The organism is Paractinoplanes hotanensis (assembly GCF_023717965.1).
GTDB classification, from domain to species: domain Bacteria; phylum Actinomycetota; class Actinomycetes; order Mycobacteriales; family Micromonosporaceae; genus Actinoplanes; species Actinoplanes polyasparticus.
The window spans coordinates 1-57,671 of record NZ_JAMQOL010000074.1 but is presented as its reverse complement, the minus strand read 5'-3'; the positions used below and the strand labels follow the sequence as shown (position 1 = coordinate 57,671).

At 70.7% G+C, this 57,671-nt stretch carries 29 protein-coding genes and 4 pseudogenes (1 of these 33 running past the window's edge); 26 read left to right on the top strand and 7 right to left on the bottom strand.

Annotation, left to right across the window (positions count from 1 at the left end):
• On the bottom strand, positions 1–2,119 hold the 5' portion of the coding sequence (locus LXN57_RS42725; protein WP_251804020.1) for an AfsR/SARP family transcriptional regulator. Its footprint begins 725 nt before the window's first position; only the first 2,119 of its 2,844 coding nucleotides appear in the window; it begins with the start codon at positions 2,117–2,119; the stop codon falls past the left edge of the window.
• A gap of 686 nt (positions 2,120–2,805) precedes the next feature.
• Between LXN57_RS42725 and LXN57_RS42720 the strand changes: the two genes are divergently transcribed.
• The 5 genes from LXN57_RS42720 (at position 2,806) to LXN57_RS42700 (ending at position 6,970) form a co-directional block, all read left to right on the top strand.
• A complete protein-coding gene (locus LXN57_RS42720) occupies positions 2,806–3,006 on the top strand; it encodes a winged helix-turn-helix transcriptional regulator (protein ID WP_251804019.1) in 201 nt (66 codons plus the stop codon).
• 62 nt (positions 3,007–3,068) lie between these two features.
• On the top strand, positions 3,069–4,766 hold the full coding sequence (locus LXN57_RS42715) for a peptidase dimerization domain-containing protein (protein WP_251804018.1): 1,698 nt from the start codon (positions 3,069–3,071) through the stop codon (positions 4,764–4,766).
• Positions 4,767–4,989: 223 nt separating this feature from the next.
• Entirely contained in the window at positions 4,990–5,295 is a 306-nt protein-coding gene (locus tag LXN57_RS42710) for a putative quinol monooxygenase (protein WP_251804017.1), read from the top strand.
• Between the two features lie 50 nt (positions 5,296–5,345).
• On the top strand, positions 5,346–6,350 hold the full coding sequence (locus LXN57_RS42705) for an alpha/beta hydrolase (protein WP_251804016.1): 1,005 nt from the start codon (positions 5,346–5,348) through the stop codon (positions 6,348–6,350).
• Positions 6,347–6,970 (top strand): class I SAM-dependent methyltransferase, encoded by a 624-nt coding sequence (locus LXN57_RS42700; RefSeq protein ID WP_251804015.1) that lies wholly within the window; start codon positions 6,347–6,349, stop codon positions 6,968–6,970. The genes LXN57_RS42705 and LXN57_RS42700 overlap by 4 nt, the downstream gene beginning before the upstream one ends.
• A gap of 94 nt (positions 6,971–7,064) precedes the next feature.
• Here the strand turns inward: LXN57_RS42700 and LXN57_RS42695 are convergent, their stop codons facing one another.
• Positions 7,065–7,652 (bottom strand): GNAT family N-acetyltransferase, encoded by a 588-nt coding sequence (locus LXN57_RS42695; RefSeq protein WP_251804014.1) that lies wholly within the window; start codon positions 7,650–7,652, stop codon positions 7,065–7,067.
• A 314-nt stretch (positions 7,653–7,966) separates the two neighbouring features.
• Here LXN57_RS42695 and LXN57_RS42690 point away from each other — a divergent pair.
• From LXN57_RS42690 to LXN57_RS42680, 3 genes and pseudogenes are all read left to right on the top strand, one after another.
• Positions 7,967–8,443: pseudogene (locus LXN57_RS42690) on the top strand (sulfurtransferase); the annotation flags it as partial.
• A gap of 184 nt (positions 8,444–8,627) precedes the next feature.
• A complete protein-coding gene (locus LXN57_RS42685; protein WP_251804013.1) occupies positions 8,628–9,359 on the top strand; it encodes an SAM-dependent methyltransferase in 732 nt (243 codons plus the stop codon).
• A gap of 82 nt (positions 9,360–9,441) precedes the next feature.
• Positions 9,442–11,940 carry a S8 family serine peptidase gene (locus LXN57_RS42680; RefSeq protein WP_251804012.1) on the top strand — a complete coding sequence of 833 codons (2,499 nt, stop codon included), beginning with the start codon at positions 9,442–9,444 and terminating at the stop codon, positions 11,938–11,940.
• An 85-nt stretch (positions 11,941–12,025) separates the two neighbouring features.
• Here the strand turns inward: LXN57_RS42680 and LXN57_RS42675 are convergent, their stop codons facing one another.
• Entirely contained in the window at positions 12,026–12,814 is a 789-nt protein-coding gene (locus tag LXN57_RS42675; protein WP_251804011.1) for a hypothetical protein, read from the bottom strand.
• The gene (locus LXN57_RS42670) at positions 12,811–13,341 is read right to left on the bottom strand and encodes a SigE family RNA polymerase sigma factor (protein WP_251804010.1); all 531 of its coding nucleotides are present in this window, start codon (positions 13,339–13,341) and stop codon (positions 12,811–12,813) included. Before LXN57_RS42670 ends, LXN57_RS42675 begins: the two co-directional genes overlap by 4 nt.
• A 144-nt stretch (positions 13,342–13,485) precedes the next feature.
• On the opposite strand from LXN57_RS42670, the gene LXN57_RS42665 reads away from it, so the two are divergent.
• The 8 genes from LXN57_RS42665 to LXN57_RS42630 all read left to right on the top strand — a co-directional run bounded on the left by LXN57_RS42665 (position 13,486) and on the right by LXN57_RS42630 (position 22,113).
• Positions 13,486–14,076, top strand: a complete 591-nt coding sequence (locus tag LXN57_RS42665; RefSeq protein WP_251804009.1) for a hypothetical protein — start codon at positions 13,486–13,488, stop codon at positions 14,074–14,076.
• Positions 14,073–15,158 (top strand): peptidoglycan-binding protein, encoded by a 1,086-nt coding sequence (locus LXN57_RS42660; protein ID WP_251804008.1) that lies wholly within the window; start codon positions 14,073–14,075, stop codon positions 15,156–15,158. The genes LXN57_RS42665 and LXN57_RS42660 overlap by 4 nt, the downstream gene beginning before the upstream one ends.
• The gene (locus tag LXN57_RS42655) at positions 15,155–15,829 is read left to right on the top strand and encodes an ABC transporter ATP-binding protein (RefSeq protein WP_251804007.1); all 675 of its coding nucleotides are present in this window, start codon (positions 15,155–15,157) and stop codon (positions 15,827–15,829) included. Before LXN57_RS42660 ends, LXN57_RS42655 begins: the two co-directional genes overlap by 4 nt.
• A complete protein-coding gene (locus LXN57_RS42650; RefSeq protein ID WP_251804006.1) occupies positions 15,823–17,025 on the top strand; it encodes an ABC transporter permease in 1,203 nt (400 codons plus the stop codon). The genes LXN57_RS42655 and LXN57_RS42650 overlap by 7 nt, the downstream gene beginning before the upstream one ends.
• A 153-nt stretch (positions 17,026–17,178) precedes the next feature.
• Complete coding sequence (locus LXN57_RS42645) at positions 17,179–17,337, top strand: hypothetical protein (RefSeq protein WP_251804005.1); 159 nt, start codon at positions 17,179–17,181, stop codon at positions 17,335–17,337.
• 326 nt (positions 17,338–17,663) lie between these two features.
• Positions 17,664–18,743, top strand: a complete 1,080-nt coding sequence (locus LXN57_RS42640; RefSeq protein ID WP_251804004.1) for a LysM peptidoglycan-binding domain-containing protein — start codon at positions 17,664–17,666, stop codon at positions 18,741–18,743.
• Between the two features lie 152 nt (positions 18,744–18,895).
• Complete coding sequence (locus LXN57_RS42635) at positions 18,896–20,845, top strand: S8 family serine peptidase (RefSeq protein ID WP_251804003.1); 1,950 nt, start codon at positions 18,896–18,898, stop codon at positions 20,843–20,845.
• A 224-nt stretch (positions 20,846–21,069) separates the two neighbouring features.
• A complete protein-coding gene (locus LXN57_RS42630) occupies positions 21,070–22,113 on the top strand; it encodes a S8 family serine peptidase (protein WP_251804002.1) in 1,044 nt (347 codons plus the stop codon).
• Positions 22,114–22,134: 21 nt separating this feature from the next.
• Here the strand turns inward: LXN57_RS42630 and eccCa are convergent, their stop codons facing one another.
• Positions 22,135–26,142 carry a type VII secretion protein EccCa gene (eccCa, locus tag LXN57_RS42625; protein ID WP_251804001.1) on the bottom strand — a complete coding sequence of 1,336 codons (4,008 nt, stop codon included), beginning with the start codon at positions 26,140–26,142 and terminating at the stop codon, positions 22,135–22,137.
• Positions 26,143–26,278: 136 nt separating this feature from the next.
• On the opposite strand from eccCa, the gene eccD reads away from it, so the two are divergent.
• The 10 genes and pseudogenes from eccD to LXN57_RS42575 all read left to right on the top strand — a co-directional run.
• Positions 26,279–27,673 carry a type VII secretion integral membrane protein EccD gene (eccD, locus tag LXN57_RS42620; protein WP_251804000.1) on the top strand — a complete coding sequence of 465 codons (1,395 nt, stop codon included), beginning with the start codon at positions 26,279–26,281 and terminating at the stop codon, positions 27,671–27,673.
• Positions 27,674–27,676: 3 nt separating this feature from the next.
• Positions 27,677–29,065, top strand: coding sequence for a type VII secretion protein EccB (gene eccB / locus LXN57_RS42615; protein WP_251803999.1), 1,389 nt, complete (start codon positions 27,677–27,679; stop codon positions 29,063–29,065).
• An 88-nt stretch (positions 29,066–29,153) separates the two neighbouring features.
• Complete coding sequence (locus tag LXN57_RS42610) at positions 29,154–29,468, top strand: hypothetical protein (RefSeq protein WP_251803998.1); 315 nt, start codon at positions 29,154–29,156, stop codon at positions 29,466–29,468.
• A gap of 46 nt (positions 29,469–29,514) precedes the next feature.
• Positions 29,515–29,805, top strand: a complete 291-nt coding sequence (locus tag LXN57_RS42605) for a WXG100 family type VII secretion target (protein WP_251803997.1) — start codon at positions 29,515–29,517, stop codon at positions 29,803–29,805.
• An 88-nt stretch (positions 29,806–29,893) separates the two neighbouring features.
• Positions 29,894–30,250 (top strand): hypothetical protein, encoded by a 357-nt coding sequence (locus LXN57_RS42600; protein ID WP_251803996.1) that lies wholly within the window; start codon positions 29,894–29,896, stop codon positions 30,248–30,250.
• A gap of 53 nt (positions 30,251–30,303) precedes the next feature.
• On the top strand, positions 30,304–32,688 hold the full coding sequence (locus tag LXN57_RS42595) for a WXG100 family type VII secretion target (RefSeq protein WP_251803995.1): 2,385 nt from the start codon (positions 30,304–30,306) through the stop codon (positions 32,686–32,688).
• A gap of 31 nt (positions 32,689–32,719) precedes the next feature.
• Positions 32,720–33,142 carry a YbaB/EbfC family nucleoid-associated protein gene (locus LXN57_RS42590; RefSeq protein WP_251803994.1) on the top strand — a complete coding sequence of 141 codons (423 nt, stop codon included), beginning with the start codon at positions 32,720–32,722 and terminating at the stop codon, positions 33,140–33,142.
• Positions 33,139–33,477: a hypothetical protein gene (locus tag LXN57_RS42585; RefSeq protein ID WP_251803993.1), complete on the top strand. Its 339-nt coding sequence runs from the start codon at positions 33,139–33,141 to the stop codon at positions 33,475–33,477. Before LXN57_RS42590 ends, LXN57_RS42585 begins: the two co-directional genes overlap by 4 nt.
• A 47-nt stretch (positions 33,478–33,524) precedes the next feature.
• Positions 33,525–53,330 (top strand): toxin glutamine deamidase domain-containing protein, encoded by a 19,806-nt coding sequence (locus tag LXN57_RS42580; RefSeq protein ID WP_251803992.1) that lies wholly within the window; start codon positions 33,525–33,527, stop codon positions 53,328–53,330.
• A gap of 389 nt (positions 53,331–53,719) precedes the next feature.
• Positions 53,720–54,793: pseudogene (locus LXN57_RS42575) on the top strand (IS630 family transposase); the annotation flags it as partial.
• A 207-nt stretch (positions 54,794–55,000) separates the two neighbouring features.
• On the opposite strand, the pseudogene LXN57_RS42570 reads toward LXN57_RS42575, so the two are convergent.
• Positions 55,001–56,304 (bottom strand): annotated as a pseudogene (locus LXN57_RS42570) (IS256 family transposase).
• Positions 56,305–56,540: 236 nt separating this feature from the next.
• Positions 56,541–57,224: pseudogene (locus tag LXN57_RS42560) on the bottom strand (IS630 family transposase); the annotation flags it as partial.
• Positions 57,225–57,671: the final 447 nt, after the last annotated feature.

Below are 57,671 nucleotides of genomic sequence, written 5' to 3'. Positions count from 1 at the left end.
GCTGCATGAAGACCTGCATGCTCACCGCAAGATGCCAGGCGACCTCGATCCTGCCGTCCTCGATCGCGCTCTGGATGAGGGACTTGAGCACCAGCCGCTCAGCGGTGAACCATGCCGTGGCATCGGCAAGAGTGGACGTCTCCGTCGTCGTCACTCCGTTCAGCACCGGCGGCGGCGTCACGGACAGCGCGGGGGCGAAATGCCGGACGATGTCGTGGGCGCTCTGCCGGTAGTGGTCGGCGAGCCGGTCCACTGCCTGCCGGCGGACAGTGTCCGGCTCGGCCTCGAGGCTGAGCTCGCCGGCGTAGGCACAGATCAGGTCGTGGGCCGCGAACCGTCCCGGCACGTGCTCGGTCAGCAGCCTGGTGCGGATGAGCTCGCCGATCAGGACCCGGGTCTCGGCCGGGGAGGCGCCGATCAGGCTCGCGATCGCCGGCATGGTGATGTCCGGTCCCCGATGCACCGGCAACAGCCGGAACATGTGCATGGCACGAGGGCTGAGCATCTGGTACGACCAGGAGAACACGGCGCGCACCTGGTTCTCCAGATCGTCGCCCGAGAAGCCGTCGAGGTTGCTTCTCGCATGTTCCAGTTCCTTGGCGATGTCCGGCAGGAGGCTGCCGGCATCGGTCAGGGCGCGCGCGGCGACCACAGCCAGCGCCAAGGGCAGGCCGCCGCACCGCTCCGCGATCTGGTCCATGGCGTCCCGCTCGGCCGGCGTCGGTGCGGCGCCCGTGCGTGACGTGACGAGTTCCCGGGACTGTTCGGCCGAGAGCACGTCCAGGGTCAGCAGGTGGGCTCCGAAGCTGGTCGCCAGCGCGGTGAGCCGCCTGCGGCTGGTCACCAGGACCACGCAACCGGCCGCGCCCGGCAACAAGGGCCACACCTGCTCCACATCGCGCACGTTGTCCACGACGACGAGCACGCGCCGACCGGACAGGACACTGCGATAGAGCCCGATCCGGGCCTGCGCATCGGTGGGAATCTCGGAGTCCGGCACACCGAACGCGTTGAGGAACCCTTGCAGTGCGTCGGCCGGGAGAACGGCGCCGCCGGGATCGAAGCCGCGCATGTCGATGTACAGCTGGCCATCGGGATACGAGGCGGCGAGCTGATGGGCGAGGTGCACGGCGAACGTCGTCTTGCCGATGCCCGGCATGCCGTCGACGGCGAGGATCGGGACGGTCGGCGAGGCGGCGGCATGCCCGTCCAGGATGCCGGCGGCGCGGCGCAGGTCCTCGTCGCGTCCGGTGAACTGCGACAGGTCGTGCGGCAGCTGAGCGGGAAGGATCGACCGGTGCGGCGAGGTGAGGGGAACGGGTACGTCCGGCTGTCGTCGAGGCACGACGGGCCGGCTGTCGGCGCGCGCCGGAGCCGGAGGTGTGCCGGCGGCTCGCAGCACCCGGGCGTACGCGTCACGAAGCTCTTCGCTGGGCCCGACGCCGAGGTCGTCGGCGAGGCGCCGGCAGATGGCCTGGTAGCTCGCGATCGCCTCGGCCTGCTTGCTGTCGGTGGAGAGCGCGAGGAGGAGCTGTGCGTGCAGGTCCTCGTCGAGCGGGTGCAGTTCCGTGGCTCGTCGCAGCGCCGGCAGGACCGGGCGGACGTCGCCGCTGAGCTGCGCCAACCGCGCGGTCCGGCGCACCAGATCGACACACTCGCGATCCATCGCGGCGAAGACCGAGGGCCGATACGACTCAAGCTCGGGCGTGCTCGCGCAGGGTCCTCGCCACAGAGGCAGCGCCGTGACGTAGTGCGACAGGGCCTCGTCCGTGCGTCCGGCCCGCTCGGCAGCCGCCCCCTGATCCGTCAGAGCGCGGAACTTGAGTAGGTCGAGACAGCCGGCGTCCGCCAGCAGGCGGTATCCGGCCGGCTCGCTCACGATCCATCGGCCCGCCGACCGAGCGGTGAGATCAGGCTCGAAGAGGCGGCGTAACCGGCCGATGTGACGCTGCACCACGTTGACGGCGCTCGGGGGTGGCTCTTTCCACAGCGCGTCCACGATCTCACCGAGAGGTACGGTCCGTCCCGCGTAGGCGAGCAGCAGCGCCAGAAGAAGCTGCTGCTGACGGGGCCCCAGGTCCAGTTCGGCGTCGGCCCGGCGTACCCGCAGCGGTCCCATCACCGCGAGCCACAAGCCCCTGGTGCCGACACTCGGAAGCGCCGACCACCCCCACATACGCTCACCCCCCCCGGAGAAACTCGCCACGGCGCCCGCAGTTCCGATCCCGGCTGCGGCCATCAAGTTGCAGCAGCGGTGAAGGGACGGAGCATTCTCACGTCTTCAAGAACATGATTCCACGCGCTGCTCGGCGACGTTGAAATGACAGGATTGTCCGACAATGACGACATAGCAGGGTCTAGAAGCGTACGCGAGGATGAGCCCTCCGAGCGGCCGGACGTCGACCGTTCCGGGATCGGCCGACGGCAACCGGCGGCCGCCGACGTCGGGTGCCCGGCCGGATGCACGCCGCAGAAGGATTGCCTCTGCGCCGCCCCGCCCTCCGTCGGGCTGCTCCGTCGCCTGCCGTGGTGATCCCGGTAAGCGTAGGCAGCCCACCGGCGGTTCCGGGGAAGCCCGCACGGAAGCACAACACGAACTGCCCCGGCGGACATCGGACGAAGGCCGGCGTCCGTCACCGGTCGTGACCAAGTGATCCGGTCCGGATCGATCACAGTGGTGGCGGGATTGAATGCCGGCGGTCGACATCCGTCTGCAGCGTTGTGCGGACAATACGAACTGCCCGGGAGCGACAGGGCTCGCCGGCATCTGCCCCGGGAGCCGGCGTCCCGCCGTTGCAGGCGGCTGTGCCGGGGGCACTCTCCCGGCACGAGGGGCGGCGCTACGCCGACATTCAGCGCGACCTTCCGCAGATACCGCCGGTCACGCTCACCCGGTTGCTGCGGGAGCTCGAGGAGCAGGACGTCGTGGTCCGCGTTCATGTCGCCGGGTCTCCGTCCCGTGTCGAGTTCATCGTGTCCGGGCCGGGCCGGTCCGCTCCGGGCTGACCCCACCGTCAGGACCGCGGCGCGCGGCTGAATTCGGCCGATCCGCTTCCGTCTACAAAGGTATGACCATTGAGGGAACGGATCGGCGCCGGGTACTGAAGATGTTCGGGCTGAGCGCCACCGCCACGACGGCGGCGATCGCCGCGGCCGACCCCGTCCTGGCGGCGACACTGGGGTACGACGAACGGGTCGGCTTCGATCCGGTCGGCTACCGGGCGGCGGCGGGGCTGGCCACGTCGACGCCCGCGAAGGAGACCGCGCTGGCCTGGGTCGCGGCGAACTCCGCCGCCCTGACGGGCCTGAGCGACCGGATCTGGGATTTCGCCGAACTGTCGCTGCGCGAGTGGAAGTCGTCGCTGGCCACCGCGGAACTGCTCGGCCGGCACGGGTTCCGGATCAGCTGGGGTGCGGCCGGGCTGCCCGCGGCGTTCGTCGCCACCTACGGCTCCGGCGGCCCGGTGCTGGGCTTCAACGCCGAGTACGACGCTCTGCCCGGACTCTCCCAGCGACGCGGCGTCGGCCAGCACGACCCGCTCGACTATCACTACGACGCGTACGGCCCGACGATCGGATCCGGCCACGGCGACGCCCACAACACGCTGGGCGCGGCATCGGTGGGAGCGGCGATCGCGGTCAGCAAAGCCATCGCCGCCCACGGGCACCGGGCGACCGTCAAGGTCTTCGGCTCGACCGGCGAGGAGCAACTCGTCGGCAAGCCGTACGCGGTGAAGGCCGGTGTCTATGACGGCCTCGACGCCTATCTGGACTGGCATCCGCTCAACGCCACCACGGCGACCTGGAACACCACCAGCGCGCTGATCTCGGCCACGTTCACCTTCCTCGGCGCCGCGGGCCACGGCGGCGCGCCGCTGGGCAACAAGAGCGGCCTGGACGGTGCGCTGATGCTCGCCACCATGGCCGAGTATCTGCGCGAGAAGAACGTCGGCCCGGCCGGGCGCTTCCACTACGCGATCGTCAACGGCGGCGGCGCCCCGAACGTCACCCCCGACACGTGCGCGATCTGGTTCTTCGTCCGCGAGGGCAGCCCGGCCCGCGCCCGGGTGCTCTACGACAAGATCGCCACCGCCGCGCGGGCCGCCGCGGCCGCCAGCCAGACGAGACTGCTGCACAAGTTCCACACCGCGACGTGGAACTCGCTGGGCAACCGGGCCGGCGCCGAACTGGCCCACGACAACATGCGTCAGATCGGTCCGCCGCAGTTCACCGACGCCGATCAGGCCCTGGCCCGGCAACTCCAGGGCGCCCTCGGCAAACCCCAGGTCGGTCTCCCGACAACCGTCGCGCCGCTGAGCCCTCCGGCGTCGGCGTTCCTGGGCGGGCCGTCGACCGACTCGGCCGACGTCAGCTGGCGTACGCCCACGGTCTTCGTCCTGACCGCGGCCTTCCCACCCGGCGTGCCGCACCACAACTGGGCCGTGACGGCGAGCGCCGGCTCGGGGATCGGCCACGCGGCGACCGTCGCCTCCGCCAAGTACCTCGCCGCCACCGCGATCGACCTGATCACCCAGCCCGACCGCCTGGCCGCCCTGAAGGACGAGTTCACCGCGCGGACCGAAGGGGCCGGCTGGGCGAGCCTGATCCCCGACGGCGCCCAGCCGCCGGTCTACGAGCCGCCGGCGAGCTTCCTGACCGCCACCGGGCAGTCCTGGCCTCCGCCCGGCCTCACCTGGCCGGTCGAACGTGTCGTGGCCCACGAACAGCTGGGCACCCTCGGCCCCGACCTCCCCCCGGTGACGTAGGCGGTCGCGACACCGTCTCGCGGCACGGTGCGGCTTCGCGGTCCGGCCCGCTCGTCCGGCTGGACCGCAGTCATCGTTGTTGCGTCGCCGGTGCGAGCCGGCCCGATTTTGCAGCGTCAGATGACTGAGGACGAAGTACCGATCCAGGCTCACAGTTGATCTCGACAAGCGAGGCCGGCCGCCGCGGGGCGAGCGGGCACGTCGACAAGCAAGGAGATCCACCATGACGATCGGCCACGGTTTCCACGCCACGATGACCGCGCAGCCCGGTAGGGGCGGCGAGGTGGTCGACTTCCTCCTCAAGGCGCCGTCGCTGGAGAACGACGACTGCGTCGTCTTCCTGGTCGGCCGCTCGGCCGGTGACCCGGACGTCATCCACGTCACCGAGGGCTGGACCACGACGGAGGCGCACAGCCGGTTCTTCGCCACCGACGCGGCACAGGGTCTGGTCGCGAAGCTCCAGACGCTGCTCGCCGGCGAGTCGGCGTACTCCGACGAGGTGCCGATCGGTGGCAAGGCCGCCTTCTGAAGCCGGCCACCGGATCCGAACCCGTTCCACCATCGCGACAGGAGTACGCCATGGCACTTCCCCATCCACCCTTCGATCCTGAGCTGGGCACGCTCCTCGCGGGCATGCCGCCTGCCGTCGATCTCGACGTGCAGATGCTCGCCCAGATCCGCCCCTTCGCCGTGACGCCGGCCGAAACCGCGCTCGACGGTCGTGCCGTGAACCGCCGGGAGGTCAGCATCATCGGCCCGGACGGCGCGCCGCTGGCACTGTCGATCATCAGCTCCACGGCCTCCGACCGCGGCGCCGCGGTGCCCTGCGTCTACTGGATGCACGGCGGGGGCATGGTGATGGGCGATCGCTACTCGCAGATCGACATCCCGCTGGACTGGCTCGAGACCTTCGGCGCCACCGTGATCTCGGTCGAGTACCGGCTGGCGCCCGAATCCACCGGAACCGGCCTGGTCGAGGACTGCTACCACGGCCTGCGGTGGGTGGCCGAGCACGCCGATGAGCTGGGCATCGATCCGGCCCGCATCGTCGTCGCCGGTGCCAGCGCCGGGGGTGGCCTTGCCGCCGGCGTCGCCCTGATGGCCCGTGACCGCGGCGGCCCGGCGCTGGCCGCCCAGGTGCTGATCTGCCCGATGCTCGACCACCGTAACGACACCGTCTCCAGCCGGCAGTACGCCGGCGGACCGGGCGTCTGGACCCGCGAGATGAACGAGTTCGGCTGGCGGTCGGTGCTGGGGGACACCGACGCCGCCGACGTGCCTGGTTACGTCTCACCCGCGATCGCCGACGACCTGTCCGGTCTGCCGGCCGCTTACATCGACGCGGGCACGTCCGAGGCGTTCCGGGACGAGGACGTCGCCTACGCCGGCCGCATCTGGTCTGTGGGCGGGCAGGCCGAGCTGCATGTCTGGGCCGGCGGCTTCCACGGGTTCGACGCGCTGTTCCCGCAGGCGCGAGTCTCGGCCGAGGCGCGCCGTACCCGCACCGGCTGGCTCGCGCGGGTCCTGAACGCGGCCGGCGCGCAGACGTCGGCGCGCGCCGACGGGCAAGGAGTCAGGGCATGAGAGCCGAGGGACTGACCACGTTCCTGCGCGAGTTTCTCCGCGACCCGTTGACCGTCGCCGCTGTCGCACCCAGCAGCGCGCGGCTGGCCGACCTGATCGGAGCGCCCGTGCCGCACACCGGCGACCCGCTGGTCGTCGAGCTAGGGCCCGGCACCGGGGCGTTCACCGCGGCTGTTCAGAGCCGGCTCGCGGGCCGCGGGCATCACCTGGCCGTCGAGATCAATACCCGGTTCGCGCGGACGCTGGCCGCGAGGTTCCCGGGGGTCGAGGTCGCCGTGGACGACGCTCGCCGGTTGCCTGAGCTGCTCGCCGAGCGCGGCCACCGGCACGCGGACGTCATCGTGAGCGGGCTGCCGTGGGCGGCGTTCTCCGCCGACCAGCAGGATGAGCTGCTGACCGCGGTCACCGGCTCCCTTGCCCCGGACGGCGCGTTCACCACCTTCGCCTACTCGTTCGCCCGGTGGGCTCCGTCCGCCCGCCGGCTGCGCGAGTCCCTCAGCGCCCGCTTCGACGAGGTGGTGATCAGCCGGACGGTCATCGCGAACGCCCCACCGGCCTTCGTCTACTTCTGCCGTCGGCCCCGCGTTCCGGCGCGGCCGCACACCTTGGTCCACACCTGATCCCGCTTCCAGAAGATGCCGAGCGGCGGCGGGGCGAAGCCGCCCGCCGACCGCGCGGCTCACTCGGGGCCAGGAGGTGGACCGTGGCGACGCGTCAGGCCTGCCGCCAAAGTGCCCATTGCGGCGGCCCGGTGGGGAAGCTGAGCTCTTCCGTCACCGTGAATCCGGCCCTTCGGTAGAACGGCAGGGTGCGCGGGTTGGGCGTGTCCAGGTAGATCGGTGAGTCGCACCGGTCGATGCCGTCGGCCAGGAGCCGGGAACCATGTCCCCGTCCTTGTGCCGACCGCCGTGTACCGATGAACTCCAGATACCAGTGATCCTGAGGCGCGCGGGCATGGTGTCCTTCGAGCTCGCTGAGGCGGCGCAGCACCCGAGGCAGGCGGACACCGGCCGAGGCGACGATGCGAGGAGCGGCCCGCAGAAGCGTCGGAACAGGCACTTTCCAGCTGTGCGGCGCGGACCACAGCGCAACCGTGGCGCCGTCCGCGGTCAGGTAGGTGTGTCCACTCGTGATCGCGTGCGCGGCGAGCGCCCCGAAGAGCAGGCGCAGCCGAGCCACCCGCCGGCGATCGGGGTAGAGCCACGAGAAGACCGGATCATCGGCGAACGCCGACGCCAGCACCTCGGCGACCACGTCTCGGTCCGCGAGGGTGGCACGAACGATGGGGGCACCGGCGGGCACGCTGAACTCCTCCACTGTCGGGGTTGAAGGAACTGCTCTCGGGGAGGTGGAAAGGCGAGCGGGGCAGGGCCACGCCGGCCGAGCCGACCTCCCGAGGATGTGACGTGCCGGTTCGCGTCGGCTTCACCGGTGAGCAGCGAATCCACGTGATCGATGTCTCACGGCACACCGTCGTTGCCGCGACGACCCGGCCGTTCAGCCGGTTCTTTGATTTACGTGGGGCGGCGGTTGAAGCCCAGGTCGGCACTTCCGTTGTTCCTGACATGGCCGCAGATGAGCAGACTTTGCTGAATGTTGATGAAGGAGAACGATTGATGGGTCGTGACTCTGCGCTCGTCTCGGCCGTGTGGGCCGAGAAGAACCTGGCCACCCCCGGTGTGGTCTTCGTTGAGATCGACGAGGACACCACCGCTTACGACGGCGGGCACATCCCGGGCGCTGTCAAGATCGGCTGGGAGTGCGACCTGCAGGACCCGGTCCGCGGCGACTTCATCGACCATGAGCAGTTCTCACGGCTATTGTCCCAGCGCGGCATCAGCAATCACGACACCGTGATTCTCTACGGCGACAACGACAACTGGTTCGCGGCGTACACATACGGGTACTTCAAGATGTACGGGCACAGTGACGTCAAACTGCTCGACGGCGGCCGTGAGAAGTGGGAGTCGGACGGGCGGGTGTATACCACGGACGTGCCCCGGCGGGCGAGGACCGATTACACGGCGTCCGCGTTGCACCTGTCCATCCAGGCCTTCCGCGACGAGGTCGTGCTGGCGATCGACGCGCGCAACGGCGCACAGCTGTGACGTCCGGTCCCCTTCGCCAGGCCCATGACGCTCATCCGCCAGGAATTCTTCGGAGGCCCGGAAGGCCCGTGATTCTCCCCACCGCGGGTACCGCGAACCGCGGGCGCCGGACGCCGTCGTTGATTCCAGCGTCCCGTTCAGATCGGGCCCGTCAGCACAGAGGTGCACGATGACCGCGCGACCGAGCGCCACCGGACTACCGATGATCGACGCCGCCCATGACGAGGTCCCGAGCGGCCCCGCGAACACCTCGTGGTTCGCGGGTGTCAGCGCGCGTACCGCGTTCCACGATCGCAGGATCGTGCGCGAGCACCTGATGAGTCCGCAGATCGTCGTCCTGGGCGCCGGGCCGGACGATCGTGCGTTCCGGTTGAACCTGCATGCCGGCACCACGATCTTCGAGGTCGACCGGCCCTCGGTGCTTTTTCACAAGCAGTGGGCGCTCGACCGTTGCTGGGCGGTCCCGCATTGCCGGCGGGTACCGGTTCCGCTGAGTCCGGCCGAACCCGTCGGCCCTGCTCTGTGCGCTGCGGGCTTCGATCGGCTGACGCGCGCCGTCTGGGTGGCCGAAGACCTTCTCGTGCACCTGACCGCCGAGCAGGCGAACCGGCTGCTCGCGGACATCAGCGCACTGAGCGCACCGGGCAGTCACCTCACGGGCGCCTACCGGCGCGGTCACGACGCGACCACCGCCGGGCGACCGGCGGCCCGGAACGATCGGTACGAGGTTGGCCCCTGGCTGACAGCACACGGGTGGTACGCGACGGCGGTGACCGGCGTCGCCTCGCTGCCCGGGACCACCGGCCGGCCGGCGACGAGCGGAGCCGGCACCCCGGTCCAGTTGTTCGACGCGGAGTTCACCGCGCACCTGTCCCCGCACCTGACGCAATGGCAAGGATGAATTCGAGGTCGTCCCGTACGTCTTGACGGAAGAGCAGGCACCGGCGCTTTGCCGGATCTGTTACTTGCGAAGGGGATGAGACGTGGGATTGTCTCTCGGGACCCGCAGATGGCGACGAATTGCTGTTGCCCTGGCTGCGACCGGGCTGCTGGCCGGCACGCCGATGTTCGTTCCGCCGCCGGCGGCCGCAGAGCAACGCGGCGACGACCGGTCGTCGCGGAGCGACGCTTTCTGGGTGGTGCTGCGTGATCGCGCCGATCTGTCCGGGGCCGCGGCGTTGCCGAGCAAGGCAGCCAGGGGCGAGTTCGTGTACAACACCCTCACCCGGCACGCCGACCGTGCTCAGGCCGGGATTCGTGGCCTGCTGGACCGGCGCGGAGCACGGTACGAGTCGTACTGGATCACCAATGCGCTGCTGGTGAGCGGCGACGCTGATCTTCGCGCGGAGCTGCGGTCGCGCCCCGAGGTGGAGCGCATCGAGCCCGAGAGCCGGCCGGTGCAACCGCCGGCGCCCGTTCTCGGCACGCGGGCGCGCTCCGCCGGCAGCACCCCGGCCGAGGCCGCGGTCGAGTGGAACATCGCCCGGGTCGGCGCGGATCGGGTCTGGCGCGAGACCGGTGTGCGTGGCGAGGGCATCGTCGTCGCCGCCATCGACTCCGGCGCCCAGGTGGATCATCCCGCGCTGTCAGCCTCCTACCGCGGCCGATATTCCCACGGAGCGGTCAACCACGACTACCACTTCCTCGATCTCGAGAGCGCCTGCGAGGAAGGATGCGATCGCGGCTTTCACGGCACCCACGTCATGGGTGTGATGGCCGGCCGCCGCGCGGACGGCCCGCAGATCGGCGTGGCTCCGCAGGCCCGGTGGATCGCGGCGGCCGCACTCAGCGAGGACAAGCGGCTCGCGGCCGCACAGTGGATGATCGCACCGACCGACGGCGCCGGCGAGAATCCCCGATTCGATCTGGCGCCGGACGTGGTCAACAACTCCTGGACCTCCGGCGACGAGAACTACTTCTCCGGAGTGGCGCGGGCCTGGATCGCGGCCGGAATCTTCCCGGTGTTCGCCGCCGGTAACTCCGGCGCGGGCGGATCATGCTCGACGACCGCCTGGCCCGCATCCCTGGCCGATGCCTACGCGGTCGGCAACACCACCCGGCAGGACGAGATCTTCGGCGACTCCAGCAGGGGACCGGGACTCAACGGGCTCACCAAACCGGACATCGCCGCGCCGGGCACCGGGATCATGTCGAGTTACGGTCCCACGCAGGACTACTTCGAGCTGACCGGAACGTCGCAAGCCGCTCCGCATGTGGCTGCCGCGGTCGCGCTGCTGTGGTCCGGGGTGCCGGAGTTGCAGGGCGACGTCGCCGCCACCCGGCGGTTGCTGGACGCGTCCGCACGCGACATCGATGACACCTCGTGCGGGGGAACGACGGACGACAACAACGCCGGCGGGGAGGGACTGCTGGACATCCCGGCGCTGATCCGGGCGGCGCCGCGCGGCGGCACGGGCGGCCTCACGGGCACCGTCGCCGGCCCCGCGGGCAACGCGCTGCCGGACGCTCAGCTCGTGCTGTCCGGGCCACGGTCGCGAACGCTGTTCACCGACTCCCAGGGTGCCGCTCGGCTCGACCGGATGGTGCCCGGCACCTACACCTATCGGGCGACGGCATTCGGGCACGAGGACGCCACCGGCACCGTCACCGTTCAGCAGGGCCGGCGGGTCACCCTGGCCGTACGGCTGACGGAGATGCCGTCCGCCACCCTCACCGGCCGGGTCGGCACGGCCGGCGGACCCGACGCCGGAGCGGCCGTAGCCGTCACCGGCACAGCGGCCTCGGCACGCACCGACGCGAGCGGGAACTACCGGCTGCGCGTTCCGCTGGGCACTCACGACCTCACCGTGACACCGTCGCACCACTGCTGGCTGCCGACCCAGGACCGGGTGACCGTCACCGGTGACCAGCGCGTGGACCTCGACCTGACGCCGCTGAAAGACCTGTACGGCTACACCTGCACCCGTCCGGTGTCGGGTTACCGGACGGGAACGACGAAGCTGGACATCTCCGGATCCACCGGCGCCTCGACCGAGGTGACCCTGCCGTTCCCGCTGCCGTTGTACGGACGGGCCACCAACACCGTCTGGATCAGCACCAACGGTGCGGTCGGTTTCGCGGGGCCGCCGGAACTGCTCGCGAACCCACAGTGGCCGCTTCCGGACTACCTCCCGCCGTTCGCGGCCGTGTATGCGTTCTTCTCGCTGCTCGACGTCGACTCGGCCGCGGGTGTCCATCTGACACGTGCCGCGGACGAGGTCGTGGTGGAGTGGCGCAACGTGGCCGTGCTGTCACCCAGGACCAGGGAAGCGGCAGGCCGGTTGTCGGTCAGCCTCACCATGCGCCCGGACGGCTCCTTCACCCTCAACTATCGCGACGTCGGCGCGGGCCCGCTGGCTGCCGGGAAGAACGCCCTGATCGGTGCGGAGAACCACGACGGGACGGACGCCTTCGCGTTCGGCAACCTCGCACCGCTGGTCGAGGGAGGACTCGGCTTGACGATCCGTCCGCCCGCTGAGTGACCGAGCCTCGCTCGGATGGTGCGGTGCCGCCCAGCAACCTGGGCGGCAACGCACGGGCGGCGCGACGTGGCGGCCGGGTCCCGGATCATCGGTGACGTTCACCGGGGACGAGCGCGGTGACCTGTGCGCCCGGGCTGCCTGCGGTCGCGCGCCGGCTGAGGGTCCACTCCTCGAGGACGGTGGCGGACCTGCTGACGTACAGCCGGAGCTTGCCGACCGTGTCCCGGGGCACCGTGAACTGTTCGGCGGACGCCGGCGCCAGGAACGCCACCGGCTGACCGCCGGTGTTGTTGATCCGGACCTGCGGAGCGCCGGGAGCGCTGATGGCGGTGATGGTCGACGATTCTCCCGCGGTGTCGAATGCGACGAACAGTTGCTCCGGCGGCGAACTGAAGCCGGCCGCATCGAGCCGGACCTGCCAGCCGCCCGCGCTCCGGGTCAGCACCGCCAGACGCACCTCACCCGTGTCGGCACGGCCCTCGATCACCGCCATTGCGGAACCGCCGGCGGGTGCTCCGGAGTAGAGCACATGGACCGCGGTGTGCTGGCCCGGCCAGGCGCGCTCGACGAGGCCGGTGTCCAGCCGCTCGGCGCCTGACGTACGGGTCGGCCAGCCGAGCAGCTCACCCCCCGCCGTCCCGGACACGCCGGACGGCGCGGGCCGGGAGCCGAGCACGGCCTGCCCCACGATCGCTCCCGAGCCCACCACCGCGAGCAGCGCCCCCGCCGCAGCCGCCAGCCGGACGCGGCGCCGGCGTCGCGTCGCGCGGCGGCGGATGGCGCCGACCAGGTCGCCGGCCGGGGCGGGCGCGGGACCGGCCAGGTCGGCCAGCCGGTCATGGAGTTCGCGTTCGAAGCCGGCTGAGTCGTTCATGTCCGTCCCCCTTCATCGGACGCGGTTCTGACGTCGGCCATCTGGATGCGTAGATAGCCGCGGAGCGTGCGTAATCCGTCCGCGGTCAGTCGCTTGACGTTGCCGACGCTGCACGACATGGCGGTGGCGGTGGCGTCCTCGGACAGCCCTTCGTAGTGGCGCAGCACCACGGCGGTCCGGGTGCGGGCCGGCAATCGGCGCAGGGCGCGGTACAACTGGTCCCGGTCGTCGACGCGCCGGTGGTCGTCGGCGCCGGCCCGGTCGGGCACCTGGAAGGTGAGCAGCTCACGGACCCGTTGCCGGCGGATCGCGTTGATGTGCAGATTCACCATCGTCCGGCGGACGTAGGCGTCCTCGGCGCCGTCCGCGACCACCCGGGACCAATGCCGGAGGCAGCGCTCCAGGGCCGCCTGTACGAGGTCCTCGGCGGTGTTCCAGTCGCCCGTCATCAGGTAGGCGACCCGCACCAGCGGCCGCCAGCGGGAGGCGACGTACGCCTCGAAATCCGCCCCTGACCCGCGCTTCATCCAGTCCGCCTATCGCTTCGGCACGTGCTCATCCTCCTGATGAACACGGATCGGGCCCATCAGGTTGTGTGATCTGGTCCACACAACGCGGGGAGCGCCGGGCTGGTTTCGTACGGCGAGTCTGTCAACCCCTTGGAGGATGTCATGTCCCGCTCGCCGTCTCCGGTACGGATGGCGTACGCCGTCGGCGCCTCGCTGCTGGCATTGGCCCTGTCCGGCTGCCAGTCGCAGCCGGAGGCGCCCGCCGTCGCCACCGCCGCAAGCGCCGCTCCGGCAGTCAGCGCACCTGCGGACGGGGTCGACTGGACGGCGTACGACACGTACATGCGCGCCTTTGTCAAGTGCCTCAACGACCGCGGCCTCGAGCAGGTGCGCTATCTGGGGCACGACCGTCCCATGGACCAGGAGCTGGCGGGGATGCCCTCCGACGAGGGCACCACCGTCAACCCGGTGGTCACGCAGTGCAGCGAACTGGTCAAGACGGTCGAGCGGCCGGTGCTGGACGCTCCGGAGAAGCCCTCCGAGGAGGACCTGCGCCAGGGCCGGGCATTCGCGGCCTGCATGAGGAAGAACGGGCTGCCGGACTATCCGGACCCGATGGCCGACCCGGCGGCCGCCGACGTGGAGAAGGAGGCAGAGCTCTCGGCGGGGTTGAAGACCAACCCGAAGTTCGCTGCGGCGCAGCGCCAGTGCGCGAAGGAGTTCGACGCCCAGCCCGACGGCCCCAAGGGATGACGCGACGCTGGCGGACCGCCCTCGCGATCGGCGCGGGGGCGGTGGTGATCGCCGCGGCGGCGACGGCTTCCGTCGGCGTCGTCGCGCAGCGCGACGACGCGCCGCCACCGGAGAAGCCACACGTCGGGACGGCCCAGGTGGTGCGGACCACCCTTCAGACGGTGACCACGGCGCAGGGACAGATCGGGTACGGCCGGGGCGAACCCATAACCTCCCGGGCAGCGGGCACGCTGACCTGGCTACCGGCCGCCGGAGCCAAGATCCGGCGCGGGAAGCCGGTGCTGCGCGCCGACAACAAGCCGGTCGTGCTGCTCTACGGTGACCTGCCGATGTACCGGCCGCTGGCGGAGGACACCGAGGGGCCCGACGTGCGGCAGCTCGAAGCCAACCTGCGTAGTCTCGGCTATCTGGGCTTCACCGTCGACGACCGCTACACCGGCGCGACGGCCGCGGCCGTGAAACGGTGGCAGAAGAGCCTTGAGCGGGAGCAGACGGGTCAGGTCGCGCCGGCCGATGTGATCGTGGCGAGCGGCGCCCTGCATGTCGTGAGCCGCACGGCCCGGCCCGGCGCACCGGCCACCGGTGACCTGCTGACCGCCTCGTCGACCGCGCTGCGCGTGACGGCCGAGGTTCCGCAGAGCCGCCCGGAGCTGACCGTTGCGGGCACCCGGGCCTCGCTGCAGATCCCGGGCGGCGACGCCGTGGCGGCGAAGGTCACCGGCCTCACCGCCGCGGCGCCTCCACCGGCCGACCCGGCCGCCGGGGAGGCGGATCCGGCCGTCGCCGAAGGGGCGCAGCCGTCCGCCCGCACCGTCACGGTGCGGTTGGCGCCGGACTCGTCCGCCGGGCTGCGTCCGGGTCCCCTGACGGTACGGTTCGTCACCGACCGGCGGGCCGACGTGCTGGCCGTTCCGGTGCAGGCCCTGCTGGCGCTGGGCGAGGGCGGATTCGGCGTGGAGATCCGCGCCGCAGGCGTTCCCGGCCGCGTGGTCGCCGTGAAGACGGGATTGTTCTCCGGTGGCCTGGTGGAGATCTCCGGACCGGACATCGATGAGGGTCTGACGGTCGGTGTGGCGGAGTGAGCGTCGTCGAACTGGTCGAGGTGACCAAGACCTACGCGGGCGGCGTCCAGGCACTGCGGGGAGTGTCGCTGTCCATCGACCGTGGCGAGGCGACCTCCATCGTCGGCCGGTCCGGCTCGGGCAAGTCCTCCCTGCTCAATCTCATCGGGACGCTCGACCGGCCGTCGAGCGGCCAGGTCCGCATCCAGGGGCATGATCTGACCACGCTCACCGATCGGCGTCTGGCCGCTCTCCGTGCGCTCACCATCGGGTTCGTCTTCCAGCAGTTCCACCTGACCGCCGGGTTGCCCATCCGCGAGGCGGTGGCCGACGGGCTGTTGTACGCCGGGGTCCGGGTGCGGGAACGGCGCCGGCGGGCCGACGCCGCGCTGGAAAGGGTCGGGCTGGCCGAACGCCGGCACCACCGGCCGCACGAGCTGTCCGGCGGCGAACGGCAACGGGCCGCGATCGCCCGCGCGATCGTCGGCGAGCCGCCGCTGGTGCTGGCGGACGAGCCGACCGGCAACCTCGACTCGGCCTCCGGCGCCACCGTGATGAGTCTGCTCGGCGAGCTGCACGCCGCGGGTACCACCGTGGTTGTCATCACCCACGACCGGGAGGTCGCCGACGCGCTGCCCCGGCGGATCGAGATCGCCGATGGCCGGGTCGTGTCCGACGGGAGGCAATGGTGAGTGTTTCGCTCCGGCCCCGGCGCCTGGCGCCGGCCGATGTACTGCGGGTGGGCGGGTCCGGCCTGCGCTCGCGTCGGCTGCGGGTGTTCCTGTCCGCGCTCGGAATCTCCCTGGGCATCGCGGCGATGATCGCCGTCGTCGGGATCTCCAGCTCCAGCCGCGCCGAGCTCGATCGGCAGCTCTCCCTGCTGGGCACGAACCTGCTGACCGCGACACCCGCCCAGGGACGGACCGACGAACCGGTACGCCTGGCCGAAGAGGCGATCCCTCGGGTGGCTCGGGTAGGACCGGTCGAATCGGTCTCCGCCGTCGGCCGGGTGCCCGCCGCCGTCTACCGCAACGAGCGCATCAGCCAGGCGGAGACGGGCAGCATCGCCGTCTACGCGACCCGGACGGACCTGCCGGCGACCGTGGACGCCCGTCCGGCCGTCGGACGGTGGCTCACCGGACCCGCCGAGGATTTCCCCACGGTCGTGCTGGGCTGGGCGGCCGCCCAGCGGCTCGGCATCGACAGCCTCGACGCCCGGCCGCAGGTGGTGATCGGCGACCACCGGTTCGCGGTGCTGGGCATCCTGCGGCCGGTTCCGCTGGCCACCGAGCTCGACAGCGCGGTGTTCGTGGGATGGCCGGCCGCGCGTACCTATCTCGGCTTCGACGGCCACCCCACGATCATCTACACCCGGGCGCAGGAGGATGCCGTGCTCGCCGTCCGCGCGGTGCTGGCCCGCACCGTGGCGCCGGAGGCACCGAACAACGTGCAGGTGTCGCGCCCGTCCGACGCGCTGACCGCCAAGGCGCTGGCGGAGAACGCCTTCACCGGCCTGCTGCTGGGCGTCGGCGCGGTGGCGTTGCTGGTCGGTGGCATCGGCGTGGCCAACACCATGGTGATCTCCGTCCTGGAACGCCGTTCGGAGATCGGATTGCGCCGGTCGCTCGGCGCTACCCGGGGCCAGATCCGGTTGCAGTTCCTCGTGGAATCGCTGCTGCTGTCGGCGCTCGGCGGCGTCGGGGGAGTGCTGATCGGCGTCGCCGTGACCACCGGGTACGCGGCCAACCGCTCGTGGCCGGTGGTGGTGCCGCCGTGGGCCAGCGCGGGGGGCTTCGCCGCCACCCTGATCATCGGGATGATCGCCGGTCTCTATCCCGCCGTACGTGCCGCGCGTCTCCCGCCGACCGAGGCGCTGGCCGGTAGTTGACGCCGACGCGGTGGAAACGGGCGGCCCGCCGGCGCGGTCACATCTGCGCGAGTGAGCCCGCGTACATCGTGTCGATCTGGTCGGCGAAGTTGGTCTCCACGCTGCGCCGCTTGATCTTCATGGACGGGGTGATCTCGCCGGGTGGAGGGCCTGGTGCGGACGCTCCGGCCGGCCACCGAGCGGCGCCGCAAGCATGTCACGCACCTGGGCAGCCTCGGTGCGCACCTCTATGCCGAACCCGGGGACTTCGGCCGCCCCGACTCCTGGTGGTACTCGGGGTACGCCCAGATGACGATGTGCCCTCGGTCGTGAGTCTCGGCGAGCGTCAGTCACTGCGTCTCGGTGGTGGCCGCCGGAGGCGACGACGGAGCCGATCCTCACGCACAAAGAAGCTGCCCCCGTTGAAGGCCAGCGTCTGGCGTACGTCGAACCATACGGGTGAACATGGAGGAGGTGCGGCGGTGGATGGCTGCAGGACGGCCGCATCCGTACGGAGCCGGGCTTGCCGGATCAGCAGGACTACCCTGCCCGGTCGGCTTGCCGGGGTGATAGCGGCGCTGATCGCCTTTTTGCCGGCGACCGCGGCGGCGCTGCCGCCCGGACCCGCGCCGAGGGCGGCATCGAGTTCCGGTCCGGGTGTGCCGGGCGATCCGCGCTATTACGTGGTGGGACCTCCTCGCAACGGCCAGCCCGAATACCTCTACCAGATCGCGGCGCAGACGCTCGGGGACGGCAACCGGTTCCGGGAGATCTTCGAGTTGAACCGGGGGCGTGGCCAGCCCGATGGCGGACGGCTGACCGACCCGCTGGCTTTGCGGCCGGGCTGGATCCTCGAGCTGCCGGCCGGCGCGCGCGGCCCGGGGGTGCGCAGTGGGATTCCCCCGTTTCCCGCCGGGCCGTCCTCGCCGCCGGCGCGCTCGGCGGCCGGGGCGGGCCAGGCTGGTGGTCATGCGCCGTATCTGCTTGGTGCTGCCGGCCTGGTCCTGATGGCGTTGCTGCTCGCGGCCGCGCTGCGTCTGTTGCGTCCGCGGTGGCGAAGCCGGCCCGAGTCGGCGGCCTTCACCACGGTGCCCATCCAGCCCCGATCCGCGGCTCCCGGTCCGTCACCCGCTCCGGTCCCGGTCCTGTTTCCGGCGGCTCCGGCCTTGCCGCGTCATGGGCGGGTGGCCGTCAGCCTGACCAGTCTGGACGATGACGCTGACCTCATCCATGTCCGCTTGCTCGTTCCGGCCGCTGAGGACGCCGCCATTCCGTACGGATGGCTCGATGCCCATGAGGCTCCGGCGGGTCGGCTGCCGCTCATCCTCGGCCGGCAGGGCCCGTGGCGGTTCTGGCTCGATGTTGCCGCCGCGCCTGATCTCTTCACCGTCACCGGTTCGCCGATGGCCGCCCGCCGGCAGACGGTTGGCATCGTGCGCCGGTTGTTGGCGGCCGGTGCGGCCGTGACGGTGGTGGGTGATGTGCTCGGACCGCAGATTCCGCCCGGCTGCCGGCAAATCGACGACCTCCCGGCGGTGGAGGGCTTCGGCCCTTCGAGTGAGCCCGGGGTGATTGTCAGCGGCCCGTTGCGTGACGCGCAGCTGACTGCTGCTCGGGCTCTGACCGGCCGGACCGCCTCCCGGGTGGTGCCGATGCTGGTCGGTGATGTGCTGCGGGCCCGGTGGTCGATGCTGGCCACGGTCGAGGGCGACCGGCCGTCAACTGTCCCTGTGCCGTGACAGCGCAGGCCGGCGGTGGCCTCGGGGCCGATCTGAATTTGTGATCGCTTTATTGAAGGTTCGGCGGCCGCCAGCGTCTATCGAGTTGGCGACCGCCTACTTGTGCGACCGGGCATAGCCTTCGGCAGACCGTGAGGCGAAGGAGACTTCTGGTGACGACGAAGGCGTCCGCGTGGTCGGGCGTGCTCGGTTGCCTGGCATTGGTGGCGGTTCTGACGCCGACCGGTGACTGGGGTTGGAAGAGGGTGGCATCGGTGTCCGTCCGGGCCCCCTCCACCCCACCGTCCGCGGCGCCGGCCCCGCTGGGGCCCAAGGCGTCGGTGCCCGTCCAGCCCGCGGCGGTCACGGGCGCGGAGCGAGTCAAGTTCTATACCGTCGGTGAGGCCACGCCCGGCCGGCCGGAAAGTCTCAGCGCCATCGCCGGCCGGCTGCTGGGCGCTCCGGGCCGGGCCACGGAGATTCTGCACCTCAACGCCGGCCGCCGGCAGGCGGACGGCGGGGCGATGACCGACTCGACGACCCTGCGGGCCGGATGGACCCTGGTCCTTCCCTGGGATGCGGTCGGCGACGGGGTACGGCACGGCGTGCTTACGGATGGTCCGAGGACAGCGGCGCGATCGCCGCAGGGCGCTACGACGCCGGCGTCTCCACCTGGCGGGCCGGCCCCGGCGTCCCCGCCCGGCCGGGTCGCCCCAGTGCCGGCGCCTTCGCCCGCTCTTGCGGCCGAGGCGCCGAGGGCGAGTGCCCCGCCTCTTCCGGCGGCGGGACTGTCGCCCGGTGCCGGGCCGGGCAAGGACGGTGACCCAGCACGCCCGCACTCATGTGACCCGTCGGCGTCGTCCCAGCCCCGGACAGGTTCCCGCTGGGCCTACGACCGCATGGCGGCAGACCAGGCCTGGGGGCGCGCCCAGGGCGAAGGTGTCCTGGTCGCGGTCGTCGACTCGGGCGTCAACGCCGCGGCGCCGGAGCTGGCCGGCCGGGTCGCCATCGGCGCCGACATCCTCACCGGTAGCGGGCGAGGAGATACCGACTGTTCCGGTTCCGGTACGGCGATGGCCGGTATCGTTGCCGCGGCCCCGGCCAGACCGGTCATGGACGGAGGGAGTCCGGTGATCGGCCTTGCCCCGGCCGCGACGATTTTGCCGCTGCGGGTGGTGAGCCGGATTCCGCGTGCAGCGGAGCCGGGTGACGCGGCAACCGCGATCGAGGTTGCCGTCTCGGCCGGCGCCCGGGTGGTAGCGGTCGGAGCCTATGTGGACCTGACCGCTCCCGCGGTGTCGGACGCGGTGCGGTCAGCGTTCTCGCACGACGTGGTCGTGGTGGCCCCTGCGCCGGCCGCGTCCGCGGGAGGTGGCAGCGATCCGCCCACGTCTGAGCTGGACGGTCTGCTGATGGTCGGCGGGGTCGGCCCCGATGGCCAGCCGGCGGCGGACTACCGGCCGGACACGGTCGACGTGCTGGCCCCCGGGATCGATGTGGCCAGTCTCGGCCCGGAGGGTGCGGGAGTCCGGGCGAACAGTGGGTCGCAGTACGCGGCCGCCTTCGCCACGGGTGCGGCAGCCTTGGTCCGTTCCGCCTACCCCAACCTCGACGCCGCCCAGGTGGTGCACCGGATCAAGGCGACCGCCGAGCGCGCCGGACAGGACGGGCCGGATCCGGTCGTTGGCTGGGGAATGATCAACCCGAACGCGGCGGTCAGCATGGTCCTCGCGGCGGAGACCGTGACCCCGGCTTCCGGCGGCGGCGCCGGCAGCCCGCTGCGGGCTCTGACCGTCGGACTGGTGATGGTCACTGGGCTGGCTGCCGTCACGATCCTGGCCCGGCGGTCGCCGGCCGGCTCGGTCGAGGCGGCCACCGGCGAATCGGCCGGCCGGCCCGCGGTCCGGCGGGCCGGGGAAGAACCGGACGATGCCGGAGCTGCTTCGGCCGTCCATCCGGTGGCCGCCGAGCCGGTCATTGGTCCGGTCGGGGCGCCCGTGTCCGGCGCCGAGGAGTCGGCTCCGGTAGCGTCGAGCGTCCTTGAGGCACCGGAACGGGCGGCCGGCGCGGTCGCCGAGGCGCCACCCGAGACGGGTGGTCCTGCCGCACCCGTACGTCGGTGAGCCGTAGCGTGCCGCCGGCCGGTGCCTGCCTCGCCGGCGGAGCCCGCCGGTTGACGGGCGCGGGGACGGCGCTGGCACTCGTGGTGCTGGCCGCGCCGCGGCCCGGGCCGGCATGGGCCGGTGCCCCTCCGGGAGAGCAGCGGGCGCCGGTCCGATATGCCGCCGTGGCTGCCGAGCCTCCAGCGTTGCCGCAGGGTGGTGAGGGGTGCGTTGGAGCGTCCCCGGTGGTGTCCGACGCCGCGCCGTGGGCCGTACGCCGCGTCGCGCCGCAGGCGGTCTGGCCCTTGACCCGTGGTGCGGGAGTCCTGGTCGCCGTCGTGGACACCGGGGTGAGCGCCACGGCGGGCGCCCTCGCCGGGGCGGTACGGCGGGGCGCCGACGTGGCGGGACCCGGAACCGGCGACCGCGACTGCGCCGGCCGGGGCACCGCGCTCGCCGGCATCGTGGCCGCGCGCCCGATGGCCGGTAGCGGGTTCGTGGGAGTCGCACCGGCCGCAACGGTGTTCCCGGTCCGGATCGTGGACGGTCGCGGCAAGGTCGGCACAAACGCGATAGCGCGAGGCATCCGCAAGGCCACCGAGGCGGGCGCGGACGTGATTCTGGTCGGTACCGGCACTGCTCACCCCGACGATACGCTCCGCTCAGCAGTCCGCGCGGCCGTGGAGCGGGACGTCGTGGTGGTGGCGTCGGTCTCCGACGACGAGCCGGTCGGCGTCGCGCAGCGCCCCGCGCCGTGGTACCCGGCAGCCGACGAGGATGTGCTGGCGGTCGGCGGCGTCGGGACGGACGGGGCGCCGACCGAGGCGTCACCGGCGGAGGCCGGCGTGGACCTGCTTGCCCCGGCCGCCGGCGCGGTGAGCATCGGTCCGAGCGGAACGGGTCATTACACGGTCGGTGGCCCGGCGGTGGCGGCGGCGCATGTGGCCGGAGCCGCGGTGCTGGTCCGTGCGTACCATCCCCAGCTGACGCAGGCCGAGGTCCGGCGGCGGCTGGAGCTGACCGCCGAGCATCCGCGGGGCGGCGGTCCGGCGCCCGGCGTGGGGTACGGCACGCTGGACCTGTACGAGGCGGTCGCTGCGCTGCAGCTGGGCGAGGAGCCGTTGCCCGGCACGCCGCCTCCGATGACCATCATGGCCGAGCCGCCGCGGCCGGACCCGGCGGTGGCGGCGTCGGTTTTCGTAGCTGTCGCCACCGTGACGGCGGCCGCTTTCGGGTATGTGTCTGCGCGGGTGATCCACTGGGGTCGGCGTCGCCGCTGGCGCTCGTAGGACGGGCGGTGCGTACCGGCCTCAGCCGGCCGCCGTGCTCGCCCCGGGCGCGGTCGCTGCCGCCGGGCTCCACGGCGTCTGGATCAGGCGGGATCCTCGCCGGTTGCACAGCAGCGCGCGTCCGGGGGGCAGGTTGCGCGGCTTGGTGTTGCCGAGCAGCGGGCCCTCGTTGGGTGGGCAGGAGAGCGCCAGCTCGGGGCTGTTGGTCTCCTGCAGGCGGCGGATCAGCGGGTCCATCGACATGCGCAGCACGTTCGCCGCGCCGCGGGTCAGCACGAGGTGGAACCCGATGTCTGCGCCCTGCGACAGGTAGGGCGCCAGGGGCAGCAATGGGCTTTCGTGCCCGGCGAGCAGGTCGTAGTCGTCCACCAGGATGAACAGGCGTGGCCCCTGCCACCAGTCCCGGCGGCGCAACTGCTCCGGGGTGATGTCGCCGCCCGGTACCCGGGGCGCCAGCCCGAGGATCGCATCGGCCACCGTCGCCTTGGTGGAGTCGGCGGAGACGGAGTATCCGAGTCGGTACGGTTCCGGCACCGCGTCGAAGAGCTGCCGCCGGTAGTCGACGATCATGATCCGCGCCTCGGCCGGGGTGTAGCGGGCCATCACTGAATGGGCCAGGTGGCGCAGCAGGTTGGTCTTGCCGCTCTGGCTGTCGCCGAGGGAGGTCAGGTGTGGCAGCTCGGCGAAGTCGTGCCAGACCGGCTGCATGCCGGCCTCGTCCAGTCCCAGGGTCACCTGCAGATCGCCGCGCGGTTCGGGCAGGGTGTCGACCGGCAGCACCGCCGGCAGGGTGCGCACCGGCGGGGCAGGCTCACCGGCCCAGAACTCGCCCGCCATGGTGGCCAGCGCGCGTACCCCGTCGGTGAGGTTATCCGGGTCGGCGACGCCGTCGATGCGCGGCAGCGCCGCGAGGAAGTGCAGCTTCTCCGAGGTGAGGCCGCGGCCGGGTGACTGCGGCACGGTGGCTGCCATGCGCAGGTCGACGGTCGAGTCGACCGGATCGCCGAGGCGCAGCTCGAGTCGCGTACCGATCTGGTCCCGCATCGCGTGGTGCACCTCGGACCAGCGGGCCGCGGTGATCAGCAGGTGCACGCCGAAGTTGAGTCCCTGCGCGGCGATCTGCCGGACCGCCGGCTCCAGCGACTCGAACTCCTGTCGGAGGGTGAACCAGCCGTCCACGGTTAGGAACACATCACCGTACGGATCGTCGGTGATCTTCCCCGCCGCCCGTGCCTCGCGGTAGGTCGCCATGCTGTCGACGCCCAGATCCGCGAATCGCCGTTCCCGGTGCGCGATCAGCGCGGTCACCTCTGCGACGGTGCGGCTCACCCGGTCGGTGTCGAGCCGTCCCGCGACGCTGCCGATGTGCGGTAGCCCGGACATCGCGCTCAGCGTGCCGCCGCCGAAGTCGAGGCAGTAGAACTGCACCTCTCGCGGGCTGTGGGTGAGCGACAGGCTGCTGATCAGCGTACGCAGCAGGGTGCTTTTGCCGCTGTGGGGACCGCCGGCGATACCGACGTGCCCGCCGATGCCGGACAGGTTCACGGTCAGCAGGTCGCGCAGCTGCTCGAACGGCTTGTCGATGAAGCCGACCGGCGCCATCAGCCGGCTGTTGCCCGGCCAGTCGAGCGCGATCAGGCCCCGGTCCGGGTCGGGTGTCAGCGTCGGCAGCAGGTGGTCCAGCGTCGGCGACGCACCCAGCGGCGGCAGCCATACCTGGTGGGCCGGCGGCCCGTGGCCGACCAATTGGGTCACCACGGTGGCGAGCACACTGCGCTCGGCCGGCGTCGAGGCGTCGCTCGTGGCCTCCGGTGCTGCGGCGGGGTGCTCCGTCGCAGCCGTCTCCGGCTCCGGCGGCGGAGACGCCACCGATTCCAGGCGGTATGGCACCACCTGCTGCTGCACGATCTCCTGGCGGACGCGGACGGTGGTGTCCCGGTGGGCCCCGGACACGTATCCGGCCTTGAAGCGGATCAACGTCGACACGTCGGTGCGCAGGTAGCCGTTGCCGGGCGCCGGGGGCAGTTCGTAAGCGTCCGGCACCCCGATCACCGACCGGGACTCCATCGCGGAGAAGGTTCGCAGGCCGATCCGGTACGACAGGTGGGACTCCAGCTGGGTGATCCGGCCGTCATCGATTCGCTGGCTGGCGAGCAGCAGGTGCACCGCGAGGGAGCGACCGAGCCGGCCGATCATGACGAAGAGGTCCATGAAGTCGCGGTGTGTGGCGAGCAGCTCGCTGAACTCGTCGACCACGACGAACAGGGTGGGCAGCGGGTCCAGCGGAGCACCCTGGGAGCGGGCCCGTTCGTAGTCGAGCACAGAGCTGAAGCCGCCGGTGGATCGCAGCTGTTCCTGCCGTCGCACCAGCTCGCCGTGCAGGGCGTCCTGCATCCGCCCGACCAGCGCGGCTTCGTCCGCCAGGTTGGTGATCACCGCGGAGGTGTGCGGGAGCTGGTCCAGGCCGAGGAAGGTGGCACCACCCTTGAAGTCGACCAGGACGAAGTTGAGCGTCTCGGACGAGTGGGTGGTGGCCAGCGCCAGCACCAGCGTACGCAGCAGCTCGCTCTTGCCCGAACCTGTCGCACCGATCAGCATGCCGTGCGGACCCATCCCGCCCAGCGCGGACTCCTTGATGTCCAGCTCGACCGGATGCCCGGTGGCGTCGATGCCGATCGGCACTCGCAGTCGCTCTCCGGCGCTTCGCCGCTTCCACAGGGTCGCCAGGTCGAGCCGTTTCACGTCCGGGATGCCCAGCATGGTGCCCAGGTCGAAGGTCGATGTCAGGGCCTCGGCGGCGACCTCGGCGGCGACGCCGAGCCGGAAGGGCGACAGGATCCGTGCCACCCGCTCCGCTCCCGTCACGCTCAGCCGGTCCGGCCGGGCCAGCCGCGTTCGCACCTCGCTGCCCAGCCGGTCCCGCCGCACCATGAGCAGATCGTCGTCGCGTACTTCCAGGCAGATCGCCCCCTTGCCGCTCGGCGGCGTCGGATCGTCGAGGTCGATCAGAACCGCGTTGCGGTAGCCGGTGCCGGCCATCCGGTTCCCGGCGCCGAGCCGCCCACCGTCGCGGATCACCGCCACGTACGGCTCGTCGCGGCTCGGGGTCGCGCCCATTTCCCACCGGGGCCGAGCGGTGAACGCCTCACCGAGAAACCGCTCGACCGCCTCGACGGTGTCCCCGACCATCCGGGCCGCGCCGGCCGCGTCGTGGTCGCCGGGGCTCTGCACGTGTGGCAGCCACTTGGTCCACTCCCAGGCGGCCACGCCGTCGTCGTCCAGGCAAAGCACGATCCGCACCTCCTCGGGCGCGTGGAACGTGGCCAGCTGAGCGAGCAGCGCGCGGACGACCGCGCGGCTGTCCTGCTTTTCACCTGACCAGCGGACCTGGGCGAAACCGCGGAGGAACAGGGCGATCGGCTGATCGGAGATGGTGGTGTAGGCACGGATGAACCGGCGCAGCGCCTTCGCTGAGAGCGGCTCGAGGTCGTCGATCGGCTTGGTCTGCAGGGGTGTGATCCGTACCGCGAGCCGCTGATCACCGGTGCCGGCGCGCAGCTCGAGGAAGTCGGGATGGGTGGGTCGGCGTTCCCAGCGCCGAGAGGTCATCACCAGCGACCAGAGCGATCGCGGGTCCGGGTGCTGCCAGTCGGCGGCGTCGCGCTGGCGAGTTGCGTCCCGGCGTACCCGTTTGCGGTTCTGCGCCAGGTATCGCAGGTAGTCGCGGCGGTCGCCGCCCAGCCGTTTCTTGCGGTCCATGCCGCCGAACGCGACCTGGCCGAGCACCATCCCGCCCATGGCCAGCACGAGGGCGCCCAGCATGACGTAGGTGAGCGGCCCGCGAGACCCGCTGATGAACATCAGCATCATCACGCCCGACATCAGCGCCATGGGCAGCACCATCATGGCCTGGCGCATTCCGTTGCTCTGCGGCTCCGGCAGCTCCGGAGGCTCCTGCAGATCGATGTCACCGGTGGGCATCGCCGGCCCCGTGCGGCGGGCCGGGCGTCGGAACAGGACGGTACTCATAGGGGAACAGCCTTCCGCTCGGGTCCGACATCTAGAGACGGATGCCGGCCGTGAACGGTCAACGCGGCAGCGGCTGTGATCTGTTTCACACGTGGGTGCGATGAAGAGCCGAGAAGACAGCACGTCTTTCCCACATATGAGCGCTTCTGCAGCCGAGATGTGCCGCCTGGTGGTCCATGGACCCGGGCGGCGCATGGAGGTCGCCGTACCGGCTGAGGTGCCGATCGCTGACCTCTTCCCCGCTCTGCTACGCCATCTCGGCGACAACGTCGCCGACGCCGGGCTCGCACACGGCGGCTGGGTGCTGCAACAGCTGGGGGCCCCGCCCCTGGACGAGGAGAGCAGCGTCGCCGCCCTCGGCCTGCGGGACGGTGACTCCCTCCACCTGCGCCCGAGGTCGGAGCAGATCCCGCCGGTGCACTTCGACGACCTCGCCGACGGCATCGCCACCGGCGTGGGCGGGCGGTCCGGACTGTGGCGGCCCGAGATGATCCGCTGGACCGGGCTGGGCGTCCTGGTGGTCCTGCTCGCGCTCGGCCTCGTCGTGGTGGCGGCGCCGGGGCCGCAGGCGGCACGGGCGGTCGCGGCCGGTCTCCTGTCGCTGATCTGCCTGGCAGGCGCGTTCGGCTTCGGCCGGGCCGCCGCTGACCGCGGGTTCGCTGTGGCGGCGGCATTCGCCGGGATCGCGTACGCCGGTCTGGCCGGATGGTTGGCCCCGGCCATCGCGCGCGGCAATGACGTGACCGGGAACGCCGCACCGCTGTTGTTCGCCGGAGCGGTGGCGGTGGCGGGGGCCGCGCTGCTCGCCGGCGTGGTCCTCGGCCGCACCGGACCGGTCGTCGTCGCCGTGGTCAGCGCCGCGCTGTTCGTGGCCATCGGCGCCGGGCTGGCCGTCTATCTCGAGGTGGCGGCCGGGACGGCGGGCGCTGTGGTGGCTGTGCTCGCGACCGTGCTCACCGTGGTGGTACCGATGACCGCGTTCCGGCTCGCCCGGATCCACCTGGCCCCGCTGCCCACCGAGCCGGAACACCTGCAGGAGGAGATCGACCCGGAGCCGAGCGAGGTGCTGCTCGCCCAGACCGCCCGGGCGGACCGGTACATGACCGGGCTGTACGCGGGGAACGGCGTCGCCGCCGGCGGCTCGGTGGTCCTGCTGGCGGCCGCCGGCGGCTGGGCGTCCTGGACGCTGGTGGCTCTGGTCGCCGTGACCCGGCTGCTGGCGCTACGCCCGATGACCAGCGCCTGGCATCGGCTGGCGCTGGCCGTGCCGGCGTTGCTCGGCATCGGGGTGATCGGAGTGCTGGCGCTTGCAACCACGGCGCCGTTGCCGCGGCTCACGGTGGTCGTCGTCCTGCTTCCGGCGGCCGCGGTGATGCTCTTCTGGCTCGGGCGCGACCTGCCGGACCGCCGAATCATGCCGTACTGGGGCCGGATCGGTGACATCGCGCAGTTGCTCAGCACCGTCGCCATGCTGCCGATCCTGCTCGCCGTCCTGGGCGCGTACGGCGCCGCCCGGGCGTTGGGTGGTTGAGCCGTGCAGAGCCGCAGGGATCAGGTACAGGCACAGTCGTACGTGCTCGGCCGGCTGACCGCCGCGCTGGTGTCCGGTCAACCGGACGGGCTGGAGAGCCCGCACCGGCGGATGATCGTCGGAAGTATCTGCGGGCTGCTGATCGGCGCCCTCTTCGTGGCCGGCTTCGCCGTCTTCGGACTGCTCTACCCCGGTGGCGCAACGAAGTGGCGGGCTCCCGGCACGCTGGTGGTCGAGAAGGAGACCGGCGCCAGCTACGTCTATGCCGGGGGAGCGCTGCGCCCGGTGCTTAATTACGCGTCCGCCCGGCTGCTCTTCGCGAAGCCGCCGACGGTCGTCTCGGTCTCCCGTGAGTCGCTGCGCGACGTGCCGCACGGTCAGCCGGTGGGCATCGTCGGGGCCCCGGACACGTTGCCGCCCGCGGGAACGGTGACCGACCAGGCCTGGACGGTCTGCGCCCCGGCCGCACGGGACCAGGCCGGCGCTCTCAGCACCACGACCACTCTCACCGTGCGCAGGGCGACCGAGCGCCAGGATCGTCCACTCGCCCCTCACGAGGCGCTCGTGGCCACCGTCGGCGGTCGGAGCTTCCTGATCTGGCGCGGCAGCCGCCTGCGTCTGGCCGAGCCGTGGCTGGCCCGGGTTTTCGGCCTGGACCGGGGCGGCATCCCGGTCGAGGCCGGCTGGCTGGACGCGGTGCCCGCCGGGCCGGACCTGGCGCCGATTCCGGTCTCCGGGCGAGGGGACCCGGGGCCGGCGGTCGACGGGCGGAACACCCGGATCGGCGAGCTCTTCGTGGCCCGGCCGGCCGGATCCCCGCAGCGGCGGTATCTCCTGCTCCCCGACGGGCTGGCGGAACTCACCCCGGTCGCGTACACGATGATCGCTGCCGACCCACAGACCACGAGCCTGTACGGCGGCGGGACGGTGACGCCGGTGGAGCTGAGTCCCGCGGCGCTGGCGCAGCTGCCGATCTCCCGCCGTGCGGTGCTGCCGACCGGTGTGCCGGAGATCCCGCCGGAGCTGGCCCAGCTGCCCGCCGGATCCGCCTGGTGCGTCAGACAGACCATGGCCGACGGGCGCATCGAGATCACGGCCGGCGTGCCGCCGGTAGAGGCGGTTCCCGACGGGGCCGGAACCTCCCGCACCTCACGCACAGCGGCCCGGATCGCGGTGGAGCCGGGTGTCGGCGGACTGGTGCTCGCCGGTCGGCTGGACCAGGCGGCCGGCTCCGGGCTCTACCTGATGACTGATGCCGGAGTGAAGTATCCGCTTGCCTCGGCCGCGGTGGCAGAACGACTCGGCTACCCGCCGAGCGGCGCCCGGCCGGTGCCGCGGCGGCTGCTCGAGCTCGTGCCGACCGGGCCGTTGCTGGAGTCGGCCGTGGCGTGACGGCGCTGGAGCGCAGAAGGCGCCCGTCGCAGGACATTGCGACGCGTCCCGCACCGGGACGCGGCAGAGACAGAGAGGAATCGGAGCCATGGCAGGTGGAGTCACCTACAACGAGGGCAGCAGCAGCAGCCTCGTCGGCGCATTCGGTCAGATGGAGGGTGATCTGAACTCCGCCGATGGCGTGCTGAACGCGGCGTACTCCGAGCTGGAGGCGGCCCACAAGGGCAGAAGCGGCACGACGTACCGGCAGGGACTGGACGAGATCCGCAGTGGACTCGCGAAGGTCCGGCACGCCCTCGAGGTCCTGCGGAGCGGTGTGACGGGCACCAGCAACATCAGCAGCGGCACGGAAGAGGGCAACCAGTCCCTCGCCGGCCAGGTCGGCATGTCCAGCTGGACCTGAGCCGCCTCAGAGCCGAACCCATCAGCAACCGGAAAGGACGAATGACATGAGTGACTTCGATGTGCTGCCCGAACATATGGACGAGGTGGCGAATCAGCTCGGCCGGCTGCCCGGACAGGTCCAGGACGCTATCAGCACCCTGATGGGAAAGGTCGCGCTCTACGCCGACCTCAACAACGGTACGGCGATCGACGCCTATCAGCGGGCCCAGGCGGAGTGGAACGCGGGACTGGGCGAGGTCAACGAGGGCGTCGGCAAGGCCGCACCGATCCTGCACAACATCGCCCAGGAGTTCCGGTCAGGCGATTCCCGGGCGGCGGGGCTGTTTCCCGTCTGACGACGGACTGGAGGACAGGTGACGGCGGTGCGCGCCGTCGTCGCCTGTCCGGCCCGGACATCCCACCTGTCCCCGGAAGGAGTGCGACATGCCCCCGAAAGAGAAGATCACCCACACCAGCAGTGCCGTCGACACGATGAACCGGAAGGTGACCGGCTGGCGCGCCCAGCTCGGCGCCGCCCGGTTGGGCATCAATCCCGGTAACCCGGCACATCCGCACGGGACGCCGTGGGCCACGCTCACCGTGGCGGCGGGCGGCGCAGGCTTCACCACCGGCGCCTATCTCGAGAAACGGGTGGGCGAGGTCGGTCTCAAGATCGACACGGTGCTGACCGCGTTCCAGACAACGCTCGGCACCTCCTCGCGCGCGCTGACCAACACCGACGACGAGGCCACGAGCACCGAGAAGAAGAACACCGACAACGCCAACCGGCTGACCATCTAGCCGGTCCGCCGCCCGTCCGATCGCTGTCCGACACACCTGCCCGGGAGAATCCGATGACGTCGCCTGTGCCCGCAGTCAGCTGGGAGGAAGGGCTGGTTCAGGTCCTGGACGCGAAGGCGTTCGATCGGCGCACGTTTGTCGACCGCCCGTGGATCAGCCTGGTGCAGGCGCGCAACATAGGGTACGCCGGCATCGAGAAGTTCCGGTTCGACGACATCCCGCCGAACCAGTTCCGGTTCGTCCAGCGCTTGGGGCCGCAGGACGACTTCGGTGACTATCCGATCCGGATCGTCGAGGGCCGCATCGACTGGTTCGTCGGCGCCAAGGACGATTCCCCGCACGAACACTTCTGGAACGGGTTCCACAACTCGGCCCGGGATGCGCTGAACCAGATCCCGGACTCTTCGCCGCTGAGTCCCCGGTCGTTCCACACCGCCGCGGAGTCGATGTACAACCTGGCGATGTGGCTCGACCAGGCCACCGGGGAGCTCCAGGCGGAGATCAACAACCTGGACGGCGGTTCGTCCGGGTTTGAGGGCGCAGCGGCGCATGCGTTCCGCGAGTCGCTGCTCAGCATGCGTAGGGACATGCTCGCCCTGCGGCAGGATCTGGAGTCGAGCCGGAACTGGCCGCAGATGTTGCACGAGAACGGGGACCGGGCCGAGTGGTTCTGGCGCGACATGCGGGCCTCCTGGTCCAACTGGATCGGCAACACGGGGAACCAGCCGAACGGGATGATCAGCCAGGCGCTGACCCAGATCAGGAACCATGTCGTCGGCGGTGACCCGTTCACCGACAACGGCGGGAACTGGAACATCTCGATCGATGTCGGAGGCGGGCCGAAGTCGTACGACTTCTCCCAGGACAACGCGTTCGAGCAGTTGAACATGGAGATGCACGCAGTCTTCCAGACGCGGATCGCAGAGCTCGACAGATGGGCGACCATCCACGTCGGCAACATCCGCGGCAGTTTCGAGGACACCGCCTCGAACCTGCTCGATCCCAAGGTCGCCCCGCCGCCCACGCCGAACGGCAACGTGCCGCCGCCCAACGTTGGCGGTGGCGGTGGCGGTGGTGACCTCGGTCTGGGTGACGGCGGTGGCGGTGGCGGTGGTGACCTCGGTCTGGGTGACGGCGGTGGCGGTGGCGGTGGTGACCTCGGTCTGGGCGACGGCGGTGGCGGTGGTGGCGGTGACCTCGGTCTGGGCGACGGCGGTGGCGGTGGCGGCGGTGACCTCGGTCTGCGTGACGGCAGTGGCGGCAGTGGCGGGGGCGACCTAGGCCTCGGCGACGGCAGCGGCGGTGGTGGAGGTGACCTCGGGCTCGGCGCCGGCGCCGGTGGGGGTAGCGGTGACCTCGAGCTCGAGGCAGGTGGCGGTGGCCTCGGCCCCGGAATCGGTGGCGGCGCCGCCCCACCGCCCGCCGGAGGCTTCGGCGGTGGCGACCTCGGCTCCGGCTCCGGCGCGGAGATCGGCTTGGTCGGGGCGGGCGGATCGGCCGGCGGTTCCGGCGGCGTGATCGGCGGCGGTTTCGGGATCATGCCGGGCCTCGGCGGACTCGCACTGCCGGGCGGCGGCGGACCCGGTAAGGACCCGGAGAAGCCGGGCAACGGCCTGCCCGGCGCGATAGGCGGCGACTTCGGCGAGACACCCAGCACGATCGATCCGGATGGCCTGCCCGGCTCGGCCGGATCGGTTCCGGGCGCGGCCGGTGGCTCACCGGGTTCGCAGGACACCCCGCCCGGCTTCGCCGGTGGCGTCGGCATCGGTGAGCTGCCTGTGTTGCCGGGCGCCGGTGCCGGTGCCGGTGGTGTTGTCGGTGGTGGGGCCGGTATCGGTGACCTGCCGGGGTTGCCGGGCGGTGCTCCGGGTCCCGGGGGCGATTTCTCCGGCGGAGCCCCGGCCGGCGACGACTTCGGCGAGGGCTGGCCGGGCGGCAGCTGGCAGTCCGGCGGAAGCTCCGCGGTGCCGGGCGGGGGCATGCAGGTCGGCGCGCTCGGCCCGGCGCCGATGCCGGCCGATGGCGGTGGCGGCGCCTCGACGGGCGGTGGCGGCTGGGATGCGGAGCCCGGCGCCGGTCCGGCGATGTCCGGGCTTGTCGCCGGCGCGGCCGGCGGTGTGCTCGCCGCCGGCGCGGCCGGGGCCGCGGGCCCCATGGCCGGCGGCTCGCCCGGTTTCATGCCGCCGATGATGGGCGGCATGGGCGGTGGCGCCGGCGGCGGCGGGCAGCAGGAGAAGGACCGCGAACGCAGGACGTGGCTGGCCGAGGACGAGGAGGTCTGGGGCACCGACCCGGGCGTGACGCCGTCGGTGATCGGCCGGGACGACACCGCGGACGAGCTGGAGGACGACCGTGCCTACCCCGCGGTGCCGCACCGCCCGGACTCGCCACGCGAGCCGGCGCGCGGCACCGGACGCAAGAGCGGGCGGGCGTACTAGATCAACGGATCGCTCGAGGAGGAAGCTGTTCATGACAGGTCCCGTGCACGACATGATGGAGAAGTCGTTCACCGCGTTCGAGGAGCAGAAACGCGCGGTCGAAACGTTCGAGAAGGCGGTGGCGGAGGCCGAGACGACGGTCACTGCCAAGAACCGCGCGGTCAGCGTCACGGTGGACGGCCGCGGTGACCTGACGGACGTCAAATTCCCCACCAACGCCTACCGGACGATGGCGCCCGCCGAGCTGAGCAGCCTGCTTGTTGAGACGGTCACATCCGCCCGCGATCAGGCGCGTGCGGGCATGAACGAGTTGCTCGAGGCGATCCTGCCCGGCGGCATGGCCGCCGACTTCCTCACCAACTCGGTGCACATCGACGAGATGATGGACGAGGCGATGCGCGCGGCCAACCAGATGTTCCCGGGCTCGGCGCCGGCGAGCGGAGAACGGCGGTGACCGGCCCGCATCGGATCGCCGCGGATCTCGACGAGATCAACGGGGGACCGTTCGGGCCCTTCTACGCCATCTCGCAGGCCAACAAGGACCAGCTCGACAGGGACCTGTTGCTCTACGACTCGAGCACGGACGCCCGGGGCGAGTTCGACGAGGCGGTCCTCAGAGGGCTCGTGCCGTCTCAGAAGTTCCTCGCCGTGGTGGTCGGCGGCTTGGTGGACCTTGCGGAGGGCCGGGGCGATTCGGTTGACCGGATGGGTGGGATCCTGCGCGACGCCGGCGACGTCACGGACAGTCTTGCCCAGCAGATGCCCGGTGAAGGTCCTCGGCCTACCTGAGTGGTCCGTGTCCGTCGTTGTGAAGTTTTCGTAGGAGGTCGGTCGTCGTGGCTCTGCAGGCTCCGGATCCTCTTGCGCGGTTCTTCCTGTGGTTCTTCGGCATGGAGTTCCCCGGCCTCAACGAGGACAAGCTGGCGGGCCTGGCGACGGCGACCGCGGACCTCGGCCGGGGCGTGGACGGTTCGCAGCGGGCTTTCGTCGAGGCCGTGCAGCGGATTCTGGACGGCGTCGAGGGCCAGTCCAAGAGGGCGTTCGCCAGGAAGGCGGTGGATCTGCTCGCTCTGATGCAGAACGCGGGCCGGTTCACCCGGGCGGTGGGCAGCCAGCACCAGATGGCGGCGGGCACGGTGTTCGCCACGAAGGTGACCGCCTTGACGACTGTGGCGCTGTTGATGCTGGAGCTGGCTCACGCCATCAGCGTGTTTCCGTTGTCTCCGGTTCCGTGGTTCAACTTCTGGGCGAAGGCGCCGCTGGTCCGTGGCAGCCTCCGCGCGTTCCTGACCGCGATGGCGTCGAAGCTGGCCGGGATGTCGCGGATGGCCGCGGGTGAGGCCCTGGAGGAACTGATCGCGGCCCTGGTGGGCGAGCTGGCGGCGCTGGGCAAGTTCGGCAAGAGTGTCGATGGTAAGCAGGTGCTGATGGCGGGTGCCGTCGGCGGGGCCTTCGGTGCTCTCATGGGGGGTGCGCTTCCCGCCATCCGCGGCGCGGGCGGGGCCGTGGCGAAGGTGACCGGTCTGGACGACGCGGTGGCCGCGGCGTCGGCGACGCCGCTGAACAAGGCGATCCTCGACGGGACGGCGAACGTCGGCGAGAGTGCGGTCAGCGGCACCGTCGAGGGAGCCATCGAGATGCTTCTGGCGCTGGCGATGGGCGGTGGCGCAGGCAATTTCGGCGTGGCGGTCGTCTCCTCGATGTCCACCGACGCCCTGTTCAAGGCGGGGGAGGCTGCTAGGAACGCACTCGACAAGCCTCGCGGCGACGATGCGAGCAGCGGGCCACCGGACGAGAAGACCGTCGATGGCGCCGAGCCGAGACCGCTGCCGCTTCTGCTTCCGGCCCCGGATCCGATCGGCGCGCTTCCGGCCGGCGTCGATTCCGACACCGATGTGGCGGCGGGCGGAGCGAACGGCCCGCGACCATCGGCCACCGGGACGGGCATCGAGCCGGCGCCCGCCGGGGCCTCCGCCCAGGACGGCGGACCGCCGCCCGGGCCTGATGTGGAGGATGACGGACTGTCGCAGGCTGTGCCGGCTCCTGTGCCGTCCGGGCCTGATGCGGAGGATGGCGGACCGCCGCTTGCTGGATCGTCGCTTGCCGGATCGCCGCCGTTCGCCGGCGGTGGGAGTGCCGCGCCGCAGGCCGTCGTCGGCGCGGCGTCGCCCGCGCATGACGAGGCGTCCGTCATCCCGCCCGTGGTGGAAGGCGACCCCGAGCCTCCGGCGGAGTCCGGGACGGACACGCCGCCGTCGCGGCCGGCCGTTCCGGAAGCGGTGGCAGCGCCGGCCGGGGCCGTCCCCGTACCGGCCGGATCGACACTCGACGGGCCTCCGGTCGCGGTGACCGTGCCGCCTGCGGTCGGGGCCGGCGGGGTGACGGCGCCGCCCGCAGGCGCGTCATGGGCCGGCACCGTGAACAGCACAGTCATCCCGGCGACGGGCGCCGGCGCGGCGTCGTCGGCTCCGCCCGCGGCCACGCCCGCGTCGTCGGCTCCGCCCGCGGCCACGCCCGCGTCGTCGGCTCCGCCCGCGGCGGGTGGCACGGCCGGCGCTCCGGCTGCCGCCTCCCTTCCGCCGACCGGAGTTCGGCCGTCGATCGACCACCCAGCACCAGCCGAGCCGGAAATCGTCGACCTGCTGTCACCGACGCTCCAGGAACTCGACCCGAAGGTCCTCCAGGATGGGCTGCTGATGGCCGCCCCCGTCGCCGAGACCGACGCGCCGTCGTCGTCGGTGCCCTCCGCCGCGGCCGACGACGATGTCGTCACGGCCGGGCTGGGGAGCATGCCGGTCAGCCTCGGTGCTCCGGCCGACCTCACCCAGGACCTCGGCGCCAGGCCGGCCGCCGATGGCCGCCGTACTCCGGTCGGCCGGCCCGGCGAAGCGTCCGACCCGGACCTGCCGCCCACCGAAGTGAGCCTTCCCGAGTCGGCGTTGCCGGCCGCGAGCCCGGCGAGCGTTCCCGAGCCGGTTGCGTCGGCGGAGAGCCCGGTGAACGTCCCCGAACCGGTGCTGCCGGCGGCTGACCCGGAACCCACCCCCGAGGCGCCACCGATGGACCCAGCGGTAGCAGCACACCCCGAACCGGTCGCCGCGCCGCCGTTGTCGCCGGTTCCGGAGGCGACCGGCGCGGCGCGGCACCCCGCCACGGCCCGGCAGCAGATGGCCGCCCGCCGGCCGGCAGCGATCCACCAGCGTGTGACCACAGCGACGGGTATCACGCCGGAAGAGGCAGGTCCGCAGCCCGTGGCCCGCCTGGTGCCGGCAACCCCCTCGGCGGCGCGACGACGGCCGCCGGCCGGCCGGCAACCCGCCCGCCGGCGCCGCAATGCGCGCGCCGGCCGGATCCCGGCCACCGACGCCTGGTCTCTGCTCGGCCTCCGCTCCCCGGCGGAGCGGCAGTTGCTGGGGCCGGTTCCCCGCCAGGTCACACAGGTTTACATGTACCACCCCCCGTCTTCGCGGCCGCAGCACGGCGAACAGCGGCCGCACGGCGACGGTGCCACGCCGCCCCGCTCAGTCGATCAGAACGCCCCTGGTGTGCTCGCCGCGGAAACGGCGCCGCCGGCCGGTGCGGAAACGCTGGGTGGCACGGCGCGGGGCGACCGCGGCGGGGTGGCGGAAGCGCTGGCCGCGACGACGCTCGGTGGCGCGGTGGCGGCGACCGGCACGGACGCCGCGGAGGGATCCGACGCGCTCGCCAGGGTCACCGCCGGTGGCATGCTGGCCGCGGACTACCGGCGTACGGCGCAGGAGAAGATCGCGTACGGCCGGCGTCTTCTCGATGATCTGCATTCGCTGGGCCGGCGTGCGTTCATCCGCAAGACGGCGAACGCGGTTGCGCTGAAGGCGCTGACGGCCGAGGTGAAGTCCGCGACCCACCGGCTCGAACGGGAACTGGATGAGCTTGACCGCCGCATCCGCGCGGGCGACCCGATTCTGACCGGCTCGACGGCCGGGGAGAGTCTGCGGGGCGTCGAGGACGCGCTCGAAACCTTCACGAAGCAGACCAGTGGGGCCGTCGACCGCGTGGTGCGGTTGCTCGAACGCGAGGCGACCCGCAGCGTGGTCGAGATGGGCGACGGCGACCGGCTGGAGAAGTGGCGCAATGCCGTCGACGTGCTCGGCGGGATCCTGCCGTGGGTGGCTCAGACGCTCGCGCCCGAGGGGATGTCCGCGGTGCCCGGCGCGGTGGACGCGGGCATCAAGACCATCGAGATGATCGCCGTCGAACTGTACAACGACCACCATCAGAAGCTGTACGAGAGCACGCATTCGACGGGCGCCACGTTCGACGCGCTCGACCAGGACCCGACGCTGATCGCCCGGGCGATCGTCGAGCGGCAGAAGCACTCCTTCGATCTGTTGCTCCGCATCGTCGGCGTCGGCGCGGGGTATCTGCCGTGGTGGCCGGTCGTCCAGACGGCGCTGACGCACGCGATGACGACGTACCTGGACAAGCGGTTGGAGGCGACGGAGCGCGACCTCGAGGGCGGCGATGCGGTCACGGTGTCGGAGCGGCTGTGGACGGACGGTCGCGAGTTCCTTCTCGAGCGGCTGAAGCTGGAGAATCTCGGGCCGCTGATCGACGCGGGTCGCGGAAAGCCGGATCAGTTCGCCCTGGGCGCCATCGGGGCGGGCGTCGGCGCTGAGCTCCTGGTCGGGCTGCTGACCGCGGTGGTGCCGCCGAAGCCGCTGGAGAGGATCTCCGGTGACGACCTGCGTACGCGGGTGCGGACGGTTCGCGATCTGCGCGGAAATCCGGAGCAGTGGGACCGTGCCGAGCTCGGCACCGGGCCCGGGGCGCCGATCGGTGAGCCGGTCCAGGAGCCGGAGTACGACAGGTTCGGCCGCCGGCTGCAGCGGGAACGGGACCGCGGCTCGGCGGACGGCGTGGAGCGCAGGCACGTCGCCGTCGACTTCCTCGGGATGCCGGTGTGGGGCGACTACACCGTGCGGACGGGCGACTTCGAACCGGTACGCCCTGATCCCGCGAGTTTCACCGACCAGCGCGTGTGGCTGAACCGGACGATCGGCCCGGGCCACTATGTCGCCGGCGACGTCAAGGTGGAGGGCTCCTGGTACCAGCCGTGGCCGGACCGGTTCGACTATCTGTTCGTACCGTTCGACAGCGACCGCCGCCCGGAGTGGGCGCAAGCCATGGCGCCTACTTCTAAGGTGGACGGTGGGCGGTACAACATGAAGGCCACCTTCGACGAACACCCGGACTGGTTGCGGCCGTTCGCCTGGGATCCGCCGCGGGTGTTGACGGTCGATTTCGCGGAGGAGTCACACGAACCGCGGATGGACGCGTGGGCACTGCGGAACTTCGCGCGTCATACGGCCTCTCTCGCCCGCGGCGGCACCCCGGACGCACCGGCCGTCCAGGTCTCTGTCGAGGGCGGCGGGAACGGTCGGGGAACTCTGCGGAGGTGGGAGAGCTCGGTCGTCCGGCGCGGCAAGGATCCGGTCACCCGCGGCCTTCACCGGGCGCGGGCCGTCCACGCGAAGCTGGAAGAGACTCTCCGGCAGGAGCTGATCGGGCAGCTTCCGAACACCGATCGGGCCGAGATCGAGAACATGCTAACCGCGGTGCTGTCGCCCGCAACCGACCGTGAGTCGGACGCCACCGGCAGCAGGTCGCCGCGGACGCCCGACGTGTCCCCGGTACCCGAGGCCGCCAACCGTCAGGTCAGGGCCTGGGTCGAGACCGAGCCCGCACCGGTCTCGTCGATCGGCGCGGCCGGCAGCACGGCGACGGCAGTGTCGCCGTACGCGAGATGGTCGACACGGCCCGGCGGCGAGCCACCGGCCGTACCCCACTCGGATCGACCAGGCCTGGAGCATCTCGCCCGTCATCTCGCGGACGCCGCCGACGACGGGCAGGCGTGGGACCTGCAGATCGAGGCAGGCGACGCGCGCCAGGCCCGCGCGCTGCTGGAGGCCCTGATGCCCGAGGTGCGGGAACGCTTGCGGGAGAGGGGAACGTCCCCCGAGCAGGTCTCGGTCACGATACGCCGGCGCGCGGCCGGGAGCGGCTCGGGTGACGTCGTCATCTGGGCCGAGCCCCAGCCGGCGCCGCCGACCGGCCTGCACGACACCGAGGAGCAGCTGGTCCGTAGCGTCGGCGATCGCCTACGGCAGGAGAATCAGCCGACGTCGCGCGCCGCGATCTGGCAGGCCCGACAGGATCTGAAACTCCGCCATAGGCGCCCGCCCAAGGCCGTGGCAAACGACCTACCGACCCACTTCGACGACAGCGACCCGTTGGGGGAGACGTCCGATGGTCTGCCCGCCGAGCGTCGCTCGACGCCGACACGGTTCATCTCGTCGACCCTCGCAGATGACGAGGCCGTACGGTCGGTGTATCCGTGGTTGACATCGGTGAATCCGGACAGCTCACGGACGAACTGTGTACTGACGGCGATTGTGACGGACATGAATCTGGTGCCCGGCGAGCCGCTGGCATGGCAGGCGCCGGCGGAGGGCGCCATGCCGGGACTGAATCTGGTCCGGTATCAACGCGACCGGCTACGCTTGGCGGGTTTGGACTCGTTGTTGTACCGGACCGATTTGGAGTCGGTGCGCCGGTCGATGACGGCGGCTCCGGTGGGTGCGCGGGGCATTCTGCTGGTCCCGAACCGGGCAGGGATCTCTCACGCGTTCAACGTGGTGCGCGGTGAGGCAGGTGTGCTCTTCCTCGACGGTCAGCGCGGTGGGCTGGCGCGGCATCCGGAAGCGGTTGACGGGTGGTTCTTCCTTCCGATGACCAGCGGGATCGATGCTCCTGCGGGACCACGCCTCGCACACGGAGAGCGAACGGCGCCGGCCGAGTCACCGGAACTGGTCGACCCGGGCGTGCTCGATGGGCAGGCATACGGCCTGGGCGGGACCGAGGCGGAGATCACCTCCGGTTACATCACCTGGCCGGGAGAGCGTCCCGGAAGCGTACCGGAAGAGCTTTTCTATATCGCGGGTCATCGCGGATCCGGTCTTGCCGTCTCAATGACCCATCGTAGCTTCAAATGGGATGGCACGAGGTATTGGACGATGGCCGAAGGGCCGAGAGGCGTGGCGCGGAGAATGCTCGCTTCCCTGGAACTGGTGATCGACGTGCCGTTTCCGTTGCTTGCCCGGGAGCGGGACCAGCTCCGTCGTGATGCAGAGGCGTCTCGTCAATATCGTCTGGAGATCTACCGACGACTGGCAAGCACACCGCAGCTTGCCGCCGGCTTCCCTGGATGGCGTCAGGGCGTGCCAATAACCGAGATCTTCAGGCCGTCGGATAATTGGGAGTTCGAGGAACTCGAAATCAATTTCAGAAGAGTTTCAGCAGGCGCAATAACGTATTCTCCGGTTTCGGCCGATGCAACGATTCTCGTACACCCGCAATACACAATCGGCGCGGCACTCGGCGGGATTCACGAATTTCTCAGCGAAGTGCACGTCCTCTCGCGGACGGCCCAGAGAATCAAGGCGAAGGAGATTCTGGGCGATGGGCTCGAGGTCTCGCAGGCCATGGCGGCGTCCATCAGCGAAAATGCCTATCCTCGCCCGACCGAGTACGAACGGCGAGTGCTGCGCGACGTCCTCGTGCTCGCCTACACTCACACGATCGGCTACGCCGCAGGACTGACCGGCGGGGACCTGATGAAGTCATATCACGCAGCCTTGTCCCGGATCGACTTGTCGGTGCTCCGGGCGGGAGCGCCTCCCCGGGTTCAGCAGCTGCTTGTAACCTACCGCGACCACATCCGGACTGCGTTCACGGCGAAGGCAGAACATCGGTTCCCGGATTACTCCAGGCAATATGAACCTCAGCGGGGGCCACTTCGCGGTGGGATTCTCGGTGCGCGGGACTCCAGCCTTGACTTCACGGCGGGCGATTATCTCGACAACGCGTTGGATCCCCGTCGGGCCGGCCGCGTGGTCTCCCAGCAGGACGCTTTCGGCCAGATGATGACGCTCGAAGAATTGGATCGGTCCCGCGTGGGACTAGTGCCGTTGGTACCGTTGGAGTTGCGTTGGATCGGCCCCGGGGCTATCGCCCCGGATGCCATGGAGCGAACGTTCGACGAGCTCGCACAGTCTGCCCGGCGTGCCGCCGCCGTTGCGGACTACCACTCCTTCTCCAGGAGTGAGTACGGCGGCCATCTCATGACGGCGTTGAATATCGATACCGCTCGGTGGAATCCGTATTTCCGAAGCAGCGTCTCGGTTGCGGTCGACTGGTGGCAGCGGATACTTCCCTCTGCTCAGCCCGCGCAGGCCGCGGATCTCTTCCAGCAATTGGTCGCTCGAGTCCGGCTGGTCGAAGGGCAGGCAATAACGACCCCGGTCGAAGACCTGGTGTTCCCCTCCACATCCGTCGCAGACGTGCTGCTGGGCGTATACGCGGTGCAATCGGGAGCGCCGTTCTCGGCCGAGACGAGAGAGACGGTTGAGAAGGCAACGAGAAGACTGGCTCTGCTGCGCGACGTGCTTTACGGATACACAGGCGTTTCGGCCGATGCGAACCCCGCCATCGACGATGTCGGCGCGCTGGAGACCGCGTTGCGCACCCGGCTGAGTGAGATGAGTAGTCAATCCCCTGGGTTCGGTGGTCCGCCCTGGCCAGGCGGTGGCTATGGAGAGGGCTTCAGCCACGGCGGTTACTCAGGCGGCGGCCAGTTCTCTACCGGTGGTTGGCCCTTTGCGGCCACCGGATTCCGTGGCGTCTCACCCGGCGCCGACACGACACCGATGCCGTCGGCGTACACGCCGGAGCAGATCCGTCAGCGATTCCCGCTGCTGGGCACGGTCAACCCGCAGCGCGCAACCGGCACCGAGACCGATTCCAATTGCGTGGTCGCCGCGATCAGCTACGTCCTCGCCAGGGACGAGGGAGCCCCCGTCGAAGCCTCCGGCTCGACCGAGCTGCCCGGCGTCGATTTGATCAACTTCCAGCGACAGCGCCTGGGCTTGCCCGACGACGAACACCTGGTCTGGCTTACGCCAAGCATCGAGGCGTTGACCGGCAGCATGCTGGCGTCCGGCGAGGGAACGTTGGTGTTGCTCGCCGCTCGGGGCGACGACGTACACATCAACCATGTGTACGTCGGGGAGGTCGACCACCTCGGCGTCACCTTCTTAAACCCCCAGACCGGTGAGCTGGCGGCCCTGCCGGCCGCCACGACCGCCTTGGCCGTCCTGCCGCTGACTCATGGAATGGTGATGCCTGCGGGCGCTCGAATGCTCACCCCGGCCGAGGTGAACCTGTCCACTTCGGCCCCTCGTCCGGAGGGCTCGGCCGACATCGAGGGCTCCACCAAGACCACGACCGGCGCCGCTCCGGATACCGACGGTCCGAGCAGCACCGGGCGCGAGGAGGTCCGGGTCGAGGACGCCTTCGCCACCGAGAGCACCGAAAACACGCAGAACACCGCGGACGACACCGCGCCGCCGCCACACCCACCGGCTCTGTCGAAGCTCCGGGACCATAGCCCCAGGTTCGCCGAGGCGCTGGACTGGCGGCAGGGCGACCCGTCGGGCGACTTCCGTGGGTTTTCGGGCGCGGCGGTGCGGGACGACCCACGTCCAACCATCCAGTCGCGGTTTGCCGACGAGGCGGCGGTGCGGGCGGCCTATCCGTGGCTGAGCCACCAGGACGGATCTTTCGTCGCGCAGGTCAACAGGCAGCTCTCCGCTCGGAACCGGCCGGCGCCGGCGTTGGTGATCCTGCGGGCGAGGGACGAGATCTCCGCCCGGTCAGGAGGTGCGCCGGTTCCGGTGGACGCCGTGGTTGCCCACCTGGCTCCGGTACCGCAGGGCGTGCGGGATCTGGCGGCCATGGGCCGGGTGGTGGTCAGGGCGAACCCCGACGGTGACTGCTTCTTCCATGCCTTCCTGACTACCCTGGCGGCCGCCCGACACACAGTTGATCCAGGCCCGGCCGCCGTGCCGGGTGCCCGGGACCTGCTGGCGCGGCAGGTGGGGCCACACGCCTTCCGGTCCGAGGGTGGGCTGTTGCCGGACCGTGCCCTGGACGCGACCTTCAACCGTCACCTCGTGCGCCGGGCGGGGCCCGCCGCCACCGTGGAAGAGGTGCAGCTTCAGCTTTGGGCCGCTGGTGCCGGGGAAGAGGTGTGGGAGGACATCCGCAACGAGGTCCGGCAGCTCCACTCGTGGAATCACGAGAGCGGGGATCTGTTCCCCTATCTCGCGGCGATGGCGTACCAGGTGCAGATCCGGATCATCGACCGCGATGGCGGAGACCCCGTGGTGATTCCGAATCCGGGCCGGCCGGAGATCGTCCTGTACCGGTCTTCGGCTACCCATTGGGAGGGCACGGCCGCGGCGCCTGCCGGACCGTTCGGCCGCTTCGGCGCCGCGGTGACGGACGATCCGGCCATGCTGGCCGAGCCGACGCCGTCCGATCTGGACGGCCGGTCGGTCGGCTTCGTCTTCGACTGGCTCCGTGGGATCAACTCCGCGGTGAAGGACGCCGATCCGGCGGCTCGAAGTGAATTCGCGACCAACTGCGTGGTGGCTGTTCAGGCGACCGACATGGCTCTGCGGGATCCGGAAGGTGCCATCTACCAGGCCCCGCCGCTGGCGCCACAGCCCGGGTCGCACCTGGTGCGGATGCAGCAGCAACAGCTCGGCCCGGACGCCGGCCAGACCCGTGGTGTCTGGCAGGTGCCGGACATCGGGGTCATCCGCGACGCGATGCTTGCCGCCGACGACGGCGCCCGCGGCGTGGTCATTGTCCGGCGCGAGGGCTCCGACGTGGGGCACGCGTTCAACGTGGTGCGGCACACGGTCGGCGGGCGCCCGGCGGTCACCTTCCTCGACGGGCAGACCGGAACGGTCGCGCGGCTGCCGCACAACCCGAAGCTCTGGTTTCTTCCGCTGACCGCCGACATCTCCCCGGACGCCCGAGCCACGCGGGTCCCGGACGACGATGTCCTGCCATCCGGACTGGCCGGCCCAACCGACGCGACGGCCAGCGCCGAGCCGGCGGCGGTCGGCCCGGGCGAACTCGGCCGCGAGGTCAACCTCGGCCTGGCCGAACAACCGCTCGGCGCGTCCGGCGCTCCGGCGCGGGCGACCACGCCCGTGACCGACAACCCGAATTCCCGGGCGGTCGACGGCCTGATCGCCAGCATTGAGCAGCTCACCACGGAAATCGACAGTGCCAACCGGGAAATCGACGAGGTTGCCAAGCGGACCGACCTTCTTCGAGTGCTGGCAGGCCGAGCCACCGGGTCGCGGCTCACGAACCTGCAGCAGCAGGTCACAGACGGGGACCAGCGGCTCGCGGCCATGCGGGAGCAACTCGAGGTCCGGCAAGAACGGCACACGGCCCTGCAAGATTCGCTGGAGACCCATCTGCGGGCCGAGAGCAGTGACCCCTCGGACCCGGCGGGTTTGGTCTCGGCAGTGACGGGGGGCACCGGGCAGCGGCGCGGGGGCGTCCGTCCTCTGCCGGTCCCGGCCCCCCCGGCTGTCCCGGTGCCGGAGGTCGCCGCTGCGCAGCAGTCCGGAAACGCCGCCACCCCTCGTCGCAAGTCGCACCTTGAGTGGAACGGGGACGAGCCGATTCTGCCGTCGCCGGAAGTCATCCGCGAGGTGGCTACTAGCTTTCCTGGGGTTTTCGAGGTCTTGCGAGCACAGGCCCGGAACATCTTCCCCCTCGTCCCGAGCAGCACTCAGGCGGCGGCGGTCAGCTATGTGGACCTGCAGCTTGTCGCCTACGTCATCTACGCCTATGGGACTATGGAGGCGCAAAAGGTAGCAGCGTGGCGGGCCGCCTCAAACGTGAAGCGTGGACGTCGATTCGGCCGTTACTATCCGAGCGGCGACAAGGCCGGACCCACATCCGGCTCCGGTGCGCTTCGGCCGGCTGAAGGGACGACACCTCCGCCGCACACCACCGGCGTTGAACTCGGGAGGGTTCCCGCAGACGGGCGATGCCAGCTTTACAGTGTCATCGGGGCGGCGACGGGCCGGGTCCTAGCCTTCCTCAAGGTGAACAATCTTGGTGACGAGCAGATGCACTCGTGGCTTGAGAACGGCGAAACTGTAATTGCCGACCTCGCCTACTACGCGCAGCCCGGCCGGCGACGTGACGAGTACGGGCTGCTTCACGCTGACACGCTGCCGGCGCGGGCGGCGAACGCGTTGAGCGAACTGGTACGGCAATACCTGGACGACAGGAGGACCAACCCTGCCGAGGTGCCGCCGTGGGTGGTCGCGCAATACCGGTTGAGCAATGTCGGTGACAGTTCTGCCGAGATCGCCGGTTGGGACCGGTCCGCCCTCCTCGAGGAATTGGCCGCTCTCCAGGTCGTCGTCGTCACCGATCCCAGTTCCGTTCCACTCGAACTACTGCGCGACAGGTACATCGCCGCACGTACCGATGAGCTCACGACGTCAGGAATGTCGCGACGTGCTGCCCAGAACATGGCTGAAGAGCAGGTGCGGCTCACCCATGACGCCACCGGCAGGGCCAGGCTGCACGACGACTCCCTCAGCACGCGGCGAATGCTCGACTACGTCAACGGTGTCCCGAACGGCCGGCCAGTGACGGTAGCCGAGCTGCCCGATGAAGCCTTGCGGGGGACGCTCGTCATGGAACGGATGAGACCTGACCGGACGGTCACCACATCCGAGTTCAACGCCATGTACGGCGCCGTGACACGCTGGGCGCAATCCTGGAACGAGGCCGAGGGCGAGGCGTTCCTGCCGCTGATAGCCGCGGCGCTGAACCTGCGGATCAGCATCGTCATCCCCGGAGTGTCAGACCCGATGACCTTCGGACTCGACAACAGCCTTCATATTGAGGTGGAGCGTTACGCGGATCACTACACTCTGCCAAGGTCTTCCGGCAGAAACCCCGATCCGGGTCCGGTAGCGTCCGCTCCTGCGGCACGCCCGCTGCCAGCCACGCCGTCCGGGCCGAGTTCACGCGGCGCACGAGGAAGAGATCCCGCCTCTGACGTAACGAGTTCCGCGGCGTCGCAGCGGGCGGAATCGCGGGAAGACCGGTCGGGCGCCGAGAAGCGGCGTGCCGCCGACCGCCGGTGGTGGCCCCGGTCGCGTGGTACGGGTTCGCTCGGCGGACCTGATCGAGCCGTGTTGGAGGAGGTGGCGGACGCGACGCTTGCGGCGGTCCGCACCGGTGCCCCCATCCAGGTGGAGGTGGAGGCGGACAGCGACGCACAGGCGCAGGAGGTGCTGGACGCGCTGATGCCCGTCGTGCGGATGCGGCTGGAGAATGACGGGCTGCCCGAGGAGAACGTCTCAGTTGCCGTGCGCATGCGGGAATGGAGGTCATCCGCGCAGACCGGCGATCGTGTCTCCGTACGGCTGGCGCTGCCGGAGCCCGTGGCGATTACGCAAGAGAAGGAGCGGTTGGCTCGCGAGGTCAACGCCACCCTGCGTCCTCGGAATCGGCCCGCGTCAGTGGCGACCGTGTGGCGGGCGCGCGAGGTGATCGCCGCGCGGACGGAGCAGGGCGATCCGGTGTCGGTGCGGCAGATCGCCGATCTGGTCGCTCTCGGCTTGCCGGACGCGGAGTTCGTGCGGGTTGTCAACCAGCACCTGGAGGGACTCCATCATCTTGCGGTCGACGCGATCCGGGTGGCGGACGCGCGGCAGGCTCTGCTGGACCGTCCGGCGCTGGGCCGCACCAGCAAGGACCAGGCTGAGCGGACGGCGCACTACATCAAGTTCGGCCGGACGACGGCCATGACCGGATTCAGCCGCGATGAGGTCGCCCGTGCCGCGCAGCGGTCGGCAAGCAGCCGTGATGCCGCCGCGGCGCGGGGCGGCGGTCCGACGCAGGCCGCGGCGGGCCCGTCTCGCGCGGCCGAGGCCGCGGCGCCCGGTGTCAACCAGCCGCCAATGGCGGGCGAGGCACACCCTCCGGGTTCGCGGGCCGCCGCGGTCCCGGTCGCCGAGACCGACGCGCCGTCGTCGCCGGTGCCCTCCGCCGCGGCCGACGACGATGTCGTCACGGCCGGGCTGGGGAGCATGCCGGTCAGCCTCGGTGCTCCGGCCGACCTCACCCAGGACCTCGGCGCCAGGCCGGCCGCCGATGGCCGCCGTACTCCGGTCGGCCGGCCCGGCGAAGCGTCCGACCCGGACCTGCCGCCCACCGAAGTGAGCCTTCCCGAGTCGGCGTTGCCGGCCGCGAGCCCGGCGAGCGTTCCCGAGCCGGTTGCGTCGGCGGAGAGCCCGGTGAACGTCCCCGAACCGGTGCTGCCGGCGGCTGACCCGGAACCCACCCCCGAGGCGCCACCGATGGACCCAGCGGTAGCAGCACACCCCGAACCGGTCGCCGCGCCGCCGTTGTCGCCGGTTCCGGAGGCGACCGGCGCGGCGCGGCACCCCGCCACGGCCCGGCAGCAGATGGCCGCCCGCCGGCCGGCAGCGATCCACCAGCGTGTGACCACAGCGACGGGTATCACGCCGGAAGAGGCAGGTCCGCAGCCCGTGGCCCGCCTGGTGCCGGCAACCCCCTCGGCGGCGCGACGACGGCCGGCGACCGGCCGGCAACCCGCCCGCCGGCGCCGCAATGCGCGCGCCGGCCGGATCCCGGCCACCGACGCCTGGTCTCTGCTCGGCCTCCGCTCCCCGGCGGAGCGGCAGTTGCTGGGGCACGTTCCCCGCCAGGTCACCCGGGTGTTTATGTATCACGCGCCGCCCGTTCGGCCCCCGGTCGGCGTGGCCGTCACGCCTGGCGGTTCCCCGCCGGACGCGGCGATGCGCTCTCCCTCGGAGGCCCCCCACGAGTCCACGCTGTGGGACCTGGCCGCGTCAGAGGTGATAGTGCTCGAAGGGATGGCGGAGATCACCGCGGACCGGAGCCACGATCTGCAGCCGATCCACGGCAGGGACCTGCGGTCGATGCTCGACCGCCACCGAGCGGTGAATCCCGACTGGGATCCCGGCCGGCAGTCCCCGGAAATGCCCAACGACGTCGGGGCCACGACGGTGACGGCCCTGCGGCAGTTGCGTCGCATCGCCATGGTCTCGACCACGGACGAGGCCGTCGACCAGCTGGTGGCACAGGCGCCGGAGGGGGACGATGCGGCGCCCCAGCGAGTTCGTGTGCTGGTAGTGGCGCGTGTCAGGGGGCTGCCCGACGACGTCGAGGCGCTCGCCGCATGGGTCACCCGGGTGCTCCGGCACCGGCTCTCGCACGGCTTCGCCCGGTGGGCGGAGCGCAACGACGGCATGGTGACGCCGCAGCTGGTGGTCGACTACGAGGTCCGGCCGCCGTCGCCGACCGCGGCGGGCTGGGACACGGTGGAGGTTCGTTCGCTGGGCTTCGAGCCGGTGCCGCCGTCGGCGCCGCGCTCGCTGACCGGCCAGGCAAACCGGCTCCCGCAGCCGTGGACCGCGACGGTGCGCGTCGGCCGGAGCGGTGTGCTGCCCGCCGACCAGGCCAGGTTCGACCTGGTGGTCGAGCAGATCGCGCAGCGGGTGAGCCGGGCCGGCGACGCCGGGGCACAACCCGTGCTGATCTTTCTGACGCTGTCGCGCGGGCCGCACCACCACGACGACGCGGCGGACACGGACGACTTCGGCGGGCACCTGCGGGACGCCGTTCAGCACCGCATGGGCGCCGCTCTCGGCGGAACCCAGGCGGCCGCGCGGCGGGCGGCCGAACTGGTCGAGTTCCTCGCGGTGACCACGGAGGACGGCCCTCAGCCGACCACCGGCCCGGACCGCTTGAGCATCGAGATCCCACCCGTCGAACGGCCCTTGCCGATCCAGGACCGGCACCGTCCCGAGCTGGACTATCTCTCGACTTGGCGGTACCGGACCGCGGCCACCTCGTCGGCCGGCTGGTGGCGCCTCACGAATCCGGTGCGGAGCACCACCGAGCTGGTCGCCCAACTGCCCGATTCGATCTTCCGGACAGTGCGCGCGGACAACGTGGACGTCGGCGATCCCCTCGGGGACGCCGCGCAGATGGTGAGCGGGAACGCTTCGGTCGTCCGGTACGGCGTGGCTCGGATCCTCGTGCGGCAGCCGGGTAATGCGGAGCCCCGCGGGCTCCGGGTCTTCCGCCTCCGGCTCCACCTGCGGGGCGCGGCCGGGGTGCACCGCGCGCAGCTGCGGCGGCTGGAGCAGGAGGCCGCGTCGGCGGTGAACCGCGTCTTCAACTATCAGTTCCAGCTTCCCGGCGACGATGCCGACCAGTTGCACGTCGATGTGCGGTTCACCGACGCCAGCGCCGCGCACCACGTGCTCGACGTCGCGACCGCACCACCCGGTGGGAACATGCTCGCGGATTCGGCGACCTGGTCGGTCGCCATGCTGTCGATGGCGCCGGCCAGGCGGACATACCTGCTCGCGCATGAGATCTCCCACCTGCTCGGCACGGTGGACGAATATGTCGATCCGCAGGCAGGAACCGGCGGCCGCCCGTTGCCCTTCTTCCGGCGGGACAGCCTCCCGGACTTCCTGCCCCGGATGCCCCGGCGATCGGCAATGCCGCGCCTGATGGGCGGGCTCGGCCGGGAGGACGCGGTTGCGGCGAGCCGCGCGGACTGGGTCTCACCGCGGTACCTGATGTACCTCGCGCTGGCACAGGAGAGCGCGGTGCGGGCGCCGGAAACCAGGCTGGGCTGGAGCGGCAGCGTGCCGCTGGGCATGACCACCGACCCGGACACGTGGTCCGCGCCGGCGCAGGCCCGCGCGGCGCTCGTTCCGCTGCTCACCCGCCGCCGCGGCGAAAATTCCGAGTTGCGCGAACTCACCGGCCTGGCCCTGCGCGACCGGCGGTACCGCGACGACCTCACCCGCGCAGTCACGACGCTGTTCGCCGCTGACCATCCTCGGGCGCCGGGGACGGCGTACCTGGTGCTCTACGGCGAGGAGGAGTTCCGGCTGCTGCAGGAGGCGCTCACCGGCCCGGCCGACGAGCGGCCCGCCCTCGTCGCGGTCCGGGACGAGCCGGGTCGGCGGCACCTGTTCGAGATCCTGGTCGAGATCACCGCCGATGACATCCTCGACGCCGACGACCTGGCGCCAGGCGCCGTCCTGGTGCCGCCGCATGTCCCGCTCCGGCTCACCGGGCGGGAAAGGCGGGCGGGACTTCCTGTCCTCCGGCTCGGCCAGGCCGGTCCCGCCGAAATCGTGCGTCCACCGGTCCCGGACGCCGTGACTGAGGCCGATGAGCGGGCCGAGTCGTCGCTGCGGCCGCCCGCCGGCATCGACGCGGACCACCAGGCGTCTGCCGAGAAGACCGCGGAGATCCCGGCCCGGCGGGCCGCGCTCCAGCTGGCGGACGAGGCAGGCCGCGCCACCCGCGAACGGCGACTGGCGGCCAGGTCCGCGGCGCCGCCGTCCGAGCCGCGTCCCAGATCCGGCGAGGAAGGCCACCCCGAGGTCCTGGTCGTGCTGGACCATTCGCACTACAGCTTCGTGCCACCGGCTTCCCGCCCGCGGATGCTCCCGGTTCCCCTGCCGACCCCGGGTTTCCGGCTGCCAGCCGTTCCACCTCCGGTGGGCACGCTTCCGCCAGGCGTGCCACCGGCGGGATTTCTTCCGTACGCGGAGCCGGAAGGTCGCGGGGAAACCGACGCGCCGCAGCTGATTGTGCCGCGGTCGGTGTCGCTGGACGGATCTGCCATGGTGGCGGGTGAACAGGAGTTGGCCGCCCTGGCCCAGGAAGTGGTGGCCGCGGCGCAGAGCGGCCGGGCCTGGGAGATCCAGGTTCGGGCGGGCAGCGTGCACCAAGCACGGGCCGTGCTCGGCCGGTTGATGCCGTTGGTGGCGGCAGAGCTTGCGGACGCCGGGCTCTCCCGGGATCTGGTGTCGGTGTCGTGGCGGCCAGGCGAGGTGGGTTCTGCCGACCTGCGGCTGTCGGCCGAGCCGCAGCCGCTGGGTCCGGCGGATCTCACCGATCACGACCGGCTGCTGGTTAACAGCGTCAGCCGGGCGTTGTGGCGCGACAACGAGCCGGCCTCACCCGCGGTCATCTGGGCATCCATTCAGGCGCTGCGAAACCGTACGACGAGCCCGTCGGTGTCGGCGATCCGCGACCACGTGCTCAGCGGTGGCTTGCCGCAGCGCTTGCGTGGTGGCGCCAGGCAGAACCTCTCGGCCCGGAGCGGGCCCGGTGACATCCGGCCGGAGGATGTGCAACGGCTGCGGGAAACGATCGACGGGGCCGGGTCTCGAGGTGTGAGCCGATCCGAGCTGGTGCGGCGCTTCCGAGCGTTTCCGGCTGAGCGGCTCACCGAGTTGCTGGCCCGGCTCGGCGCCGATCAACCCGACCAGTTCCGGGAATGGGAAGAACGCGGCCAAGGAACCCGCAATGTGACCTACTACGGGCAGGTGAGCGATACCCGCACTAACGAACGTCACCCTGACCCGCCCGGTGCTCTGGGGCTCAGGATGCTCGGCGCACCGGTACCCGACGATGTGCCTCTGCAGCGGGCACAGCAGTTGATCGATGCCGCTGGACCGGATGGCCTGAGCTTCACCCAACTGTACGAGAAGCTCAAGCGGCACCATTCGGCCAACCAGGTATCGGAGTTAGTGCGCCGGCTCTTCGAGCGGTTTCCCGAGGACTATCGGACCTGGAACGAGGGCGGCCGCTCGAGGGCGACCTATTACGCTCGGACGGGAAGCCGGTCCACCGGGGAGCCCGGTCCGCAGGCACCGCAGGAGATCGTGGCCGCGCCCGGCCACCAGGCCGGCAGCGAGGGTTCCTTCCGGGACCGCAATTCGGCTCTGGCGAGGGTCCAGGCGGAGATCGACCGGGCGGGCCCTCGCGGTTTGAGCCGCTCCCAGCTGGTCGAGAGGTTCCGGCGGATCATTCCGGCCGATCAGGTCGCAGATTCTGTGCACTGGCTCGGCGAACACCACCCGGACGACTACCGAGCCTGGAACGAGTACATCCAGGGGCACTTCGTGCCCTACCTCGGACGGGCCAGGGACCCGTCCACCCGCGAGCCTTATCCGCCGCAGGCCGCCGCCCATGCGATCCGGCCCTTCGCGATGCCGGCGCCCGCCGAATCTCTCCTGGACCACGTCCGAGTCCTCATCGACAGGGCCGGGCCGGACGGCATCACGCGCACCCAGGTGGTCAAACACTTCCGGCGCAGGTACCCGGCCCACGAGGTTGACGCGGAACTGGCCCGGCTCCTCGACGAGCACCGCCACGAGTACCAGAGCTGGGACGACAACGTCACCGGGCGCCGCAAGAAGTACTACGGGCGGGTGCCGGACCGGGAGCCGCAAGCCGATGTGCCGGCTCCGAACGGGCACGGCGCCCCGCTGGCGATCAATTTCGGGAGCCTCGCCGCCGCCGGGTTGAATGCCGAGTCCGCCGACGGCACTTCCTACCTGTTGTCCTCCGCGCACGGTGGGCCCGCGAGGGCAACCCGGGTGACCGCGAGCCAGCTCGGAGTGATCTCCCACCTTCTCGGACACCCGCCGGGCAGGGTGACCCCGCAAATGGCCATGGCAGCGTTCGGCTGGGCCTATTCCCAACCCATGGCCGGAGTGGCTGCGGCGATGAGCGAGCTCGGTTACACGGTCGAGGGTGGTCCCGTCGGGCCGTGGTTCGTCCGATTCTCCCTGCCGCCCGCCGACGAATCCGGCCCACCGGATCTTCCCGGCGCGCAACAGGTCGGCCCGGCCCTGCGCCTGGACCTGACCGGTACCGCCGACGACGCGAGCCGGGAGGAGTTCGTGGCCGCCGTCACCTACGCCTACCGGCGAGGAAGTATCGACCTTCAGCTAGAGGCCGGCAGCCAGGGACAGGCCGATGCCGTGCTCGCGTCGTTGATTCCCGAGCTGCGGCAACGCATCCAGGGCCACGGGCTGTCCGCGGAGGACCTCTCGGTCTCGGTGGAGCTGAGGGAAAGCCGGGACAGCACGACGGCGCAGGCCAGGGTGTTCCCCAGGCCGCAGCTGGACTACGCCGGCGAGCGACTGGTCAGGGAGGTCAACAGCATCCTCCTCGGGCGGGGACGGCCGGCCTCGGCGTACGCGATCATGTGGACCCGGGACAGGATCGCCGCCCGGTCCGAAGGCCGACAGCCGGTTTCGGCCGCCGACGTGGTCGCCGAGCTTTTTCCGGAGTCGCGGGCCGAGCGGGAACTGCGGGCCATGGGCCGGGTTGTGGTCCCGACCGAACCGGACGGCGACTGCTTCTACCGGGCCTTCCTCGGCACCGCGGCGACGACCCTCGGGCGGGGCCGTCCGCCGGTGACCGTGCCGGAGATGCGGAACCGGCTGGCCCAGCAGCTCGGTCCGGGCGCGCGATCGTCCGAGGGCGGCCTGGTGCCCGACCAGGTGCTGGATGCCGCCTACTACCGCCACATCGTGCTCCGCGCCGAACGTGCTCGGATCACGCCGGACGCGCTGCAGACCCAGCTCGTCACGGAGGGCCGGACGCAGGAGATCTGGGAGGACCTCCGCGCCGAGATCCGCCGGTCCCGGTCATGGGACAACTCTGGCGGCGAGCTCGCTCCGTATCTCGCCGCCATGGAGTACGGCGTGCGGATCCGCGTGTTCAGCCACAACAGCGTTCCCCAGCAGATCGGCCATGCTGGAGCGCCGGAGATCGTGCTGTACCGGCCCGCGGTCAACCACTGGGAAGGCACCGCCGGGTCCTCCGCACCGTAAGCCACGGGCGGGCACCCGCGGGTGTTCATGGCGGACACCAGCGATGCGATGACGCGCGGCCTCGACCGGGCGATTCGCCGACCTGACGGAGCTTCGCCGTCAGGGCCCGCTGCCGGGCGGGATGGAAGCGGATAGCGCCCTGGACAGCCGGCGTCTGGCCCGGGGCACCTATACCGCCGAGCCCGCGCCGTCCAGTCCTGCCGACGGGACGTTGTGCGGCACGCCAGCCGAGTTCTCCGGGTACGGGATCATCGCGGAGGGCCGGGCAGCAGAGGTCACGAGGGACGTCATCGAATGGGTCCGGGACTCAGCTTGATCTTTAGCCTCGTCGGCCGTTGAGGGTAGTGTCCCGAATCGTTAAATCGGCGTCAGTGGGTACGGTGGGGTGCATGCCTTCTCCGGTAGCGGTGCCGATCGTGCTCACTGACGGCGAGCGGGAGCAGTTGCTGGCCTGGTCGCGCAGGCCGTCGAGTGCGCAGGCCCTAGCGGCGCGTTCGAGGGTGGTGCTGGCTTGCGCAGACGCGGCGGGAGAATCGAACAGTCAGATCGCCCGCCGGCTCGGGATCTCCCGGAACATGGTCTACAAGTGGCGTAACCGGTTCGCCGTCGACAGGCTCGAGGGGCTTCTGGACGAGCCTCGGCCGGGCCGGCCCCGCACGATCGCGGACGCTGACGTCGAACGGGTGATCACCGCGACGCTGGAGACGACACCAGTCGATGCGACGCACTGGTCGACCCGGTCCCTTGCCGCCGAGGTCGGGCTGTCGCAGACCGCGGTGCCCCGGATCTGGCGGGCATTCGGGCTGCAGCCGCACCGGCAGGACACCTGGAAATTGTCGAAGGACCCGCAGTTCATCGACAAGGTCCGCGACGTCGTCGGCCTCTACCTCGACCCACCGGAACGCGCCGTCGTGCTGTGCGTCGACGAGAAGTCCCAGATCCAAGCCCTGGACCGCACCGCTCCGGTCCTGCCGATGCTGCCCGGCACACCGGCGCCGGCCAGCCACGACTACGTCCGCAACGGCACGTCGAGCCTCTACGCCGCGCTGAACCTGGCCACCGGCAAGGTGATCGGCAGCCTGCACGCCCGGCACCGAGCCATCGAGTTCAAGAAATTCCTGCAGACCCTCGACCGTGAAGTACCCGCCGACCTGGACGTGCACGTCGTGCTGGACAACGCCTCCACCCACAAAACCCCGGCCATCAAACGCTGGCTGGCCGCTCACCCCAGGTTCGTCCTGCACTTCACTCCGACCAGCTCATCGTGGCTCAACCTCGTAGAACGCTGGTTCGGGGAACTGACCACCAAGAAACTGCAACGCGGCACACACCACTCGGTCCGCGCGTTGAACAAAGACATCCGCGACTGGATCGGGACCTGGAACGACAACCCGCGGCCCTACGTCTGGACCAAGACCGCCGATCAGATCCTCAAATCCATCAAACGCTACTGCACAGCCGTACCCCACCAGCTCCTCGTCCGACAGCGCCTCGCCATCCTTGACCTGCGCCTCGATCAACGCGCTGAGCAGGTCGTCGCCCGGCTGGACACGCTTCTCGGCGATCAGCTCAGCGGCGAACCGTTCAGATTCAATGCTCCGGCCCGCTGATAGTCAGAGGGCGGGGCCAGCGGGTCTGTCAAGAAAACGGTGTAACTCGATTCGGTTTGGTTAGTTGCGGCCGGCGGTGAGGCGGCCGTCGAAGGCCAGGTCGAAGGCGTTGAGGGCGGGTTTCCAGCGGATCGCCCAGCGTCGGCGGCCTTGCCCGGTCGGGTCGAGGGCCATCACGGCGAGGTAGACGCATTTCAGAGCGGCTTGCTCGTTCGGGAAGTGCCCGCGGGCCCGCACGGCCCGGCGGATCCGGGCGTTGACCGATTCGATGGCGTTCGTGCTGCAGACGACCTTGCGGATCTCGGCGTCGAAGGCCAGAAACGGCACGAACTCGGCCCAGGCGTTGGTCCACAACCTGACGATCGCCGGATACTTCTCGCCCCAGGTCTCGGCGAACTCGAGGAAGCGTTGCTCCGCGGCGGCCTCGGTGGGTGCGGTGTAGATCGGCTTGAGCGCTTTCGCGATCTGGTCCCAGTGCTGGCGACCTGCGTATTTGAACGAGTTGCGTAGCAGATGGACCACACAGGTCTGCACCACGGTCTGCGGCCACACGGTGTTGATGGCGTCGGGCAGGCCGGTCAGGCCGTCGCACACGGCCATGAGGACGTCTTCGACGCCGCGGTTCTTCAGTTCGGTGCACACGCTGAACCAGAACTTGGCGCCCTCACCACCGTCGCCGGCCCACAATCCGAGGATGTCGCGGGTGCCCTCAGCGGTGACGGCGAGAGCGACGTAGATGGGCCGGTTGGCGACCTTCCCGTCGCGGATCTTGACGTTGATCGCATCCAAGAAGATCACTGGGTAGACACGGTCGAGGGCCGGTTCTGCCACTCGGCCATGCCGTCCATGACCTTGTCGGTGATCGTGGAGATCGTCTGCTTCGACACCTCAGCGCCGTAGACCTCGCCCAGGTGAGCGCTGATCTCCCCGGTCGTCAGGCCTTTCGCCGACAGCGACAGGACCATGTCCTCCACGCCGCTGAGCCGGCGCTGACGCTTCTTGACGATCTGCGGCTCGAAGCTACCGTCGCGATCGCGGGGCACGCTGATCTCGACCGGGCCGACGTCGGTCAGCACCGTCTTGGCCCGGGTCCCGTTGCGGGAGTTCCCGCCGTCTTTACCGGCCGGATCGTGTTTGCCATAGCCGAGGTGGTCGGTGATCTCACCGTCCATCGCGGCCTCGATCACCCGCTTGGTCAGCTGCTGCAGCAGCCCGCCTTCACCGGTCAGCTGCAGGCCTGCTGCGCGGGCCTGCTCGACCAGCCGGCCCACCAGTTCCGCGTCCACACCCTCCGGCGAGACCGCCGGATCCTTCTTCTTGACCACCGCGAAAGTATCCACGGTGGGCTCGCTCGTCACAGTCATCAGGTGTCTCCTTGATCAGGAGTTACACCGTTATTTTTACAGTCCCGGGCCAGCGAGGCGGTGTGCTCCACGCCCGGAAGTTTGTTTGGGAGTGCTCCGGCACACCCAAGAGCTCGCCGATAACCGTGATCGGCAACGGCCCGGTGAAGTGTTCCACCAAGTCCACCTCGCCCAGGGGGGCGATTGTGTCCAGCAGAGAGTCGGTGATCTGCTGGACACGCGGGCGATTGATTCGAGATCTCTTCGGCGGTCTTGGTCCAGATGAATGGTCGTGGATTCTGGTTCCAGTCGGCGATCCACGTGCGGATGTCGGCTTCGAGGGCCTGCACCGACTTGTGGGTGCCGCGGCGGATCTTCTGGTCGGTGAGGAATCCGAACCAGCGTTCGACCTGGTTGATCCAGGAGGATCCGGTGGGGGTGAAGTGCATGTGGAAGCGGGGGTGTCTCTTGAGCCAGGCCCGGATGGCGGGGGTTTTGTGGGTGCCTTAGTTGTCGCAGATCAGGTGTATGTCGAGGCCGGCTGGGACGGTCTTGTCGATGGTGATCAGGAACTTCTTGAACTCGACCGCGCGGTGCTGACGGTGCAGTTCGCTGATGACCGTGCCGTCGGCGGTGTTGAACGCGGCGAACAGGCTGGTGATGCCGTTGCGGTGGTAGTCATGGGTGCGGCGTTCGGGCATGCCGGGCATCATCGGCAGGACCGGCTGGGAGCGTTCCAGGGCCTGGATCTGGGACTTTTCGTCCACACACAGCACCACCGCCCGTTCGGGCGGGTGGTGATACAGCCCGACGACGTCGACGACTTTCTCGATGAACTGCGGGTCGGCAGGCAGTTTGAACGTGTCCGCCCGGTGCGGCTTGAGGCCGAAGTCGCGCTAGATCCGGCCGATCGTTGACTTCGACAGACCCGACTTCTCCGCCGGCCGGGCCAAGCTGCACGACAACTCGCTCAATATGCAGAGCATGCTCGACTACGTCAACGATGCCCGAACGGCCGACAAGTGACGGTGGCCGAACTGCCCGATGAAGCCTTGCGGGAGATGGTCGTGATGAAACGGATGAAACCTGACCGGACGGTCTCCGGATCCGAATTCAATGCCATCTACGCTGCCGTGACACGCTGGGCGCAATCCTGGAACGAGCCGAGGGTGAGGCGTTCCTACCGCCCTACCGCTGATAGCCGCGGCGCTGAACCTGCGGATCAGCATCATCATCCCCGGAGTGTCCGACCCGATAACCTTCGGACTCGACAACAACCTTCCTATTGAGGTGGAGCGCTACGCCGATCACTGAACTGATCTCAGCAAGGAATGACAGCCGATTCGGGATGACACGGGTGAATCGGTGGTTTCGGGCGGTCCTCGAAA

What these genes read in the sequence shown, in the direction of transcription:
- LXN57_RS42715 (WP_251804018.1), top strand. Translation starts at nt 3,069, where the DNA reads ATGACCATTGAGGGAACGGATCGGCGCCGGGTACTGAAGATGTTCGGG.
- LXN57_RS42710 (WP_251804017.1), top strand. Translation starts at nt 4,990, where the DNA reads ATGACGATCGGCCACGGTTTCCACGCCACGATGACCGCGCAGCCCGGT.
- LXN57_RS42705 (WP_251804016.1), top strand. Translation starts at nt 5,346, where the DNA reads ATGGCACTTCCCCATCCACCCTTCGATCCTGAGCTGGGCACGCTCCTC.
- LXN57_RS42700 (WP_251804015.1), top strand. Translation starts at nt 6,347, where the DNA reads ATGAGAGCCGAGGGACTGACCACGTTCCTGCGCGAGTTTCTCCGCGAC.
- LXN57_RS42685 (WP_251804013.1), top strand. Translation starts at nt 8,628, where the DNA reads ATGACCGCGCGACCGAGCGCCACCGGACTACCGATGATCGACGCCGCC.
- LXN57_RS42675 (WP_251804011.1), bottom strand. Translation starts at nt 12,814, where the DNA reads ATGAACGACTCAGCCGGCTTCGAACGCGAACTCCATGACCGGCTGGCC.
- LXN57_RS42670 (WP_251804010.1), bottom strand. Translation starts at nt 13,341, where the DNA reads ATGAAGCGCGGGTCAGGGGCGGATTTCGAGGCGTACGTCGCCTCCCGC.
- LXN57_RS42665 (WP_251804009.1), top strand. Translation starts at nt 13,486, where the DNA reads ATGTCCCGCTCGCCGTCTCCGGTACGGATGGCGTACGCCGTCGGCGCC.
- LXN57_RS42660 (WP_251804008.1), top strand. Translation starts at nt 14,073, where the DNA reads ATGACGCGACGCTGGCGGACCGCCCTCGCGATCGGCGCGGGGGCGGTG.
- LXN57_RS42650 (WP_251804006.1), top strand. Translation starts at nt 15,823, where the DNA reads ATGGTGAGTGTTTCGCTCCGGCCCCGGCGCCTGGCGCCGGCCGATGTA.
- eccCa (WP_251804001.1), bottom strand. Translation starts at nt 26,142, where the DNA reads ATGAGTACCGTCCTGTTCCGACGCCCGGCCCGCCGCACGGGGCCGGCG.
- eccD (WP_251804000.1), top strand. Translation starts at nt 26,279, where the DNA reads ATGAGCGCTTCTGCAGCCGAGATGTGCCGCCTGGTGGTCCATGGACCC.
- LXN57_RS42610 (WP_251803998.1), top strand. Translation starts at nt 29,154, where the DNA reads ATGGCAGGTGGAGTCACCTACAACGAGGGCAGCAGCAGCAGCCTCGTC.
- LXN57_RS42605 (WP_251803997.1), top strand. Translation starts at nt 29,515, where the DNA reads ATGAGTGACTTCGATGTGCTGCCCGAACATATGGACGAGGTGGCGAAT.
- LXN57_RS42600 (WP_251803996.1), top strand. Translation starts at nt 29,894, where the DNA reads ATGCCCCCGAAAGAGAAGATCACCCACACCAGCAGTGCCGTCGACACG.
- LXN57_RS42595 (WP_251803995.1), top strand. Translation starts at nt 30,304, where the DNA reads ATGACGTCGCCTGTGCCCGCAGTCAGCTGGGAGGAAGGGCTGGTTCAG.
- LXN57_RS42590 (WP_251803994.1), top strand. Translation starts at nt 32,720, where the DNA reads ATGACAGGTCCCGTGCACGACATGATGGAGAAGTCGTTCACCGCGTTC.